The sequence below is a fragment of the uncultured Campylobacter sp. genome, assembly GCF_938039245.1.
Classification (GTDB): Bacteria; Campylobacterota; Campylobacteria; order Campylobacterales; family Campylobacteraceae; genus Campylobacter_A.
Map to the genome: position 1 here is coordinate 57,672 of NZ_CALHVN010000005.1, position 45,151 is coordinate 102,822.

The window sequence follows — 45,151 nt, forward strand, 5'->3', positions numbered from 1 at the left end:
AAGCACGCCGCAGTTTATCGCTGAGTATGCAGACTTTTACCGCACGCCGCGCGGATATCACAAGCGCTCCGTAAACTCAAACAGCGGAGAGAGCGGCTGGATCGTCACAAACCCTATCTCGTTTATAAATATGCCGATCCTTGCTTACGCAAGCGAGATGAGGACTCCAACTCTTATCGTAGCAGGCGAGAAAGCGCACTCAAGATACTTTAGCGAGGACGCTTTTAAATCTCTCGGCAATAAAAATAAAGAACTAGTTATCGTCCCTGGCGCCGTGCACACAGATCTATATGACAATAAAAATAACAAGATCCCATACGATAAATTTGAGGAATTTTTCAAAGCAAATTTGAAATAAACCGCTACCCCTGCACCTTACAGGGGTAAATTCGAGAGATAAGGGAGGTAAAAATGAGAAAAATTTTAGCCGTCTTTATGCTTTTTGCTGGGTTAAATTTAGCAGCAGGAGAGAAAATGCAAAATTTAAAGATAGTCCTAAAGAGCTCTAACGGCGAAGCGACAGCTATCCTAGATGATACGGTAGCGGCAAGAAGCTTTGCCGCACAGCTACCGCTAACGCTAAATTTAGAGGACTACGGCGGGCACGAAAAGGTCGCTAAGTTGCCAAAACCGCTTGATATAAGAGGCGCTCCGAGCGGCAGCGACGGCAAAAAAGGCGAAATCTCGTACTTTGCTCCGTGGAATAACTTTGTCATCTACTACGGCTACCAGCCTTACTACGAAGGTATCGTGCGCCTGGGCGTGATCGAGGGCGATGTGAGCTCGGTCGCAAAAGACGGGCAGATTAAGATCGAACTAGCCGAATAATAAATTTAATATGGAGCCATATTTTAGGGCAAAAAGAGCTCTCGTAGGGCGCGCTAAAAAGCGTGCATATGTGTTTAAATAAAATTACGCTTAGCCCTGAAGATAACGCTAAATTTGAAGAAATTTTGATCAAGTAGATGAGAATAAGCCTCGCCAAAGAAAGCGGCATGCTGGCGCTTTGTGCCTTCACGCTAAAAGATGCGCCGAGCCAGTGGATATTTTTTGAAATTTACGCTGGCGAGGCCGCGTATGAGGCGCACAGGCAGGCGCCGCATTTTAAGGAGTTCTTGTAGGCGCGCGACGATATGGTTGCTATGTTTGAGAGTTTTGCGCTAAAAAAACAACTACTCTTTTAGCAAGATGAAGCCCCGCAAATAAAAACTAAATTTAACGGTTTTGTGAGAGCGTCACCGAATGCGTTGGCGTAAAAAACGTCTCAAACTAGATTTTAAAAAAGGAGAAAAATGATAGACATTAGGTATTTTAGGTTTGTTTTCGCGTTTATTATGGCGCTTTTTATGTCGCTTATCATCTCAGGCGTACTTACATACGTAAATTTGGGGTTTGCCGATGGTTTTTTTGGCATTTGGATGGCCGGTTACGCAAAAGCTTTTGCCGTGGCGTATCCTAGCATACTTGTAATCGCGCCGCTAACTACGAAGATTACCAAAGCTATTTGCGTAGATAAATCGCAAAAGTAAATTTAGCGGCTAAATCGTTGCTAAGCCTTGGGCGTAAGGCCAGCATGCCCTTATAGGTGCGCGGTTTAAATTTAAACGCAGAAGCTGCGCGTAAAAAGCAAAATCACCTAAGATAATAGGCAGAAGCGAAAGCAGCCTTGTCTGAAACGGGACTAAGGGCGGACTTTTGTGGACGCGAACGACTTGTTTTTTAACGGTTTGTCGGCGACATAAGCAGAGCATAAATTTAAACTCGGTTCGGCGGCATAAATTAACGCTCGCGGGCGAATTTAAAGAGTAAATTTATCGCGCCTTGCTTAACGTTGGGCGGCTTTATTTGCCGCTAGAGCGTAGATTTGCTTTTAAATTTAAACTTAGCCTGAGTTTGCGGCGTAAAATAAATTTAGCAAACCTCGCCGCTTAATTAAATTTTATCCCTCGCACGACTTGCGCGCCAAGACCCGTTTGCATATGCCGCAAAAACATCGCGTGATAAAAATCCCCCTCGTGTCCCGGCGCGTCGTAGGTGGCGACGAGGCTTGCCGGTACGACGACTCTGCGCCTGATATTTGCCTCGTTTGCGCTAAGCTTTAGGTGCGAGACTAGCTGATAGACGCACAGATCGGTGCAGTCGCCTAGTACAACGAAGGTGTTTATGTGCGGATTTTGCGCGATAAACGCGTTAAATTCGGCGCAGTAAGCCGCGCTCAGGGAATTTTTGCGAAAGATTTTTATCTCGTCAAAAAACGGCAGATCGCGCAGCTGCGGTATCGTCTTTGCGCCATCGGTGCCTTTGATAGCGTGGGGCGGAAATGCGTCAAACTCCGCGCAGTTTGCCTCGTGACTATCCTCGAGCAGCACGAGATTTCTCGCACCCGCCGCGTAAGCCGCGCTAAAAGTCCGCGCTATACCGTCCGCAATCGCGCCCACTCGCGGGCTAGCTAGCGGCCCCATGCTGCAAAATCCCTCTATCATATCCACGCTGATAAATGCGGTGTTTGCCGCGTCGCCCGCTAAAAGTTCGCTAAATTTAATCTCCTTTAGCTCCTCAAACCACACCGCCAAATCCTCTAAAATTTTCGCGTCAAATTTCATTTTCTCTCCTTGTTTTGATTGTTTTTCGTTCGTTGTTCGGCTGGCCGAAGCCAAACCTTCCGCCGCCCTAAATTTTGCGTTCAAATTTAAACTCCGCCTAGAGCATCAAATTTTATCAAATTTACCGCCTAGCCGCGCGTCTTTGCGGGCAAATTTACGCAAAAGCTCTTTGGCTCAAGCTCGATCTCGATACTGCCGCCGTGGGCCTGGACGATCTGCAGGCATAGGTGCAACCCAAGGCCGTTGCCCTTTAGTTTGCTTGTTTTAAAGGGCTCAAAGACCATGGCTTGGTTTTTGATCGGCACGCCGCTATCGGTCACGGCAAATTTATGTTCGCCCTCGCGCTGCTCGTAGTCTATGCGCACCCAGCCCTCGTCGTCCTCGTTTTCCTCGACTGCATCGATCGCGTTAAACAGCATATTTTGAAACACCATCGCGAGCAGATCGCGGTCGCCCACGTAGGGTAGGTCGGGGAAATTTAGGCTAAATTTGATCTCCTTGCCGTAGGTGTAGCACTCTATCGCCGCTTCGCACTCGCTTTTTAGCTCGGCTAGGTTAAATTCGCGCGCGTTTATCGTTAGGCCTTTGGTAAAAAGCAATGTGGCCTTGATGATGCGCTCAACGCGCCAGATCGCCTTTTGCATCTGCTCGACGACGGGGCGAGCGCGCTCGTCGGCTTTTTTTATCAGCGTGGAGGCTAGCAGCGAGATCGAGCCAACGGGGTTGCGTATCTCGTGGGCGAGGTGGGCGGCGACCTGCCCCATCGAGGCTAGGCGCTCGGTGCGCTTTTCGGTCGTTATGTCGGTTGCGGAGATGATTTTTTTGCCCTCTTTTTGGGCGATTTTGATTAGATAAATTTGCCCCTCAGCGCTTATCTCGCCTTCCTCTTGCGGGATAAATTTTAAAATTTGCCCGAGTTTTAGGGCTTCCGAGTTTTGTAAAAATATCTCGCCCGCCTCGTCCAAAACCCAGATCGCATTGGGTAAAATTTCCACGATATCTTTGATGAAGCCTTGCAAACTCGCATAGGACGCCGTTAGATTTTTGTACTCGCGCTCTATCAGATAGGTCTGCTCGATCAGGCTTTTTAGTCCGTCCTGGACGCTGGTTTTATCTATCTGGGTCATAAAAGCTCCTCGAAATTTTCTAAATCAAAAAGTAAAATTCGGTCGTTTTTTAGGCGGTGCACTTCGTTGCTAAAGCCGCTTTTGGAAAATAGCGCGACGGCATCGGGCTCAAAGCCTAGCCGCTCGCATTTTTTAAGGAGTAAATTTACCACGTTTTTGCAAATTTTATGCTCTTTAAATTTAGCTTCTCCGACGATGATACGTCCGTCTAGGCTTAAAAATATATCTATCTCGATATTTTTCGCCCATAGGCTGCGCACCCGAGCGGGCTGGGTACCTAGTCTAAACGCCAAAAGCTCGCGGCAAAGCAGCTCAAAGCCAAAGCCCGCGTACGAGTCGAACTCTCGCCTGATAATCTCCATCAAAGCGCCTTTTTCGCCGTTTTTTAAAAGGGCTAAATTTGGTTCGATGAAATAAAACCAAAATCTAGTAAAATTGTCGTTAAAGACCACCTTATCCTGCGCTTTATCGCGCTCGAGCAGCTTTTTGGCTTTTTGATATTTGCTTTTTACGCGCGGTTTTTCCAGCGTCTTTTCTATGCTAACTACGCCTAAGTTTATCGCGGCGGCGTAAATTTTTAGGATGAGAGGGCGGGGCAGAAATTTATTTAGAGCGTATTTTTTGCGGTCGTTTTTAGCAAGCTTGCAAAGGGCAAATTTAAGCTCGTTTTCAAAAGGCGCGTCAAAGCTAAATTTGAGCGACAGATCTTCAAATTTATCTAAAATTTCTTTTTCTATCGCCTCGAAAATATCGTAATAACTCGCCTCAAATTTTAGCGCGTCAAAGACTAGATGAAAGTAAATAAGCTGCAAGATATCAAGGTGCTTAAAGCGCGCGTAGCTTGATTTTAAGGCGTAGATTTTCGCTCCTTTTTAGCCCATTTTAGCACAACTTTGGTTATAATCTCTTTTTTTGTAAGGAAAAATTTTGGTTAGCATCGACGAAATCAGGAAAAATATTATTTTAAAAAAGGGCGTGCGCTACTTTGACTATACGGCTTCTGGCCTAGCCTACGCACCTATCGAGCGCAAGATCGCAAAATACCTAAAAACCTACGCCAACACGCACTCCGAAAGCGCCTCAAACGCGCTAAAGACGCAAAAACGCTACGAAAAAGCAAGGCAAAGCCTAAAAGACGCGCTGGGGCTTGACGAGCGATTTTATCTGATCTCTACGGGCTGCGGCGCGACCGGAGCGATAAAGAAATTTGAGGAAATCATGGGGCTTTACCTGCCGCCTATGAGCGCGAACCGTCTGGGCGAGGAGAGTCTAAAGGGCGCAAATTTGCCCCTCGTCGTCGTCTCGCCCTACGAGCACCACTCAAACGAGGTCAGCCTGCGCGAGGGGCTGTGCGAGGTCGTGCGCATACCGCTAAGCAAGAGCGGGGAGATAAATTTCGGCAGGCTCGATCAACTGCTCAAAATCAACTCAAAGCGCGAGATCATCGGCTCTTTTAGCGCAGCCTCAAACGTCACGGGGATAATCAGCGACTACAAAAAAATCTACGTGATGATGAAGCGATACGGCGCGACCGTAGCCTTTGACGCGGCTAGCCTTAGTCCGCATGACAACCTCGACGCCGACTACTTCGACGCGCTATTTCTCTCGCCGCATAAGCTTTTAGGAGGCGTAGGCAGCTGCGGACTGCTTGCGATAAAAAAAGAACTCGTAAAATCAGACAAACCGACCTTTGCCGCGGGCGGAACGGTTAGCTACGTGAGCCGCAGCTCGCATTTTTTCGCTCCTAGCGTGGAGCGCACCGAGGAGGGCGGCACCCAGCACGTGATGGGGCTGATTAGAGCCTCGCTAGCATACAGACTGCGAAACGAGGTCGGCCTAGACGTCATAAAAAGCCGCGAGGATGAGCTTGCAAAGCTATTTTGCGAGGGGCTGGATAACATCCCCGAGATCGTGAGCTATTTTCCGCGCGCAGTGCCGAGACTGCCGATTTTCGCGTTTAATGTAAAAGGCGTTTCGCCTTATGATTTTGCCGAGGCGCTAAGCCGGGACTACGGCGTGCAGACCCGCGCGGGGTGTGCGTGCGCCGGTCCGTACGGACACGATCTGCTCGGGCTAAAAGACGATCAGAAATTTGATCAAAAGCCCGGCTGGGTGCGCGTAAGCCTGCACTACTCCCACACGCAAAAAGACGTCGCATACCTGCTAAAGGCTATCAAAAAAACTATCAAAAAATTTAAAACCAAAAAGGATAAAAAATGAATAAAATTTTAGCCGCGGCCTTGTTTGCCCTTTGTGCCGTTTGCGCGCAGGCAAAGCCCTTTAGCCCCGAGCAGTACGCAAAAGTACTTCGCGAGTACAACTCCGCCGCGGGCGCAAACAACTACTTTGAAAGCGGTAGATTTAAAGAGGAATTCGAGCTTCGCAAAAAATACTGCGACGAGGGTCTAAGAGACGCCTGTGGCGATCTGGGGCTGCTCTACGTTACGGGCCTAGGCGCGCCAAGAGATAGCAAAAGAGCGGGCGAACTACTCGAATACGCCGCCAAAAACGGCGAGTTTAAGGCAATCTCGCAGTACTACGAAACAGCGCTTGACATAGCTCGCGCAGCGGAAAAGTACCCGGACGACAAGGTCACGCAGCACCTAGGAGCCGAGTTTAAAAACTCGCTGGAGCAGTGCAAAGCGTATAAAGGCGACCGCCACGTGTGCTTCCGCGCGCTGGTGATCAGCGGCATGCTGCCAAAGGGCGAGGGCGGCCTCGGGCTATCGCAGACTGAGTTTGCCAAGGCGTGGGAGGATATCGTCGTGAGCGACGTCGAGCGCAACGGCATGGACGACTCGAAGGTAAACGCGCTGGCAAAGGAGCTGGAAGGACTATCGGCGCGATAAATTTGCGGGCTTTACGGCGTAAACTTGCTTTTTTCGGTCAGGCGATCCGTCAAATTTTATCGTCCGCGCGGGTGCCTTGCTCAAATTTGACGTATTTTTACGCCCAGCTCAAATTTGCTCGGCGTTAATTTTTATGAATTTATAAAAACTTTGGAGAAAATTTAGATGCGAGATTCGCGCGAGTTTCAGGTCTTAGCGGGCGAGGTAAAAAACGTGAGATGGGATGCGGCGATGGATGAGTGCGCTTTTGAGATCGCGGGCGCGAAATTTAACGCCAAAAAGCTCAAAGAGCACCTCGTGCCTCGCGAAAATGACCGCCTAGCTATCGCCTATGACGAACAAAACGAGGTTTGGAATTTTAAAAATTTAACCTCTGGCAAGTGGCTCAAAAACTACGCTTGGCACGCGCATTTGATGATTTTTGAGGAGGCGATGATGGAGTTTTTGCCGGAGAGGCTTTACGGTCTTATCTTGGTGATACCGATCGTCTGCCTATTTAAATATCTCCCGCCGCTTGGTAATATTATCTTGCTTTTTGCAGTTATGATTTGTCTATTTGTGTTGCTACCTTTGCTCTGCATCGACGACAAAACTCCGACCGATAAGGCAAACGCGTATCTAGCTTTGAGAAATTTTTAAAAGAAGCGGATTTGTGGTTCGTCGTCAAATTCGCCCGCCCAAAAATGCTGCCAAACGCGGCAAATTCAGCGTCTATTCTTAAATTTGGCGGGCGAACGAGCGATCAAATTTATAGGTGCGCAAATTTATATCGCTCAAATTTCGGGCGCGAAAACTTAAAATTTAAAAGGATTTAGCTTGCAAGAAACGAAAAACGATTTAAACCTGCTCGGTGGCCGCATAAATTCGCTTGAGTGCGTCTATAAAGACAAAAGCGGATTTGATTATAGCTTTAGCTTGGAGGATCAATTTTTTAACGTCCGCTCGCTACAAAGTCCGCTCTTGCCGGTAAATGACGGCGACGAAACGCTGGTCGTTTGCGATAAAAAGGGGCGGGTTTTGGGGCTAAAAAACCGTTCCCTAAACTCCGCGGCCTGGTACACCTACGAGCCTAGCTCCTTTTTTGCGGCTCTGTTTTTCGCGCTATTTTTGCTGTTTGGCGCGGCAGGTGTTTGGGCGATTTTTTCGGGATTTGGCGGATGGCAGCCGCTTTTTGGCACTTTGCTTCTAGTTTTTGGTTTTGGCTCTCTTGCCTTTGCTTGGTTTAAATATCACGGCGAGGCGTCTTTGGGTTTGCGCGTTAGGTTGATGCTAGACGCCGCAAAAGAGCCCAAGGCAAACGGCGAGGTTAGCGGCGCGGTGCGAAATCTAAGGATTTTTGATACGAAAGAGAAAAACTATTTTAGCGTCACGGTCGGCGATACGTTTTTGTGGGGTAGTGGCCCTAAAAAGCGCGCTCTGGAGCTAGCAAACGGCGACGAAGCGAGCGTGAAATACGAAAATTTCAAGGTTTTAGAGATACGAAATCTCAGTAAAAATCTGACTGCGAAAAAATCGCAAGGCTTTTTTGAGAGGGGCGCTAGCTTTGTCGTGGATATCGCGATCAGCCTTTGCGCGGGACTTGTTTTGCTCTGCGCGGGAACGATGGATTTTTGGTTTTCGCCTTTTGCGGGGATTGCCGGCTTGATAATCTTGCTCGGCGGATTTGGTTTTAACGTGTTTTATAAAAAAGATTAGCCTTTGACGAGGCTTGGCAAATTTAGCGCGGAGATTTTAAATTTAAGCCAGGCCGCCGTAAATTTGACGCTCAAATTCGGCGTAAAATTTGAGTAGCGCAAGCGGACTCGCCTGTGTTTAAATTTACAAAAAACGCTTGCAAATTTGCCGGGCCCTAAATCGCTGATATAGCGGCGATAAAGCTTAAATTTAGAGCGACCTCCGTGGTTTATAGCGAGGCAAATTTACGCACGGCAAGGCTAACTGCGACCGTCAAATTTAGCCTAAATTTCGCAAAAACTCCGCGTATTCTTTAGTGCCGCGCTCTAAATCGTCCTGGCTTGATACGTAGTCCACGCCCGGAGTCTCCTCGGCGCCGTAAAATGCGAAAAAGTCGCGATAATCGGCGCGAAAATAGTATTTAAACGCAAGCTCAAACGGCACAAGAACCTCGCGCAGGCTAAAATGATAGCGTCCTTGCGAGCTGTAGTCGCTCTTTTTGATGCCCGCAGTCACGGCTAGCGCCACCTTACGCCCCGCTATGCCGTCTGAACCGCGTCCGTAGGCAAAGCCGTGCGTCATCACCGCGTCGATCCATGATTTTAAAATCGGAGGGCAGGAGAAGTTGTGAAGCGGAAACTGCAAAACAAGGGTGTCGTGGGCTCTGATGAGCTCTTGCTCGCGCGCGGCGTTGATGTTGCCGCCTGCGTAAACCTGCATCAAATCATGAACGCTATAGCGCTGCGGCTCTTTGAGAGCCTCTTGCAGCAGGCGTTTGTTTATGACCGAGTTTTGGATGTCCGGGTGGGCTAAGATGATTAGGGTTTTCATTTTTCTCCTTTTTTGATCAAGCAAATTTTATCGGACTTTGCTTAAATTTGAGCGGAGCATTGCGCAGTTTGGCGACGTAAATTTGACGTAGGTTTAGCGTATTTTTACAAAAACGCTTGCAAATTTCGCAGATTTTCTTTTATGGATGCGGGCCGGTAGAGCGTTGAGATAACGGCGATATAGTCTGGATTTAGCGTGGCGATTTGCGCGATATTTGCTGCGTTTATGCCGCCGATCGCGCAAACGGGGATTCGTAAAATTTCCTTTGCGCGCATTATAGTTTCAAATTTGCAAAGCGGAGCGTGCGGTTTGGTCGAACTTGCAAACAGGGCGCCAAATGCCGCGTAAGAAGCGCCCTCGTCCTGCGCTTTCAGGGCTAAATTTAGATCGTCGTAGCAGCTAACGCCGATGAAGGCGCCATCGCCTAGGATCTTGCGAGCTACTTTTACTCCGCCGTCGTCTTTGCCGATGTGCACGGCGTTTGTGCCTATTTTGGCGGCAAATTTTACGTCGTCGTTTATGATAAATCTCGCTCCGTAGCGCTCGCAAAGCTCTTTTAGAGCAGTCGCTATGCGCTCGTTTTTTGGCTCAAGCTTAGTGCGGTACTGTAAAAATTTCACTCCGCACTCTAGCAGTTCGCGAGTTTGCTCGAGTACGGTATTTTCGGGCGTTAGGACGTCGTCCGTGATAGCGTAAATTTTAGCCACGGTTTTCGCCCGCTGCTTTGTGATCTAGTAGCCGCATGCCGAAATTTGAGCCGTGGGCGTTTTTGATGGCGTTTGCGACAAAGGCTTTGGCGCGTCTGATCGCCGTTATCTCGTCTGCCCCGCACGCTAGAGCGCAGGCGATAGCCGCGGAGAAGCTGCAGCCCGCGCCGTGCATGATCGTAGGCTGCTCTAGCGGTTCTCCGAATTTAACTACCTCGCCGCTTTTTTTATAAAGCGTGTCCTCGCAAATCTCGCTCGTTTGCGTGCGTTTTAGCACCACGTCGCAGGGCAGATCCGCGCCTAAATTTAACCGCTCTCCGTCAAAATTTAACCCCAAAATGCGCGCTTCGTCTAAATTGGGCGTCGCGATGCGAGCGAGGCTTAAAAGCTCTTTTAGCGCGTTTATGGCGCCCTCTTGCAGCAACTTGGCGCCTGATTTCGCCACGCAGACGGGGTCTATCACGACCGGTACGCCGCGGTTTTGCTCTAGCCAGGCTTTGACGCAGGCTATGAGCTGTTCGTTAAAGAGCATGCCGATCTTTACGGCGTCAAATTTTAGCTCGGCGCAAACTGCTTCTAGCTGCGCGTTTAAAAACTCGGGCGTTACCGGCATTACCGCGCTCACGCCGCTCGTGTTTTGCGCGGTTAGAGCCGTGATCGCAGTCGCGCTGTAGCAGCCGTAGGCCTCGCAGGTTTTTATGTCGGCTTGTATGCCGGCGCCCCCGACGCTGTCGCTGCCTGCGATGATTAGGATATTTTTTTTGGGATTTTTCATTGTTTTGCCTTGAGCGGTTTTGTTAAATTTATCTTCGGGCGAATTTATTTGTCGCCAAAATCCTTGCCAAACTCGACGCCTAGCTCCTTTAAATTTACGGGGCCGTTTCCTTGCGACTCCATCGGCGCAGGCACGGTTTGCGGCTGCGTTTGAGCAGGTTGCGAGCCTAAAGAGTTTTGCTCGGTTTGATCGTTTTTGGTGGCGTTATTTTCGGTTTTTTTAGGTTTTTTCTTCGGTTCTTCTAGCTTTTTGCCGGTTAGGCACTCGTAAATTTCCGCGTGATTTTTCTTGGCCCAGTCCTCTTTGACCTCTATTTTTTGGTACTCTTTGCTAGTAGGCGAGGTAAGGCCGTTTTTGACCAGAGTTTTGTTTAAGATTTTGCTTTCGTCGCTTACTTCGCACAGCCATCTATCGCCTAGATTTTTTAGCGTGAGCACGTAGTAGTTGCGCTCGGGACGAAATATCTTTTTGATCTCTTTGTCGTAGGATTTGCCAAAAATTTCTAGCTCTTTTTTATCTTTTATGCATTTTGAGCCGTCGTAAAATTTAACGTTTGCAAGCCTGCAAGGGGCGATCACGGCGGCGTTTAGTCTAAAGACGAAGGTATCGTAGTCTAAAATTTTTTCTAGAAAAAGGACCTCTTTGGCGACTTTTTCGTGTTTGGATTTGGTTGTCTCGGTGATTTGCATGTCGGTAAACTGGGCAGCCGAATTTACCGACAGCAAGGCTAAAGCGCAAAATTTAATCAGAGTAAAAAATGCGCTTTTTTTCATTATTTCAGATCGTATTTTTCTAGTAGTTTGCCGTAGCTGCCGTCTTTTTTCATCTCGTCGAGCGCGGCGTTTATTTTAGCGATTAGATCTGCTTGCTTGCCTTTGTCAAACGCCATAGAAAAGCCCTCGCTACCGTCGTTTTCTTTGTAAAATTCCTCAAGCTCGGGATTTTTCTTTAAAAAGCCGTAACCGATCGAGCTATCAAGCACGACTGCGTCTATCTTGCCTTTTTTTAGTCCCATGATTAGCGGAACTGGATCCTCGGCAGGCACGACTTTAGCGCCTGCGATAGCGTTAGCGGCGATCTCTTGGACGGTGCCTTGTTGTACGCCCACTCTTTTGCCGTTTAGGGCGTCTTTGCTCGCGATAGCGTCGTTGCCTTTAGCGCGCAAGTAGATGTTTTCGGTCGCATAGTAAGCCTGCGTGAAATCAATCGATTTTCGTCTATCGTCGGTTGCGCTCATCGCGCTTGCTACGGCGTCGATTTTGCCAGTTTTTAAAGCTGGGATTAGGCCGTCAAAGCTCATATTTACGATCTTGTACTCAAAACCCGCGCGTTTAGCGAGCTCCGCTACTAGATCCATGTCAAAGCCCGTGATCTTGTTTTGCTCGTCCACGTACTCAAACGGCGGATAGTTAGCGGCTGTACCGATCTTTAGCTCGGCGGCGCCAAGCGTAGCTAGAGCCGCTAAAAGCAGCGCAAAAATCTTTTTCATATTCTCTCCTTTAAATTTGGTTTTAAATTTAATCCCGCGACTAGGTGCGGGCTAGCAAATTTATTTTAGGCCGTATTTTTCCATCATCTTGTCAAATTCGCCGCTCTTTTTTAGCTCCTCTATCGCGGCGTCTATCTTGCCGATTAGCTCTAGGTGCTTGCCCTTGTCAAACGCGACGGCAAAGCCCTCGGTTCCGTCAGGAAGTTTTAAAAACTCCTCCAAATCAGAGTTTTGCTTTAGATACTCGTAGCCGATCGGACTATCTGTTAGCACGACGTCGATCTTGCCCGCTTTTAGCGATAAAATCGCAGCCGCTACGTTTTCTGCAGGCACGGCTAGGTCGCCGCAGATAGATTTAGCCGCGGTCTCTTGCAATGTGCCTATTTGCGCGCTTATTTTTTTGAGATGCATATTGGTCGCATTTACGTCGGTGCCTTTTTTGCGGATGAAAAGATTATCCGAAAAATAGTAAGGCTTCGTAAAATCAACAGATTTTCGTCTCTCCTCTGTCGCGCTCATGCCGCTTAGCGCGGCGTCTATCTTGCCCGTTTTTAGGGCAGGGATCAGCCCGTCAAAGCTCATGTTTTGTATGTCGAATTTGACGCCGATTTTCTTGCCGACGGCCTCTATCATATCGATTTCAAAGCCTACTATTTTGTTGTGCTCGTCGATATACTCAAACGGCGGATAGTCCGCGCTCGAACCCACTCTTATCGTTTGTTGTACCGCTACGGGGGCTGCCTCGTTTTTTACTGCGGCGTCTTTGCTCGCTTTTTCATTCGAGCTTTGACCGCAGCCTGAAAGCATCAAAGCGGCGGCTACGAAAACTAAAAGTTTTTTAAATTTGCCGGCGGACAAAGCCGCAACGATGTTCTGTGACATTTTAACCTCCTTTTAGTGGTTTAAAATTTTACCTAGAAAATCCTGCAAACGCTGATTACTAGGGTTTTCAAATACGTTTTTAGGCGTGTCGTCCACGGCTATTTTACCACCGTGCATGAAAAATATCCTATTCGCCACGTTTTTAGCAAAGCCCATCTCGTGGGTGACGACTAGCATCGTGATGCCTTTTGCCGCGACGTCTTTCATGATGTCTAGTACCTCGCCGATCATCTCGGGATCTAGCGCGCTGGTCGGCTCGTCAAAGAGTATGACCTCGGGGTTCATCGCGAGGCTTCTAGCGATTGCTATACGCTGTTTTTGACCGCCTGAGAGCTTGTGCGGGAAGGCGTATTTTTTATCGCTTAGACCCACGCTTTTTAGCAGCTCGTCGGCTCTTTTTTCCGCGCTTTCTTTATCCAAAATCCCTGCTTTTATCGGAGCTAGGGTTAAATTTTGCAAGACGTTTTTATTTGCAAAAAGGTTAAAGTGCTGAAAAACCATGCTCACTTTTTGACGGATTTTGTTTATATCCGTTTTTTTGTCCGTTATATCCTCGCCGTTTATCTTGATGTGCCCGCCGCTTGGCTCTTCTAAGCGATTTATGCAACGTAAAAACGTGCTCTTGCCGCCGCCGCTAGGGCCTATGATAGCGATGATTTCGCCTTGTTTGATATCTACGCTGATGTCATCGAGGACGCGTAAATCGCCGTAATTTTTACTCAAATTTCTAATCTCAATCATGGCGATTTAGTCTCCTCTCTAAAATTTTAACCAAAAACGTAAAGAACTTTACGCTGACGTAGTAAACTATACCCGTGAAAATGACGGGCTCGGGGCTATAAAACACCGCTTGAAGGCTCTTGCTTTGCATAGTGATATCAATGACGCTGATGTAGCCTACGACTGAGGTCTCTTTAAATAGCGAGATAAATTCGTTCGCAAGCGCAGGCAAGATGTTTTTAGTCGCTTGCGGAAACACCACTTCGCGCATCGAGACGTAGTAGTTTAGACCCATCGCTCTTGCGGCTTCCATTTGTCCTTTATCGACGCTATTTATGCCGCTACGCACGATTTCTGCGACGTAGGCGGAGCTGTTTAGCCCAAGCGCGATCAAAGCGACGTAAAAGTTATCGCTCCAAGTCGCGAAAATCACGACCGAAAATATAAGAAGCTGCAAAATAATCGGCGTTCCGCGCAGGATATCGACGTATTCGTCGATGAGAAAGCTTAAAATTTTGATATTTAAAAACTTTAAAAACGCCAAAATAAAGCCCAGCGTCACGCCGATAGCGGTGCCGCCGATAGTGAGGCCCAGCGTCACGCCGTAGCTTTTAAGGTAAGCTAGACGTTGCGCCTCGTTTAACTCCGTCGGATAAAAATAATAAACACCCGCGGAGACGATAAGGACGAAAAACAGCGCCCTAAAAAATTTTTCGTTTAGCATTTCTTAAACCTTAAAAGTGTAATGAGGGTTAATAATACGAAAAAAAATATAAATTTAACCTTTTTTACGCGAAAAAATTATCTTTTAAACAAATTTATCATATTATCGTAACTCAAATTTAAAACCCGAGGGAAATTTATGGATTACGCTCGCTATATCGCCATCGCGCTGTATTTTGGATTTTTGCTTTTCGTGGGGCGATACTCGTATAACAAAAACGCCAATATGGGCGAATACCTGCTCGATAATCGCCGCCTAGGGCCGGTCGTAACCGCGCTAAGCGCGGGAGCTAGCGATATGAGCGGCTGGATGCTGCTTGGCGTGCCGGGCGCGCTATATGCCACGGGGCTTGCTACGATTTGGATGGTTTTGGGGCTCGTTATAGGAGCGTATTGCAACTACCTGTTTTTAGCAAAGCGCCTGCGCGTCTATACCGAGGTTGCCAGCGACAGCATCACGATTCCAGATTTTTTACAAAATCGCTTCAAGGACGAGACTAAAATTTTACGCATAGTCTCAGGACTTTTGATTTTGATATTTTTCACGCTATACGTGAGTAGCGGGATAATAGCGGGTGGCAAGAGCTTTGAGAGCTTTTTTGGATTAGATTTTAAATTCGGCGCGATCTTTACACTGGCTATCGTCGTTTTTTACACGTTTTTCGGCGGTTTTCGCGCGGTTTGCATTACGGACGCGTTTCAGGGCACGCTGATGTTTTTGGTTTTAGTCGCCGTGCCGATAGTGGCGTTTTGTAATCTAAATTTGCCTGACGGAGCTACGTTTTGGGGTGAGGTCGCCAAATACGGCAAAAACCACCTAAACGTCTTTTACGGCCAGACTTTTTTAAGCATCCTAGGACTCATGGCGTGGGGGCTTGGATATTTCGGACAGCCGCACATCATAGTTAGATTTATGGCGATACGAAGCTCAAAAGAGCTAGCCCAGGCGCGCCGCATCGGCATCGGCTGGATGGCGATAGGACTTGTAGGAGCTATGATGAGCGGGCTTATCGGCTTTGTTTATTACAGCGAGTTAAATTTGCCTCTAGCAGACCCCGAGAAGGTATTTTTGCAGCTTGGCGAGACGCTGTTTCATCCGTTTTTCGTGGGTATCATCATCTCAGCCGTACTTTCAGCTATCATGAGCACGATCTCTAGCCAGCTTTTGGTTAGCGCAAGCTCGGTGACGCAGGACTTCGTGTTTGCCTTTTATAAAAAAGAAATCTCGCAAAAAGCTCAGGTCGCCGCGGGCAGATACGCCGTCGTGGCCGTCGCGCTAGTTGCTACCGCGCTTGCTTTTAGCTTTAACGAAAGCGTGTTAAACGTCGTTGGCTACGCGTGGGCGGGTTTTGGCGCGAGCTTTGGGCCGGTGCTGCTTTTTAGCCTTTACTGGCGCAGGATGAGCGCGCTAGCGGCCTTGCTGGGTATGATAACGGGCGGAGCGACGGTGATCGCTTGGATAGCGCTTGGGCTAAATTCTTACGTTTACGAGATATTGCCGGGCTTTGCGGTTTCTTGCGTCGTGATTTATCTCACCAGTCTCTACGGCGACGCGATAGATAAGATGAGTAACGAGCCAAACTCGGCCACCGTTCAGGACGAATTTGAAAAAATGAAAACGAGGCTGTAAATGCAAAGTAGCGTAAAATGCGGTAACTGCGGCGCCGAAGTCGATGTAAATTTGGCTCTAAAAACCGAGCTTGAGCTTGAAATGAAGCAAAAAATGGCGGCAGCCAGGCGAGATTTCGACAAAGAGATCGAGATTAAGAGGGCCGAATACAAGGCGCATTTAGATGCTTTAAACGCGAAGGAAAAAGAATTTGACGCCAAATTTGCCGCAGCCATAAACGCTAAAAAAACAGAGCTTGAAAATGAAATAAAAGCAAAACTCGAGGGCGAAAATTTAAACATAGTAAACGCCCTAAAAACCGAGCTTGAAGCCAAGTCAAAGCAGATAAACGAGCTAAATTTAAAGACGCTTGAAATAGAAAAGCTAAAACGCGAAAAGAGCGAGTTTGAAAGCGCGCTGATGGCTAAAACCGAGGCCGAGCTAAGCAAGCGCCTAAACGAGGAAAAAGAGCGGCTAGGCAAGGTTCTAGCCGAGCAAAACGAGCTAAAATTTAAGCAAAAAGACGAGCAACTAGAAGCGCTAAAAAAGCAGCTAAACGAGGCGCAAAGGCGCATAGAACAGGGCAGCGAGCAACTGCAAGGCGAGACGCAAGAGCTCGCTATCGAGGCGTGGCTGCGGGAGAAGTTCGTATTTGACACCATAGACGAGGTCAAAAAGGGGGCAAACGGCGCGGACGTAATGCAGATCGTAAATACTCGCGAGGTGCAAAACTGCGGTAAAATCTACTACGAAAGCAAGCGCACGAAAAATTTCTCAAACGAATGGATAGAAAAATTTAAGGCCGATATGCGCGCATCGGGCGCCGACGTCGGAGTGCTAGTTAGCGAGGCGCGCCCGCGGGAACTAGAGCGTATGGGGCTGGTTGACGGCGTATGGGTGTGCAACTACGAGGAGTTTAAGGCGCTTTGTTTCGTGCTAAGGCAGGGCGTCGTGGAGCTAAATTTCGCTAGGAACTCCGCGCAAAACCGCTCAAACAAGATGGAGATGCTCTACTCGTATCTAGTGAGCAACGAGTTTAAGATGCGTATCGAGGCTATCGTGGAGGGCTTTTCTGCGATGAGCGAGGAGCTGGAGCGAGAGAAAAACGCGATGAAACGCATCTGGAAGAGCCGCGAAAAACAGATCGAAAAGGTGCGCGACAACGCGATCGAGATGTTTGGCTCGATAAAGGGGATCGCAGGAAATGCAATAGGGGAGATAAGGACGCTGGAGCTGGGGTTTGATGCGGGCGATTTTGATTCCCCATAAATGACGGATTTTAGAATAAATTTTTCTACGCCCGCCGCAGTCACGGACGACTAGTCCGCTTCTTTGCGGGTAAGAAAAATTTATTTAAACTACGCCTATTTTGTCTAGAATATTTGTCTCATATCCTACTAAATTTACAAATTTGCTCTGCTAAAATTTTAAAAACGAAAGGCTCAAATTTGAGTGATTATGATTTGCCTAAAGGCGCCAGGCTTGATGACGATGAGAAGGTTCTGTATTGCTATCAAAATATAAGTTATTTTTTTGTCGTTAGGATGCTTATTTACATGTTTTTGCTATTCGTTTTGTTTAATATCATAGACAGCAGTATATTGTCTATAATTGTCATATCCGCCGTTTCAGTTTTTCTATTTTACATTATGTATTGCGAGATATTAAATTATAAAAGGCAATGCATATATATTACCAATCAAAATTTTATTACCGGAAATAATATAAAAACAAAAAAAGAGGAAATATCATATTTCTATACAATTTATGTATTCGGATATCGTCCCGTAATCGTCCTTTATAAAAATAAAAAGTTTTTGTATTTTTTATTTGTTGAGGATGATGTAAATTTTAAAACTGCGATGAGCGCTATTTACGACATCTCGCTTAATGAAGATTTTAAATTTGATTTAGGTAGCGGAGCGTATGGATTCGCCAAGAGCTATGCGATAAGGAAATTAATAAAATAGTGCAAATACGCAAAAGCATATTGATTACACTTGTTTGGTGCGCCACAGCCGCGCTATATATTTTAAATTTGCAACAGGGCTAAATCTGTAAATTTGACTCGGCCAAAATTTAAAAACCCAGCGAAGTTCTGCTTTAGCTTCACTGCGTTCGCTACCGCTCAAAGCAGCTTGCAAGCAAGAGGAGACTGCTGAGCTTGCAACCGCTAAGCAGGGCGAGCAGCTTAAACTCCATCAATACAAAAGCAAAATGACGTCAAATTTTTACAAATTAAATTTTTACGTTTTCAAGATGAGGGTCTAGGCGAGTAAAATTTTTCAAATTTAGCCTCAAATTTAGTTTGCATCGACCTGAATTTTATACTTGCCGCAGCGGGTGCAACGAAACAGATGGCCCGCCGTATCGCCGCCCGCGACGGGGTAGCCTTACTAGTAAGCGACGGGTTGCCACCTTTGGCGGATTTTGCTAAATTTGCTAGGCTTCAAAGCTACGATTTACCCGCGCATTTACTATAAAACAAATAGGCAAGAGCACAAAGAAGCTAAATTTCGCCGACAAAGACTAAATAAAATCTAAAGTATATTCGCAAGATTTTTAAAATGATTGAAATTTAGAGGATGGTGGGTTCACCAGGACTCGAACCTGGGACCATCCGGTTATGAGCCGGATGCTCTAACCAACTGAGCTATGAACCCGCCAGCTGAAGTGAAGTTGTGATTATAGCAACGCAAAGCTTATTTACTGCTAAATTTTGATTTAAAAACGCAAAAATGTATAATACGCCAAATTTAATCCAAGGTAAAAGATGAACGAAAATTTAAACGATTTCATAGACGCATTTTTACTTGACGGCGGCGAGCAGAACCAAAAGGCGCTAATCGCAGCGCTAAAAAAGGCCGAGTTTTTAGCGCCCGTACTCATAAACCAAGCCTTAGTAAAACCGGGCGGCAGCGCAGTTTACGAAGAAGAGGGCTCAAATATAAAATTCGTCCTGCTTGAAGACGAGGAGAGCGGACTTAGATATTTCCCCGCGTTTTCTAGCAGGGCTGAGATGATGAAATGGCGAAACGACGCCGAGCAAGAGGCGATAAATCTGCGCCTAAAAGACTACGCCGCGATGATAGAAGGCGGCGAGGGCAAATATGCGGGCGTCGTGATAGACGCGTTTTCGCATAGTTTGATTTTGGATTTAGCAAAGCTAAAAGCGATTTGCGCGGAGTAAATTTAGCTAAATTTGGATGCTTATTTTTGCTCTTAAAGTTGCCGATTTTTAAGCATAAGAGCAAAATTTAGCCGCTTAATCTGCAAAAAACGCCGATTTTAGCGGAGTTTTAAATTTGCGCCCAGCCCGCTCTTGCCGCATTTTACGAAAATAGGCGAAATTTAATAAATTTAGTAAAATCTGCCTAAATGCGCTTTTAAACGCAATCTAGCAGACAATAGACGCTAGCTGGCGGCAAATCCAAAGGCGCATCGCCAAAGCGTAAATTTAAGGAGAAAAAATGAAAGATTTTAGGCAAAGATACGTCGCGCTACAAAAGGCGTTTTGGGATTCTGACGGCGGCGCGGCTAGCGTTTTGGCGCTATATGAGTTCAAGGACGAGCTGGAAAAATGCGATGAAAAAGAGGCAAAAGCCGTGCTGGTCGATGTTTACTATCTACTGGAGCTTAAAAAGAGTGCCTACGAGTTGCTTGATAAAATTTGCGACCCCAAAGATAAAAAACAGCTAAAAAGGCTCGGGTATCTAAAACAATACGCCCTAGACGGCGACGAGGACGCGATAAAACGCCCAAAAACCGCGAGCAAGGCAGCGCGCGCGAGCAAAAAGCCAAAAGCAGCGCCTCATTTTCGCTATTACCCGGATCCCGTTAAATCTGGCGTGTTTAAGGACGATATAAGCGTGGTTTGCGAGTGCTGCGAGCAGGAGACGGACGTTTATTATTGCGGTCACGTTTATAGCGAAAGCGACGTGAAATACCTCTGCCCGCACTGCATAGCTAACGGCAAGGCTGCGGCGAAATTTGACGCTACCTTCGTCCAAGACGCAGACGAACTGCCTAGCGGCGCGGCTAATGCGCAGGCTAAGACGGACGAGCTTTTTAAAAGGACGCCCGGGTATTTTTGCTGGCAAGGAGAGCAGTGGCTTACGTGCTGCGATGATTACTGCGAGTTTTTGGGCGACGTGGGCACGAAAGAACTGCGCAAGATGGGTATAGCAGACGAGGTCCTTGCCCAGTACGCTAAACGCGGCGAATACGACGCCCATACCGTGCGAGAATACCTGGAAGCGGGCGGCTTCATGGCGGGATATTTGTTCCGCTGTCTGCATTGCGGTAAATATAAAATCAACGTCGATGCGGAGTAAGACTACGGTATAAGCGCCGTAAACTCGCGCTCGGTTTTAAATTTGCGCGATTTGCTCATCGGCTTGCGTTTTTATGACGATTTTGCTTTAAATCTACGATACCGCAAAATAAATTTATGCCGCTTTGCTTGCGTAAATTCGCGCTTTGGCATAAATTTACTTGCCTAGTTTTCGGGCGTTTAAATTTATTAAAAGGCGCTGGGTTAGCTTGACGTTTTGCGCTATTTTGCTTGCCGCAAATTTTAGATTTTTTTTATTTACCAAGAGCGGTAAAACAGAGCCTATCGCTATCTAATCAAACTAGACGCACCGTTAAAAGGCGGCGCAAATAATCTACGTTTGAGCAAAATTAGCGTCCGCATCGCTATATCCGCAAACGACGGCTTTGGCATTTAAGGTAAGTCAAATTTTAGCCTCGTATCGCAAAATTCGGCAACCCGCCGCGCAGCTAGCGCAATCTAGTCTTTGCGGCTAGCGTTTATGCGTAGCGTAATTTATTTGTGGCGCATGTAGGCTTATCTTTTTGCGCACCGTGCATGCCCTTAAATTTAGCCTAAAAGATCGTCTTACGCCGCAAAGACCGTTTTTACCGCGGGCAGCAGTCAGGCGCAGCTTAAACGGCATTTAGTCGCCCGGCCAAAGCCTGCGCGCAGGCAAACGCAAAGTGCAGGTTGTAGCCGCCGAGCATCCCCGTTACGTTTAAAACTTCGCCGATAAAATAAAGCCCGCGCACTCCCTTTACGCCGCAGTCTGCCTCTAGCGCGTCCGTGTCTACGCCGCCTTTCGTGACTTCTGCTCGCTCAAAGCCAAACGTCCCCGCAGGCGCGAATCGGTAGCTAAAAAGTCGTGAAATTTTCTCTCGCTCGGCTTGGGCGTACTTGCCGTACGGCTTGTCGCTAAGCCCCGCCGCCCGTAAAAACCCTAGCGTAAAACGGCGCGGTAGCGGCAGGACGGTGCTGAGCTGTTTTTTGCTTTTTTGCGCGGTTTCGATGTTAAAATTCGGGCAAAAATTTATCTCGATCAGGCCTTTTTGCCAAAAAAGCGAAGCGTTTAGCACGGCCGGGCCGCTTATGCCTTTATGTGTGAAAAGCACGTCGCCTGCGATTTCAATCCGCTTTTTTTGACTAGATTTCCAGGCTTTTGCATCGCCGTTTAAAATTTCGACGCCGTTAAATTCTATCTCTTGCGAGGCGTTAAATTTAGCGTCCGACTCGTAAAAATTTAGGTTTTTATCCAAAGTCGCTTCGTTTGCCGCTAAATTTAGCTCTAAAATTTCGCCGTTTTGTCTTGATGCAGCAAGCGTTACGACTTTTTGCGAATCTAAATCGCCTGTTTGTAAGGGCGCGGACTTGTTGCTTGACTGCTTTAAATTTGCGCCGATAATTTTTCGGCATACGCTAAATTTATCCGCGCTCACATCCGCGTCGCCGCTTTTACTTTGCGAGTAGGATTTGCTCTCGCCGCCGCTTTTTTGCGGCGCTCGTTCCAGCAAAATCTGCGCCGGAAAGCAAACTCCGCTTAGATTCTTAAACCAAAATTCCTCTTTTTGCACGGTAAATCCCACGAGTGCGGGAGCTGGCGGGATGACTTTGATGCCAAAGCTTCGCGCTATTTCGTAGCCGATGTCGCTTGCGCCTAGGCTTTTGTAGCTTAGTCCGCCGCTAGCTACGACGAGATTTTTGGCGTAAAATTTATCGCCGTTTTCGGCGACGATCTCGAAAATTTCGTCTAAATTTCGCCTGACGTTTTGTAAATTTGACGCGTCGCTGCCGCAAGAACCCTCAAATTTGTCGCCGTTTAGCGCCGAAAAAGCGTCCGCAATTTCGCCGTTTTCATCGGTAAAAGTTTTTCTCGCGCTTTTTACGCAAACGCCGCAAAATATTTGCGCTCCGCTTTGTCTAGCGCGCTTTAAAAGCACGCCCAAAACGTCTTTTGCACCGCTTTTGCAGAAAAATTGGCTTTGTTTTTGCTCGTTAAATTTTAGCTCGCCGAAAAAATTTAAAACGTCTTTGAAGTCTAGATTTTTTAGGATATTTTTGACGAAATTTGCGTCGCCGAGGTAGTTTGACGCGTCGATACGGCGGTTTGTGACGTTGCACCTGCCGCCGCCGCTAGCTAGGATTTTCTTGCCGGGAGTTGCGTTTTTTTCCAGTACGACGACGCTTTTACCGCGTAAATTCGCCGCCAAAAATAGCCCTGCCGCGCCCGCTCCGATTATCAAAACGTCGTAAATTTTGCAAATTTTAGCCATCATAAAACCTTAAAATTTACGCACGGCAAAGCTAGCTAAAATCAAAGGCTGTTTTTTAGCGCTAGAAATTTTTGCTCTTGCGCTTCGTCTAGTTTCATTTTTTCGTTGCGATTTACGAAAAGCTTAAATATCGCGTTGCGGTTCGCGTCGTAAAAGTGCAGGCTGTGTCCGAGAAAACCCATAAATTTAGTGCTTACAAAGCCGATAGCGCAAACCGCGTCCCCTTTTAGATGGCCGCCTAAAAATCCGCTTTTGCCGCTAAAATTTAAAAACCCCTGCGCTCGCTTTGGCGCTTGGACGCTCGTTTTTATCTCGATGATAAACTCGGGCGTATTTTTGATAAAAAGCATCTCGCCCCAAGTGCTGATTTCTTCAAAAATTTTCATCAAATTTTCTGCGCCGACCAGCTTAAATTCGTCATCGCCGCGGTACTGTAAGATATCGTATTCGCGTACGTTTAGTTGTTTAGCCGCGTCGTAAACGGACATCTTTTTATCCTCGAAAAGCTCGTCTATACGTTTTTTTAGATCGCTCATTTTGGTCCTTTTTGGGATTAGATTTTGATAATGGTATTTAAAAATAGCTAAAAACCCGCTAAATTTGCGCGTTTTGCGCCCTTGCATTTAAAGCGCCGATCAAGCCGCAAATTTAGTCGCCGGGCGCGGACGATTTTTTAAATTTGCTCCGTCCGCAAACTCGTTAAACGCCTAAAAACCGCTTTATCTCCGCCTCGTTAGTGAGCTTGGAGTTGTATTTTACGACGAGATTTTGCGCGTTTTTGTAGCATTCTACGACGCCTCTTTGCTTTTCGACCTCGGCCATATCGGCATTTACGTCCGCAGGTAGGTAGATGTTTTTAAAGATATTGGGATTATCTAGCCACTTTAGCGAGACCAGCCACGCTATGCAAAGCGCGGTAACTATGGCCGCTAGCGCGTCTAGGCCGTAAAAGTTAAGCACCGCTCCGCCTCCGATGCCGCCGATAAAATTTCCCATGTAGCCAAAAGAGTTAAAGATGCCTAGAGCCGCGCCTTTTTGGCTAACCTTGCTAAATTTGGACGCCATTGATTGCAAGATCGGTTCATGCAGGTTAAAGCCGATAAAAAATATAATCACACCTGCGTAAAATAGCGGTTTGTGTCCGAGCGAGAGCGCGAAAAGCCCGTAGCTAGCGACGAAAAGCGATACGCCGATGATTAAAATTTGCTTTGTGATGCGCCTTGTTTCGCCCACCGCGCCTCCTACGCCCATAGCGATAAAGCCAAATGCCGTAGCGACGGCGTAAATGCCGCTTAGATCGCTTTTTTGCATACCAAAGTAGCGCACGACGGCGATGGGAATGATGATAAAAGCCGCCGACATCAGCATTTTTTGCATGAAATTGCTAACGTTCATCAGGAGCAAATTTCTATTTGCAAGCAGCTTTAGCGCGGGAGTTTTGGCCTGAGAGTGCGCGATTTTAGGCTCTTTACCCACGGCCGTGTATAAAAGTACGATACAAACAACCGTAACCGCGATCGAGAGGTAAAAGAGGCTTGAAAGCCCGTATCTGTGGCTAAGGATCGGAGAAAGAATCATCGAAAGCGTAAAGCTAAGGCCGATAAACGCGCCCATCATCGCCATCGCGTGTCCGCGCACTTCCTCTTTAGTCATATCGCTCATAAACGCCGTAGCAACCGCTCCTATCGCGCCCGCGCCCTGGATAAATCTACCCAAAATCATCGTGTAGATATCGGTAGCAACCGCGCAGATAGCAGCTCCGGCGATAAAGACGAGTAGGCCCGCTAGCATCGAGCTTTTACGCCCGAAGCGGTCTGAAATATAGCCGAAAACCACCTGAAACGCGATTTGCGAAATCGCGTAAACGCCGATGAGAACGCCCACTAGAAACTCGGTCGCTCCCTCAAGCTCGAGCGCGTAGACGCTGATAACCGGCAAAATGATAAAGAGTCCGAAAAACCTGCTGCCGATGATGAAAGATAGGGGCAAAGCGCTTTTTACTATCATAAATTTCCTTTTTTTAAAAGGAGTGATTCTACCCGAATTTTGATAATACGTAAATTAAAGCCGAATTTGATAAAATGCGCGGGTTAAAAAAATAGCATAGCGAAGTATTTTTGATTATTTTTACGGTTGCGTAGATGAAATTTTGCGTAGGCTAGGCACGTAGCCTGTCTGGCGAAATTTTAGCAAACTACGTAAAAAGAACCAAAAAGACAAGCTAGAAAAAGGAAAAATTTTGAAAATAGTTTTAGCGACATCCAACTCCGACAAAGTACGCGAAATAAAAGATTTTTTAAAAGATTACGAAATTTACGCATTGCGCGAAATTTGCGAGCCGTTTGAGATCGTCGAGGACGGCGCGACTTTCGCCGCAAACGCGCTAATCAAAGCTCGCGCCGTGCAGGCTAAACTGCGCGAGCTAAATTTGGCGGACGAGTTTATCGCGCTAAGCGACGATAGCGGCATCAGCGTGGACGCTCTTGGCGGCAGGCCCGGGATTTATTCGGCGAGATTTAGCGATATGAATGAGCAGGGGCAGATAACGGGCAAAAGCGCGACCGATGCTAGCAACCGCACAAAGCTGATCTCGGAGCTAAAAGCGCTAAATTTAACCAGCTCGCCCGCGTTTTACACCGCTTGTATCGCGGTTAGCTCAAAGTTTGGCGATTTCACGGCGCACGGCTTTATGCACGGCACGGCGATTTGCCAGGAGCGCGGCAGCAACGGCTTTGGCTACGATAGCCTCTTTATCCCCAAAGGCTTTACGCACACGCTTGGCGAGCTAGATGATGCCGCGAAGCTAAAAATCTCGCACCGCTCAAAGGGGCTAGAGCTCATAAAATACGTATTAAAGAGCCTTGAGAGAAAATTTGGGCTCTAAATTTAGAGCGCGAAAGAGAAAGCAAATTTGCGCGGCAAAACCCGGCTAAATTTGCCGTCCCTTAACGCTAGCGCGGTATAATCGCGCAAATTTAAAATTTGAGACGAAGATGAATCTGGTTTTATTCGACTTTGACGGGACGATCACGCGCGATGATTCGCTGCTGGAGTTTATCGCTTACGTCGTGGGATTTAAGAAATTTTTTCGGGGTATTTTTTGGCTTTCGCCCGTTCTGATCGGCTATAAGCTAAAAATTTGCAGCAACAACTACGCTCGTAGGCAGCTGATGACGCACTTTTTCGCGGGCATGAGCGCGGATAAATTCGCTCAAATTTGCAAAAAATACTCAAACACGCACATCGAAGATATCGTGAAATTTTCCGCTATGGCAAAGATCGCCGAGTATAAGGCAAACGGCGATAAGGTCGTGATCGTGACGGCGTCGCTCGAGGACTGGCTGGCTCCGTGGTGCAGAGCGCAGGGGCTGGAGCTACTAGGCACTCGCATCAAGAAAAAGGGCGGCGTGATAACGGGTGAGATCGACGGCGCCAACTGCTACGGCGCGGAGAAGGTACGCCGCGTGCGCGAGGCGTACGACACTGACGCCTTTGAGCGCGTGATCGCATACGGCGACAGCAGGGGCGACAAGGAGATGCTGGAGTTTGCCGACGAGGCGCATTATAGGGCGTTTGAGTGATAAATTAAAGATGCCTAGCTCTGCAAAGAGCAAAATTAAAGTATAATTAAAATTACAAAAACAACTAATACGTAGCGTTGCTATCGTTGCTTTTGTCCAACGATTTACTGCTGCTTTGCCTTCTAGGGCGCACTTATGGTAAAATAGGATAAGTTTAACTATAAATTTTTTAACGAGCAGTGCGCAATAAATAGCTAATGCAGATATATTTTCAAGGGTGAATTATAAATTAAACGGCATTAAAATAGCTAAATTTAACAGCTAAATTTATATAAAATTAGCGTAAGATTCAAAAAGTTGATTTAGCACATAAATTTAAGCGAAAATTTTTATATTTTAATTATCTATTTTCTATGCTTAAATTTAATCTATTAACGATTTGATTTAAATTTAGCATTATCATAAATGCCTCTCTTGATTGTTTGTATTTTGGTACCGCACTTCCTAGTAGCAGCACTTTTTGATCATCCATTTCTAGCATCTTATGAAATGCAACTTCAGTCCCAAGATTAGTTATATAGCCTTCATCCAGCGCGCGACCCTTGCTATCAATCTCTGAAAGAAATATTTGTTGGCTATTATACGGTTTTATTCCTATTATATAGCCGCCTTCTTTATATTTTATAAAACCGGGAAAAAAGAAATGGTCCGGATTGCCATAAACATTTGACTTTGTTATGATTTTACCTTCGTTATTTAATTTTAGAAGTTTGAGCGTTTTCATATTATATTTATTTTTTGATCTAAAAAGCACCAAGGCTGCGCCGTCGTCATCAAGCATATCTTCAAAATATCCGTCCGTTTGTACTTTGGATTCAAAGATTATCTTACCGTTTGGATTAAATTTAGTTATGCCAAATTCTTTTACGAATAATAGAAAATTTCCATCATCTGTTTTTATCAGTTTTTCAAGCCCCTCTTTTGACTTTTTGATCTCTCTTTGGGTTGGTTTTTTAGTTGGATCTTTTGGGTCGTATTCGTATTTGATGTAAAATTCATCTTGCAAATGAGAAACGTCGATTTGTTTTTTCCAGATTATTTTTGCATTTTTATCCATTCTAAATATATTATTTTTGTAGTCACATGCTATAAATTCGTCATTATCCGTCGGCGCTATGTGCTTTAAAGGATAGGGAAGTTTATTTATGATTTTATGCGTCGCTTTGTCTATGACGTAGGTTGCTTCTTCGTTACCTATTACGTAGTAGCTTTGCATTTGCGCTGCTATTAGTTTGGCTCTTCCTTGATAGCTTTTATCGACTATTTTTCTCCAAATTTCGCGCCCGCTTTTATCTACTTTTATAAAAAGATCGGGCTCTCTTGCGTTTTGATACTCTCCGGCTAATATATATCCATCCTCGGTAGAGACTGCCATGCTAACGGAGGCAAAGCCGTTTTGCGAAAACGGCAAATCCCAAACGGGCTTTGATTTGTCTATATTTTTTGCCTCTTTTATCGTATTATTTTTTGCTGCGGGTTTGATATCGCTGCTAATTACGCTTATAAAACCGCTAAATTTATGCATTATAGAGATTATCATACGACTTTTATCTAAAAGCGCAGTTGAATTTACATTATCGGCCTCAGGCATATAGTAGCTTTTTATACGTTCCATGTCAAAACCGCTAGAGATGTCTAGAACATCTAGACTTGGTATCTGTATATCTTTTGAGCCGTCTTTACTCCTAGATATATACGCTGTTTTACCGTCCTCGCTAATCTTAAACGTGTAAATTCTATTGTTAGTAATATAATTTTTTAGCGGTTCAATATCATTTACGCTATTAATGCTATATATTTTAAAATTGTAAATTTCATTTGCGTAAAGGTATTTTTTATCGTTAGAAATTTGTAAATTTATAGCGACTTTAAAATCTTCTTGCCTATAAACCTCTTTTATGTTTTTCGGGTCGCTTACGTCAAGCGTGTGAAGCCCTGTAAAATCAGACATTAAAACATATTTATCCGAATATATAGCTATGTCACCTGCAAAGGTTTCTTGGCTTATAAATTCGCCTATTTTTTTGATATTGTCCGATGAAATATCCAAGATATGCATACCGTTTTTGGCTTTTGCATAGGCTAATTTATTGTCATTGCTTAGTTTTATTTTAGAGTAGCCGCCATCCTCAAATTTAGCTGCAATTTTTATATTTTCGGGGACGCTAACATCAAGGCGCAAAATGCCTAAATTTGGGCTTGTTACATATAGGCTTTTGCCGTCGTTTGATTCGGCGGCGCTGATATCTTCTACATAAGATTTAACTTTTGGAAAATAAAAAAGCCCGAGTAACTTTATATGGTCTAAATTTGATATATCTATTACGCTTATGCCGTCTCTGTCGTGCCCGAGAGTGTAGAGTCTTTTTTTGTCGTGAGAGACTATCATATCTCGTACTTCAAACGGTAATTGGACGGAGTTGTTTATGAGGTCTTTTTTGTATATCGTTACGTCGTCTTTGCCGGCAAATTTGTCGGTATTTTGCGAAATTTGAGCTTCGGTTTTACTCGTCTTTTTTGCCGGTGTTTCAGGACGGCTAATGGTAAAATTTTGCGCTAAGCTTTCAGGCTCCTTGTCTGCATATTTTAGGTATAGAAAAACAAAGGGCAAAATAACGATCAAGACGGTAAGGTAGATCGTAAATTCTCGTTTTTTCTTTATGTTCGGATCGATCATCTAAACCTCATAAATCCATAGAAAAAGATGTTTTAAATTCTTGCGCTTTTTGCGACTCTTGGATTTTGTTTTCGAGTTTTGCCGTTACTTCTTTTAGAGCCGTTACTTCGGTTTTGATTTTTTCTACGGCTTGGGCTTTAAACGTATTTATCTTACCCATAGCCTCTTCTATCTGGCTAAAAGCTTGCTTTAGCGTCTCTATATCCAGCGTCGCATCGCCAGACATCTTGTAGATTTCGCTTGCTTGCGTGTTTAGCCTTTGGGCGTTGGCTAAAATCATATCGTTTGCGAATTTCTTGGTTTTTTCGGCCGTTTCTAACGCATTTTTTTGATTTTGCAGCGTTATAGCCATCGCGATACCGATCTCTACGGCTCTTTTTGTTACGGCTTTTACGTTTGAGATATTATCTATCAGCTCCCAGTTCGTGTTTATGATGAGGTCGCTTGATAAAAATCCCTGCTGCGTGACGGCTAAAATTTCATATATGCTTCTGATTTTTTTATTTAAATTTAGCAAAACGTTATTTTCGTAAAATTCTCTCTCCTTGGCGTCTAGTTTGGAGACGTTTTGCTCTATGGATTTTACTATCTTTTCAAACACTACGGCTTTTCGTTGCAAACTTAGGGCTTTTTGTTTGTAGTATTGTTTTTCTTCTTGCAAAAGAGCGTTGTCTTCTCTTAAAATTTTCTCGCCGTCTTCGATGTGAGAGAGCGTCTCTTTTATCGCTTCTTTTGCGCTTTGAAATTTCTTTAAGTACCTGTTTATCGGCTTTGTGATAAAAGGAACAAAAGCCAAAACTCCTTTTTTATCAAAGTTGAATTTATGCGGATTTATCTGCTCTAGCTCCTCGTTTAGGGCTATTACGGAGCGGCTTAAATTTTGCGTTTGCTCGTCTTTTATGTCGCCAAGTTTTGCAAATTTTCCCATCAAGAGCGACGAAGAGCTCTCTAGACTTTGCGCGTCTTCGATCGTAACGCTTTCTAAAATTTCTCTTATCTGCGCACTATCCTTATCTGATAAAAAAGCTAAAAGCTCTGCCGCTTTTTGAGAAATTTTTTCCTCGTCTTCTTTGCTAAAATCGTCTTTAAAGATCAAATTTCGTACGTCCGTTTCGCTGTTTTGCGCACTATCTTTTATGTAGTCCGTTAGTATCTCTCGCCCCGCTTTTTCCACGGCTCTCTCCTTATTTTTTGTTAATATTTTTTAATAAAACCAGCATGCGCTCAAGTTCGTTTCGCACGGACGCGGTCTCTTTATCGTTTCGGTTGTTTGCCGCTAGCTCGCTTATGTAGCTATCTAGGTATTCTAAAAGCATTACGTTTGCGGATTCGTATGCTTGAGCTTTTTTTACGATTTGCTCTTTTTTAGTTTCGCCAGTTACTGCGCTAAGCCCTGCGTTTAGACTTTTTATTATGCTTAAATTTTCGATGTATAAAAATAGAGTTTTGTTTATCAGGCTTAAAATTTTAACCGAAACTAAGCTTTGGTCTGAAAATATCTTTCTAACAAAAACCCGCACCGCTTCTATCTTTTTAAAAATATTTTCTCTATCGCTCAGGCTAAAATCAGAAATGACCCTTGCCTCTAAAAGCGTAAATTTTTCCTTTTCTCTTTCAAATTTATAGGCAGGTAGGGTTTTTGCGTAGCTAAGATAAAACGCCGCAAACCAAAGCGCGCTAAGAAAAAATAGTACGATAAAAATATCCGTTTTAAAAGGCGACCATTTTAAAAATAAAATCGCCAATACAAAGCTATATAAAGCGCCGAAGACCGGAAAAAACGAATAGAAAAAATAAGGCTTTTTTCTAAAAAAATATATTATTTGCTCGTTCAAGATAGTTGCTTTTCGTTAAAATTTAAAGGTCTATTATAGCAAAAATCAGGTTAAAATATTACTTTTTGTTTATCGTTTGATTAAAATACCTAAATCGGTTAAATATCGCTAAATTTAATCAAAACGCGAGAGAATTTAAACTCAAATCCTAAAGTAAGCAAAAGCGTCTAAATTTACCCGCTTCGATTTAAAATCGGCCGCTAAATTTCAGCCGCCGTCCACTCGTCTAAAATTTTACTAAAATCGTCTATCATCGTCTTAAAGTCGTATTTTAGCTTGCTTTGTTTGCGCGCGATCTGTTTTAGTGCCGTTAAAAAATACTCGCTTATTTTTCGCTTTTGCTTTGCATGCGAAAGCTCGCTAAACTCGCGCTCAAAATATATCTGCGCGCCCGTTTTGCCCGTATCTTTTCTAAACGGCGCGTACTCAAATCTATTTCGCAGATAGTAGCCGCCCTCGCTGCGTTCCTCTTCGCTCATCATCTCGCGCAGTAGCTCCCAGGCGCGCTGCGAGCTTAGGCGCGGCTCATCCGGCGCTATGATGTAGTTCGTGCGGCAGTACTCGTCGTCAAAACTAAACGAGCAGTCTAAATTTATATAATTTATCTCGCTGCCGTAAATTTTAGGCCTCATTTTGGCGTTTAGCGCGGGCTGGAGCTCCTTAAACAGGCTATCTATCACCGCGCGAGAGTTCTCGTAGCAGTTTTTGATACCGATTGAGACGCGGACGGGATTTTTGGGTATCCAGTTGCGCTGGCTAGCTAGCTTGACGTCTTGGATTTGCTCTTTTACGGGGCGTTTTAGCGTTTTGCCGTTATCGTCCGGACTAGGGTTAAAAAACGTCTCGTTATCTTGCATGCTTAACCCCGTTTTGCGCTTTGACCAGTGCGCCTCTACAAAGCGCGGTTCGCCGCTAGCGTTTAAAAAATAGGTCATATACTGCCCGTTAAAATATCTACCGCGAAGAGCTTCTAGGCTCTCGCGCTCGCCCCAGCCAGTTATCGCTAGGCATTCGCAGATTTTGACGGTTTTGTTCCACTCGCTAGCGTTTTGATAAAAGGCGTATCGGTCAAATTCCGCCAGCAAAGGCTCGCGCATTAAATTTAATCCCTTTTCGCGCAAAAAATTTTCTAGCTCCCCAAGGCCTTCTATCGCGTAAATTTTTTCTAAAATTTCATCCATTTTTTCCCTTAAATTTCGGCTTTAAATTCCATCTTTTTTATCTTTTTATTGTCTAAATAGTATGGCTCTAGCACGCGGTTTAGATTTGTAACTACGTAGTTTTCGTCATCTTTTAAAAAGCGCTGTGCGACGGCTTTTAGATGAGGCAACAGTCGCTCGTCAGTTAGCCCGCATACGGCTTGCAAGGCGGTCATCACGACGTAGGACTCCTCGTCGCTTAGTCCTAAAATCAGCGTTTTTAGATATTTGCTTTTATTTTTCAGTTGCCCCAGCGCGTAAAAGCACGTAACGCGAATGGAATAATTAGAACTAGTCGCAAAATGCTCGATCTTAGCTCCGTAGTCAAGCTTGGCGTTTTCTAGCAAATACGTATAAAATCTAAACGTCTGCGCCGCTCGCTCTTCGTCCTTTTGGTTTAGGATTTGCGCGGCGTTTTCGTCAGCTACGGGCATAAACTCCCTGCTAGCGGTCTTTTTGTCCTTTGCCCACCAGTGAATGATTTGTAAAAAAAGTAGATAATCAATCTGCGCAAGACGCGCTAGATAGGCCTTACCCCGTGCAAAATCGTTTGCGCATAAGATACTAGTAAGCTTCGCAAAATCCTCGCTATACGCCTCGTTTTTGATAAAACTTTCTATCTTATCTAAAATTCGCGTCTCAAAACGAGGAGCTTTGTGCGTCAAAGCATCAAGGCAGTCGTTTTTTAGCTCCGTATCGCCTCTGTTTCGCGCCTCTTCGTAAATTTGCAAAAGCTCGCTCGCGCTACCGCCCATATAGTAGCCAAACCCGCCTCCGCCGTCTTTTAGCTCGCCTGATATCACCTCGTCTAGCCACCTTTCGTACCAGTCTAGGAAATTTGACTCAAACGCAAAAACGGGCTTATATAAGTCAAAGTCTAAATTTACTATCCGTCCGCGAAACTCGCCCTCTATCACGATAGCGGTTTCAAAGCTGCAGCCTTGCGTGCCGATTAGCAGCACGCCGCCTAGGATTTTTCTTCTTCGCTTTCTTCGTCGTCGTACTCTTGCTCGTATGCAAAGCCTCCTATAGCTCTCCACTGCTCATCGCTCATTTTAGGGTGCAAAAGGCAGGGATTTGCTAGATACGGTGCGCTAAATTTTAGTGCGTCTTTTATGGGGTAGATGCCGTAAAAAGGCCCCGGCGCGCTACCGTCAAAGCCGCCTCCGCCGTCAGCGATCTCTAACAAAAAGGCTCTAAAATGGGCTGGCAAGCTTACGCCGTATTTTTTCTCTAGCGCGGCTAATTTCTTTTCTTCTATCGGCGCTTTGAGAGCGTATTTGTGGTTGCTCGCGCCGAAAATTTTTAGTTTTTTATCCGCTTTTTTGGCTATTTTTAGCTTTTCTTTGATGCGGTTTATCTGCTCTTTCATTTTTACCTTTCGTTTGTATTAAATTTACGCTTGTGTTTTACAAAATCGCGTCAAATTTATGCCCGGTTTTTTGCCGGCTTTTGCCTTAGCGCCCGTCCGCGCGTTTATATGCTCCGCATCCTAGCCTCAAAAGCTAAATTTACTCAAATTTAGACCATTTTCAGCACTTCGACTATCTCGCCTTTTGCGATAAATTCGGTCTCTTTGGGGATGATTAAAAGCGCGGCATCGTTTGTGAGGTTATTTACGATCGCTGAGCTACCGAGCTTCTTGCCGTCAAGATTTACGTAAATTTTGCCATCGCGATTCACTAAATTTACCGCCGTAAACTCCAAAAACGGCGAACGCTTTTTGTAGTCCTCGTCCATGATCGCCGTGATTTTGGGCTCGCTAGCGCCAAACCACGCGTTTAGCAGCACGCGCACGTAGAGCACGCACATCACCATCGCCGAGTACGGGAAACCCGGCAACGCAAAAATGTATTTTTCGCCCGCTTTTGCGACCTTGATGTGGCGGCCCGGTTTGATCGCGGCGCCGTCTATTATGATGTCGAAATTTTCGCCCAGCGCGCCCTTGACGAAGTCGTAGTCGCCCATGCTGATGCCGCCCGTGGTGACGAGTACGTCGGCTGATTTTAGCGCGCGTACGATGGCGTCTTTTACGAGCTCGGCGCGGTCGCGAACTATCTCGCATAGTACGGGTTCGCCGCCCATTTTGCGCACCATGGCTGCGATACCTACGTGGTTTGAGCTGTGGATTTGCGCGGCGTTTTCTAGCGGCTCTCCGAGGTCTTTTATCTCGCTTCCCGTCGCTAGTACCGCGACTCGCGGCCGCACGAATACGCTAACGTTAAAGATCCCAAGCTCTGCTAGCAGCGCGGTCTCAGCGTAGCCTATCATCGCGCCTTTTTTGATTAGTATTTCGCCTTTTTTGTAGCTTTCGCCCACTTCGCGCACGGCAAAGCCCTTTGGCACGGGCTTTTTGATGAGGATCTTGCCGCCTGACACCTCGACGTTTTCGACCGGGATTAGCGTGTCTGTGCCCTCGCTCATTAGCGAGCCGGTGAAGGTTTTAACGCATTTTACGCCCTCGACTTTTAGCCCTTTGTCGCTGCCTGCTGGTAGGTCGGTGACGAGCTCAAGCTCGCTTAGGCCCTCTTGCCACGCAAAAGCGTAGCCGTCCATCGCCGAGACGGGCCGGGCGGGATAGTTATCCTGTGCCGCGATATCTACGGCGATACGGCGATCGAGTGCTTGCGTGAGAGTGACCTTTTCTACGCGGTCCCAGGGAGCCAGCGTCGAGCGTAAAATTTCAAGAGAGGTCTCGTAACTCATAAATTCTTTCATTTTTTATCCTTTTTGATTCCCCGACTCGGCTGGATTTTAAATAGTTTTCGGCTAGGATACTCGGGTCACGGACGACCAGTCCGCTCCCGTCGTATCCGCCGCAAACTATTTAAACTACACACAATCCGTCTGGAATATTTCTGCCGATTTTACTAAATTTAATCGTAAATTATGCTAATAAAGCACAGAAGTTTATTATCAAGCCTGCTAAAAAGCGCACGAATTTAGTTATAATAGCTCTCAAATTTAAGCAAAGGACAAGCTTTGAATCAAATCGCTAAAACGCCGCAAGACGTAGTCGCCTTACTCATAGAAAAAAGGAAAGAATTTACCGATCCCAAAGAATTTATCGTGTCGTTTGGCAAAGACGAACTGGGCGAGTTTGAGAAGCTAAACGGCGATATGGATATGAAGGTCGGAGACTTGCTTAGTATGAGCCAAAGCGTAGGAAGCTCGGTCGGCGAGTCGCTAAAATCGGTCAAAAAATACTCCGCCGAGCTTATAAAAGCAAGCGACAAGATAAAAGAGGGTGGACTGGGCGCGAAATTTATAAATTTCTTACTCGGCAAAGACCTAGCCGCCGAGCTGGCTAGCAAATATCAAAGCGTGTCAAGCTTGTTTGAAGAGATCACGGCAAATTTAAAGCACTCTATAAATGTTTTAGAAGCTAGAAACGCCGAAATCTCCGAGAAGCAAAAAGAGCTCTCGCTCATCATCGAAAGCCTAAAAGGCAAGATAGAAATTTTAAGCAAAACAGACGAGCTTATCGAAAATTTAGCGGCAAATCAAACGGATGAAGAGCAGAAAAAATTTCTCCTCGAAGAGGCGCTATTTTACATCCGTATGCATCTGCAAAATTTGCGTCAAGTGCTAGTCGTGATGCAGCAAAGCCTCACAAACTACGCTACTATCAAGCACAATAATTCGCTTTTAAGTTTCGCCACGCAAAACACGATCACGACTAGCATCACCGCGCTAAAAACCAACGTCTACATCGCAAGCGCCGCGCAGGAAGGCAAAAAGCAGCTAAAAGCGGTTTCTGAAATGGACAAGCTAGCTAGCGACGTCATCCTAAAAAACGCGCAGGACGTAAACGACACGGCAACAGAAGTGACGGCAAAGGTCGCAGGCGGCGCGCTAGATAACGAGAGCCTCGAAAAAGCGATAAATTTGATGATAGATTCGCTAGATAAGATAGAAAATTTCAAAAACGAGGCGCTGCCGAAGATGAAAGAAAATATCGCTAAAATCGCGCAGATGAGTAAGACGCTAGAAAGCAAGGTAAATAAGCTAGAAAAAATAGAGCAAAGCGACGTGTATAGCATAGAATAAAGCGGAGCAAAGGTCAAATTTGACCTCGCAAGCAGCAAATTTAAAAAAAGGTAAAAAATGGATCAAATTTTAGAGCTTCTTGGCAACAATCTTATATTTTCCGTTCCGCTGGTTATCGTCGTAGTTTTTGCCTTGCTTGAGGTTATTTTGATGATGACTGGATTTTCGGTGCTTGAGCCGCTAAACGGGCTGTTTGACGGAGTCGAGGGCATCGACGCTCCGGGTGCTGAGCTGCTGGCGTGGGCAAACAAAGGCGGCGTGCCGAGTACGATTTTTTACGGGATTTTGCTTATGAGCTTCGGAGCATGTGGGCTTTTTATCGTTAGCGTTTTTTACGGCTTAGCCTCGCCTGCGTGGTATATGAGCGCGGTTATCGCCGCGGTTTCGTTTTTTGCCGCTTTGGCATGGACTAGATGGGTTAGTCTGCTCGCGGCAAAATACCTGCCTCAAGTGCAAAGTGCTACGTTTAGTAAAAAAGAGCTTCTTGGCTGCGAATGTGAAGTTAAGGACTATAAAATAACCAAAGAGCAAGGCGGCGACGTTAAGGTTGCGGATAAAAACGGAAAAGAACGTTTCGTTTTTGCACGAGCTGCCGATGAAAAAGAGCTTGTAAAAGGCGATATCGCGCTTATAGTTAGAGTCGAAAAAAATAACTTTTACATCAAGAAAAAACAGTAAATTTAATCTAAGGAGAATAGTATGAACATTGACGGAATGACTTCTTTGGCCGTATTTGTCGGCATAGGACTCTTTTCTATCGTTATCTTAGGTATCGTTTTTTCAAGACTTTACCGAAAGACGACAAAGGAGCTTACGTTCGTGCGAACGGGATTTGGCGGCGAAAAGGTCGTCGTGGACGGCGGCGCGCTGATACTGCCGATACTGCATGATTATATCGACATAAATATGCAGTCGATGAAAGTTACGGTTGCTCGCTCTAAAAGCGATAGCTTCATAACCAAAGACAGGATGCGTGTAGATATCACGGCTGATTTTTACATCAGAGTGGGCGAGGATAGAGAGTCTATTTCGCGCGCGGCGCAGACGCTGGGTAAAAAGACGGTCGATCTGCGTGAGCTAACAGGGCTGATAGAAGGCAAGCTCATAGCCACGCTCCGCTCGGTAGCAAGCTCGATGGAGATGAAAGAGCTGCACGAAAAAAGAGATGAATTTAGCTCGCAGGTCAAAAACGCCATCGAAGCCGATCTATCTAAAAACGGCCTTCAGCTAGAGTCCGTCTCGCTCACGTCGCTTGATCAAACGGCAAAAGAGTTTTTTAACGAAAACAACGCCTTTGACGCGGAGGGCTTAACAAGCCTAACGCAAACCATCGAGGAGCGCAAAAAGCTACGAAACGATATCGAGCGCTCGACCGAGGTGCAAATCGCGCAGAAAAACTACGAGACGCAGTCGGAGAAATTTGAAATCCAAAGAAAACAAGCCGAGGCCGAGGCTACGCAGCAAACAAAAATAGCAAATTTCCAAGCAGAACAAGAAGCGCTAAGGGCAAAAGAGGCCGAAAGTAGGCGCAAAGAGGCCGAGGAAGCCAAGATCGTAGCAAACAAAGCTATCGAAGAAGCGCAGATAAACAAGGCTCGCGCTATCGAAACGGTCGAGATAGAAAAGGCTAGAGCCATCAGAGAAGCCGAGATAAATAAAGAAAAAGCCGTCGAACTGGCAAATCAGAGCAAAAATATAGAAATCGCTAAAAAAGTCGAAGAAGAGGCCGCGGCTAAAACGCTAGCCAACGAGAAAAAGGCGCTAGAAGCCGCGTCTTTTGAAAAGATTAAAACATCATCCGAGACCGAGCAAGCAGAGCGCGCTAAAAAGCTAGCGCTAATCGAAGCGCAAAAAGAGGCCGAGCAGCTCTCTATCGAAAAAACCGTCGCCGCAAAGGCCGAAAAAGAGGCAGAAGAAAACCTAGCCGAAGCCGCTAAAATCAAAGCTATGGGTGCGAGCGAAGCGCTAAAAATCAAGGCTACCGCAGAAGCTGAAGCTATAAAAATAACCGCCGAAGCCAACAGGCTAAACTACGAAGTCGAAGCCAAGGGTAAAACCGAGATAAATAATGCCGAAAACATTGTCTCTGCGGAAATTTTGGAAAATAGATTTAAGCTTGCCTTGATCGAGTTTATGCCGCAAATCATCGCCCAGGTCGTAAAACCGGTAGAAAAAATCGACTCTATAAAAATCGTGCAAATGGCGGGCCTTGGCGGCGCAAATCAGAGCGGCGCGGGCTTGAATGCTAACGGCGGAGTTAGCAACGCCGGCGCTTCGCTATCCGATCAAATCGTAAACGCGTCTTTAAACTATAAAGTAAACGCGCCTATAATAGACGACCTAATGAAGCAAGTCGGCATCGATCTAAACGGCGGGATACAAAATATCGCTCAGCCTCTGCGCAGCGCCGAAAAGTTAGGTAGCGCCCAGGATTTAAACGGCTCCGAGCAAAAATCTAATGCTGCAAAAGGCGGAAAATAACTTAAACTAAGGCTCAAAATCCGCCCTCGCCGGTATTCGGACTCGGCTACGGGTTTTGAGCCAAAATTTGGCCTCTTGGCTTTTAAATTTTAAAGACTAGGCAATAGTGATAACTGCGGATAAATTTAAATCGTAAATGGTTTAAATTTATCTTGTGTTGATGTTTGGCTAAAGCTAGCTTAACGGGCTTGATATGCGGTTTGATTTGAGCAAAAATTAAAACTATAAACATGAAATTTGCACGCCTCGTTAGGCGTTTTTGAAATTAGCCAAAAACGGCCAAACAGGGCAAAAACCGCTCGGTAAACGGACGCAGCCAAATTCTTTTAGCAAATTTAGCCTCGTGGTTTTGTTGCTAGAAGCTCGCGATCGATTTTTTCAAATGACTTAAACGGCAAAGACTTACTTAAAATATAAAACTAAAATTTAGCATTAAATTTTATCCTTACGGCGTTTTTGCGTTCGGGTTTTTAAAAGGGCCAAAATAGAATTTGGAGTAAATTCGCTAAAACTCTCGCCTATAAATTTGCGGCAGTTTCTTAATCGACCAAGCGTTTCTAAGTAGTAAATAATCAAAAATTAAAAAATAAACAAAAGCCTTCAAAGGACGATTTATCGCGACGACACGAGGGCGATTTGATATTAAATTTGTTTTTGTATTTACCGCGAAGCTGCAAGCGAACCGAAACAAGCGGCTAAATTTATCTAATTCGTATATTTTTGCAGCTTTTCAAAGTCTATTATCAAAATTTCATGCGGCGTGATGCGCCTGATGACGTTTTCTTTTATGAGTTCGTTAAATGCGGTGCTGGCGCTTTGGCGCTTTAAGCCCACGAAGCTAGAAAGTACCTTAAGCGAAAACGGTAAAAAGACGTATCTGTAGCCGTTTTGGGTCAAATTTTGCTCTGCGGCAAGCTCGATAAGGAAGTTTGCTATGCGGCCTTTGGCGCTTTCAAAGAGTATGGATTTTATGATTTGGTGTTGCAAAAGCGCGATGTTTGCGAGCGAGTCGGCATAGGCCTTTGCGAAACGCTCGTTTTTTAGCAGTTCGCCGACGTCGCGCACGTCGATAAAGTAAATTTCGCTATCCTCTAAAATCTCCAGCGCGCAGGCGTCGCTTAGGATCGTGATGTTGTCTTTTTGCAGGTTATAAAGGATAAATTCCTCGCCGTCCTCAAAAAACGCGAGCTTGCCGGAGCCGCTTTTAAATATCGCGACGCTGATGCCTTCAGCGTAAACCGTGCTGCCTTTAGTTAGGACGCGGCGGTTAAATTTAGCGATTTCGTCATTGCTTAAAGATGAGACGACGTTCGTTTCTAGTAGTCCTAACCTTGATCTTTTCACGTTTTTTGCCTTAAATAAACTCGTATTTTAGCCTACGCAATATTAAATAACATTAAATTTATTATCCTGCGAGTAAATGACGCTTGAAGCTAAAAGCAGACTAGTTAAAAGAACGAAATTGCGTATCCTTAAATAAAAATATTAATCCTTAAATCAAATTTATGCTTACAGCCGCGCAAAGCCGTCCGGGTGTATCGCGGGTATAAACTGCGGCGCCGATTTTACCGCGCAAAACGGCAAGGTTCTAGATAAAACCTAGCAAAAACCGCCGCGCAAAGTACGGCAAGTTTTGCTTAAAATGGATATTTTGAAAAGATTTGCAAAGCCCAAAGCGTTAAGCCCCAACGGCAAAGCTCAAGAGTATCTACGATAAGCGGGGTAGGTTAAAAAGCGGGTTTTACGGGGGTTTGCGATTTTTGGCGGATAAATTAAGCCTGCCTCTAAAATGCCACCAAGCTAGGTAGCTTGCTCTAGCTTTGCTGGCTTAAATCTCCTGCACCAGGACGGCAACTACGCGGAGCGCTATGTTTAGCGGCTTTAAATTTAGCGCGTATTTGCCCAAGCTAGCGCCTTTTGTCTAGGTCGCTTACGCTAAATTTTACCGCCGCGCGCCTGTTTTTACGATTTTTACTTTACCTCTTTTAGCTGCGAAATTTGGGCTAAATTTATCCTTTTATGAGCCTAAAACCGCTAAAATCGCTAAAAAATTTAAAGGCCAAAAATGTTTAACGGACTAATTCGCGAGATCGCGCAGGTTGCGAGCTATTCGCAAAATACCCTGCGACTAAAAGCCGCATACCGCCCGAATTTAGGCGATAGCGTCGCGGTAAATGGCGCATGTCTTAGCGTGACTCAGTTGCACGCAGACGGCTTTAGCGTTGAGCTTAGCGCAGAGACTAGAGCGCACATCGCGACGGAAAATTTGCGCGGACGCGTGCATATCGAGCCTGCGATGCGCTTAGCCGACCGCGTGGACGGGCATCTACTGCAAGGCCACGTAGACGCTATCGGCGAGGTCGCGCGCATAGAGCGGCGCGAAAACGGGGTTGATTTTTATATAAATTTGCCCCCTAGCGTCATGCCTTTGATGGCGAACAAAGGCAGCATCGCGGTCGAGGGCGTGAGCCTCACGATCAACGAAGTTTTGTCCGCAGGCGTGCGCCTCACGATCATTCCGATCACTTTTCGCGAGAGTTTGTTCGGCGAGTTTGAGCCGGGACGCCGCGTAAACGTAGAAAGCGACCTGCTCGCGCGCTACGTAGCTAGGCAGCTAGAATTTGGCCGCAGCGCCCAAAACGGAGGCAAAGGCGAGATCGGCTGGGACGAGTCGCAGCACATCGCGAGCCTTTATTAGGCTTTTGCGAAGCAAAATTTATATCTTGCGAATTTAGCTTGCAAAACCGCGCTCTTTGTGGAGCGGACGGCGAGGAAAAAGGAAAAAATGAAGCGGGAAATTTTAGACGTAGTTTTTGAGAGCGAGCGCTTGAAGCTCGGCTTTACGACGCGATTTGGCGGCGTAAGCGAAGGCACGTACGAGGGGCTAAATTTGGGTGATCACGTCGGTGACTTGCCCGCAAATGTCGCGAAAAATCGCGAAATTTTAGCCGCTGCGCTTGCTACCGCGCCTTTTAATCTAAAATTTATGCGTCAAATTCACTCAAATCGCGTGGAAATTTTACGAAATTTAAAGGATGAGCTACTGCCTTGCGACGGCGTGATAACGGCGCTTAGAGGCATTGCGCTTTGCGTTTTGGTCGCCGACTGCTCGCCCGTTTTGATCGCGGATGAGAGGCGGGGCGTAGTGGCCGCAGTGCATGCGGGCAGAGCGGGCGTAACGGGTAAAATTTGCACGAATGCAGTTAGGCTGATGAAAAGCGAGTTTGGCTGCGAGGCGAGCGATCTGCGCGTATTTGTCGGCGCAAATATCAAGGCGCGAAACTACGAGGTGGGAGGGCTTGATCTGGGCGAGTTTAACCGATACAAAAAAGAGGGTAAATTTGATATGGAGGCGGCCTTGCGGGACGAATTTGCGCAGCTTGGCGTAGGGCGAGCGGAGTTTGATCCGCGCTGCACGTTTGAGAGTGGGGAGCTGTTTTCCTACCGCAGAGACGGCGTCACGGGGCGATTTTGCGGGTTTATCATGAACAAGCCCATGCCTATGAAACGTAAAAATTAAACGCAATTTGCGCGCGAATTTTAAAACTCGTTGCGCCGTCACGCTAAACTAGCGAGCGTTAAAATTTATTCGAAAATATCTAAAATTTTAGCCCTTAACGCCGCAAAATCAGGTATCGATAAAGCGTTTCAGGCTAAATGAGGCCGCCTTTAGGCGTTTAAAAACTCGGGCAAATTTCGGCCGAAATTTAGAGCGTGCATATCGGTAAATTTAGTTGAAATTTTTGTTACGTTTACCAAAAAGGGCTAAAATTTAAACTAATATCTCATAAAAAAGGAGCCAAAATGAGAAAAATTTTAGTTTGTTTGATTGTTGCTGCGAGCGTACTTTTTGCGGCGCAAACGAGATCCTCAAACGAGATGACAAGCGTCCCTGCGAACGCGCCTGCAAATTCGGCAAATAAGCAGTTTGAAGACGCGTTAGCGATGTACCGAGTTTCGGACTTCAAAGAGGCGGCAAGACTCTTTAATCTAGCGTGCGAGGGCGGACACGCGCGTGCTTGCTACGATATAGGCGCGATGATCGCTAGCGGCAAGGTCGCGGCAAAACAGCCTGAGACGGCGGCTAAATTTTACGAGCGAGCTTGCAAAATGGGCGATAAGCTGGGCTGCTACGCATTAGCGTACGCTCATCAGACGGGCGTCGGCGCGGTAAAAGACGAAGCGCGGGCGTACGAGCTCTATAAAAACGCGTGCGAGCTAGGCCTAGCCAAAGGCTGCAACGAGGCGGGCTACATGAGCGAGCGCGGCACGGGCGTGCAAACAGACGTCAAAGCTGCGGCTAAATTTTACGAAAAGGCTTGCAAGATGAGGCTAGAGGTCGGCTGCGAAAACGCTAAAATTTTAAAGCGTTAGAGGGCTAGCGTCATAAATTTAACTCAGGCGCGTTTTGCGATTTGCTTTTCGTAAAATGCGCCCGAGTTTCGCGCTAAATCTAAATGCTTTACTCGCCAAGATACGATTTGTCTTCGTAAATTGTTCAAATTTTTCTTTTGGCGGTTAAGAGAGCGATTTGGTGTATAAATTTGCAAAATAAAGCCGCAAATCTAAATTTTTAAAACCTCTTCTAAAATAAATCCAAATTTTAATCTATTTTAGCTACAATTTGACATCAAATCTCAAAAACAACCGAAAGGAAAAGCATGAAAACGCGTAAAATTCTAGCCGCTGCGATACTTGCGGGAGCCGTTTGTTCGGTGCAGGCGCATATGTTTTGGGTGGACGGTGCAAACGACGAAAAGACGGGTAAATTCGTCGCAAAAATGGGTTATAGCGACGACTTTCCAAACTATGAGCCTATAATGCAAGAGCGCGTCCATCTTTTTGCGCCCGTTACCCTGATCGGCAAAAACGGGCAGAAAAAAGAGCTAGCGCAAAGCGGCGAAAACTACCGTTACGAGGGCGAAAAGCTAGGCAAAGGCACCTATATCCTGCTTGCGCGGCAAAATCCGATGTATTCGCTAAAAAAGCGCAGCGACGGCAAGTGGGTTATTGACAAAAATAAGCTTGATCTAAAAGATTTAAGCGACGTGCAAATCTGCCGCCTGATGACGATAACGTCCAAAAAAATCCTAAATTTAGGCGAAGCAGATGACTTTGTCGCTAAGCCCGTCGGAGAGAAAATCGAGATCGTGCCGCTGCAAAATCCGGCTAGTTTTCGTGTGGATAAGCCCTTTAAACTACAAGTTTTGGCTGACGGCAAGCCGCTAGAACGCGCCAAACTAACCGGCACTTTTACGGGATTTTTAGAGGATAAGCGAGCGTTTTACGGTATGGCCGACGCGCAGGGTATCACCGAAGTCGTAGCGCTAAGGCCGGGCTTTTGGGTTTTGAGGTGATTTATGAAAGGCCTTACCCGGATACCGCAAAATGCGACAAAGAGACGCTAAAAACGACGCTGGGCTTTGATATAAAAGAATAAATCGGCGCAAATTCGGGCTTTGGGTAAAATTTGAGCCCGAATTTACCTTAAATTTCATATAATCGCTTCGTAACCTAACTCAAAAACGAGGAAAAATGCCATACGAAAATTTTAAATCGAAAAATCCTCTCGCGGCAAAAATCGCCGCAAATGCGAGAAAATTTGACGTCCAGACGCTGCAAAACGAGCAGCTCGTAAATTTGCTTTTAAACGAGAAAAAGATCGAAATCTCGGACGAGCAAAAAGGGGCCGTAGAGCGCGTATTTACGGGACTAATGAAGATAGAAGAAAGCGTGCAGCTAAGCGGTTAGTTTGCTAAATTTGACTCCGCTGCCTAACCCGCAAAAACTCCAAGTATCATCTAAAACGCCGTTTCTCCGCCCAAAACCTAAATATCCGGTTTTTATCAAATTTGATGTAAAATGACGGCGCGACATCGCAGTCAAGAAAGCCGAAAAACATAAAATTTACGATCAAAAATCTAAAGCAAAGGAGAAAATATGCTGTTACTTAAAAATGCCGATCTATACGCGCCAGGGCATATCGGCAGGAGCGACGTTTTGCTCGGCGGAGGTAAAATTTTAGCCGTTTCTAAGGGGCTTGATTTTCGAGTCGAGGGACTTGAAATTTACGATCTAGAGGGCAAAATTTTAGCACCCGGACTCATCGATCAGCACGTGCACATCACGGGTGGCGGCGGCGAGGCGGGCTATCACTCTCGAACGCCCGAAATAACGCTATCTGGGATCATCCGCTACGGCACGACGACGGTCGTGGGGACGCTGGGTACCGACGGGTGCACTAGGAGCTTAGAGAATCTCTACTCAAAGGCCAAGGCGCTCGAATACGAGGGTATTTCGACCTTCATCCACACAGGCTCTTATGCGCTGCCTAGCGTCACATTTACTGGCTCCGTCACGCGCGATCTGGTGCTCATCGACAAGGTCATCGGCTGTAAGATCGCGATGAGCGACAACCGCGGCAGCTACCCGACCTCTCAGGAGCTCATCAAGACCCTGACGCAGATCCGCATCGGTGGCATGATCTCGAAAAAAGGCGGCGTGCTACACATGCACATGGGCGGGCTTGCGGATAAATTTGACCTGATTTTTAGCGTGATTAAGGATTATTCGTTCCCCGTTAATTACTTTTCGCCGACGCACTGCGCGCGAACCAAAGAGCTTTTTGACGAGGCGATCAAATTTCAAAAAATGGGCGGCTACATCGACATCACGAGCGGCGGAAGTAAATTCGCCTCACTTCACGAAGCTATCGCGTACGGGCTTGCTAACGGGCTAAATTTAGAGCGTCTAA

Annotated in this window: 46 protein-coding genes, 1 tRNA gene and 1 pseudogene (1 of these 48 running past the window's edge); 24 read left to right on the forward strand and 24 right to left on the reverse strand. The window is 45.9% G+C overall.

What is annotated here, in order from left to right:
• The 4 genes from Q0218_RS01500 to Q0218_RS01515 form a co-directional block, all read left to right on the forward strand.
• On the forward strand, nt 1–358 hold the 3' end of the coding sequence (locus Q0218_RS01500) for an alpha/beta hydrolase (protein ID WP_297965587.1). 662 nt of this gene lie to the left of the window's left edge; the window shows 358 of its 1,020 coding nt (coding positions 663–1,020); its start codon lies off the left edge, out of view; the stop codon is at nt 356–358.
• A 53-nt stretch (nt 359–411) separates the two neighbouring features.
• Nucleotides 412–828: a cyclophilin-like fold protein gene (locus Q0218_RS01505; protein ID WP_297965589.1), complete on the forward strand. Its 417-nt coding sequence runs from the start codon at nt 412–414 to the stop codon at nt 826–828.
• Nucleotides 829–965: 137 nt separating this feature from the next.
• Nucleotides 966–1,121, forward strand: coding sequence for an antibiotic biosynthesis monooxygenase (locus Q0218_RS01510; RefSeq protein WP_297965591.1), 156 nt, complete (start codon nt 966–968; stop codon nt 1,119–1,121).
• A gap of 171 nt (nt 1,122–1,292) precedes the next feature.
• Nucleotides 1,293–1,529, forward strand: a complete 237-nt coding sequence (locus Q0218_RS01515; protein ID WP_297965593.1) for a DUF2798 domain-containing protein — start codon at nt 1,293–1,295, stop codon at nt 1,527–1,529.
• 399 nt (nt 1,530–1,928) lie between these two features.
• Here the strand turns inward: Q0218_RS01515 and Q0218_RS01520 are convergent, their stop codons facing one another.
• The 3 genes from Q0218_RS01520 to Q0218_RS01530 form a co-directional block, all read right to left on the reverse strand.
• Nucleotides 1,929–2,603, reverse strand: a complete 675-nt coding sequence (locus Q0218_RS01520) for an isochorismatase family cysteine hydrolase (RefSeq protein WP_297965595.1) — start codon at nt 2,601–2,603, stop codon at nt 1,929–1,931.
• A 128-nt stretch (nt 2,604–2,731) separates the two neighbouring features.
• Entirely contained in the window at nt 2,732–3,730 is a 999-nt protein-coding gene (locus Q0218_RS01525; RefSeq protein ID WP_297965597.1) for a HAMP domain-containing sensor histidine kinase, read from the reverse strand.
• Complete coding sequence (locus Q0218_RS01530) at nt 3,727–4,542, reverse strand: DUF234 domain-containing protein (RefSeq protein WP_297965599.1); 816 nt, start codon at nt 4,540–4,542, stop codon at nt 3,727–3,729. Before Q0218_RS01530 ends, Q0218_RS01525 begins: the two co-directional genes overlap by 4 nt.
• 115 nt (nt 4,543–4,657) lie before the next feature.
• Between Q0218_RS01530 and Q0218_RS01535 the strand changes: the two genes are divergently transcribed.
• The 4 genes from Q0218_RS01535 (at nt 4,658) to Q0218_RS01550 (ending at nt 8,274) form a co-directional block, all read left to right on the forward strand.
• Complete coding sequence (locus tag Q0218_RS01535; RefSeq protein ID WP_122862677.1) at nt 4,658–5,950, forward strand: aminotransferase class V-fold PLP-dependent enzyme; 1,293 nt, start codon at nt 4,658–4,660, stop codon at nt 5,948–5,950.
• Nucleotides 5,947–6,579 (forward strand): sel1 repeat family protein, encoded by a 633-nt coding sequence (locus tag Q0218_RS01540; protein WP_122862678.1) that lies wholly within the window; start codon nt 5,947–5,949, stop codon nt 6,577–6,579. Before Q0218_RS01535 ends, Q0218_RS01540 begins: the two co-directional genes overlap by 4 nt.
• 165 nt (nt 6,580–6,744) lie before the next feature.
• A complete protein-coding gene (locus Q0218_RS01545; RefSeq protein ID WP_122862679.1) occupies nt 6,745–7,218 on the forward strand; it encodes a hypothetical protein in 474 nt (157 codons plus the stop codon).
• Between the two features lie 177 nt (nt 7,219–7,395).
• Nucleotides 7,396–8,274 carry a hypothetical protein gene (locus Q0218_RS01550; RefSeq protein ID WP_232037851.1) on the forward strand — a complete coding sequence of 293 codons (879 nt, stop codon included), beginning with the start codon at nt 7,396–7,398 and terminating at the stop codon, nt 8,272–8,274.
• Between the two features lie 258 nt (nt 8,275–8,532).
• Here the strand turns inward: Q0218_RS01550 and Q0218_RS01555 are convergent, their stop codons facing one another.
• The 8 genes from Q0218_RS01555 to Q0218_RS01590 all read right to left on the reverse strand — a co-directional run bounded on the left by Q0218_RS01555 (nt 8,533) and on the right by Q0218_RS01590 (nt 14,381).
• Entirely contained in the window at nt 8,533–9,084 is a 552-nt protein-coding gene (locus tag Q0218_RS01555; RefSeq protein ID WP_297965603.1) for an NAD(P)H-dependent oxidoreductase, read from the reverse strand.
• Nucleotides 9,085–9,188: 104 nt separating this feature from the next.
• On the reverse strand, nt 9,189–9,791 hold the full coding sequence (gene thiE / locus Q0218_RS01560) for a thiamine phosphate synthase (protein ID WP_297965605.1): 603 nt from the start codon (nt 9,789–9,791) through the stop codon (nt 9,189–9,191).
• Nucleotides 9,784–10,566, reverse strand: coding sequence for a bifunctional hydroxymethylpyrimidine kinase/phosphomethylpyrimidine kinase (thiD, locus tag Q0218_RS01565; RefSeq protein ID WP_297965607.1), 783 nt, complete (start codon nt 10,564–10,566; stop codon nt 9,784–9,786). The genes thiE and thiD overlap by 8 nt, the downstream gene beginning before the upstream one ends.
• 44 nt (nt 10,567–10,610) lie before the next feature.
• Entirely contained in the window at nt 10,611–11,339 is a 729-nt protein-coding gene (locus Q0218_RS01570; RefSeq protein WP_297965609.1) for a hypothetical protein, read from the reverse strand.
• Nucleotides 11,339–12,055: a basic amino acid ABC transporter substrate-binding protein gene (locus Q0218_RS01575; protein ID WP_297965611.1), complete on the reverse strand. Its 717-nt coding sequence runs from the start codon at nt 12,053–12,055 to the stop codon at nt 11,339–11,341. The genes Q0218_RS01570 and Q0218_RS01575 overlap by 1 nt, the downstream gene beginning before the upstream one ends.
• Before the next feature lie 60 nt (nt 12,056–12,115).
• Complete coding sequence (locus Q0218_RS01580) at nt 12,116–12,937, reverse strand: basic amino acid ABC transporter substrate-binding protein (protein WP_297965613.1); 822 nt, start codon at nt 12,935–12,937, stop codon at nt 12,116–12,118.
• Nucleotides 12,938–12,949: 12 nt separating this feature from the next.
• Nucleotides 12,950–13,678, reverse strand: a complete 729-nt coding sequence (locus tag Q0218_RS01585) for an amino acid ABC transporter ATP-binding protein (protein ID WP_002948421.1) — start codon at nt 13,676–13,678, stop codon at nt 12,950–12,952.
• Complete coding sequence (locus Q0218_RS01590) at nt 13,671–14,381, reverse strand: amino acid ABC transporter permease (RefSeq protein ID WP_122862687.1); 711 nt, start codon at nt 14,379–14,381, stop codon at nt 13,671–13,673. The genes Q0218_RS01585 and Q0218_RS01590 overlap by 8 nt, the downstream gene beginning before the upstream one ends.
• 138 nt (nt 14,382–14,519) lie before the next feature.
• Here Q0218_RS01590 and putP point away from each other — a divergent pair, with 138 nt between their 5' ends.
• The 3 genes from putP to Q0218_RS01605 all read left to right on the forward strand — a co-directional run bounded on the left by putP (nt 14,520) and on the right by Q0218_RS01605 (nt 17,959).
• Nucleotides 14,520–16,010 (forward strand): sodium/proline symporter PutP, encoded by a 1,491-nt coding sequence (gene putP / locus Q0218_RS01595; RefSeq protein ID WP_297965616.1) that lies wholly within the window; start codon nt 14,520–14,522, stop codon nt 16,008–16,010.
• Nucleotides 16,011–17,258, forward strand: a complete 1,248-nt coding sequence (locus Q0218_RS01600; protein ID WP_297965618.1) for a DUF2130 domain-containing protein — start codon at nt 16,011–16,013, stop codon at nt 17,256–17,258.
• A 179-nt stretch (nt 17,259–17,437) separates the two neighbouring features.
• Nucleotides 17,438–17,959 (forward strand): hypothetical protein, encoded by a 522-nt coding sequence (locus Q0218_RS01605; protein WP_297965620.1) that lies wholly within the window; start codon nt 17,438–17,440, stop codon nt 17,957–17,959.
• Nucleotides 17,960–18,575: 616 nt separating this feature from the next.
• On the opposite strand, the gene Q0218_RS01610 is transcribed toward Q0218_RS01605, so the two are convergent.
• Nucleotides 18,576–18,652 (reverse strand) — tRNA-Ile (locus Q0218_RS01610).
• Between the two features lie 110 nt (nt 18,653–18,762).
• Between Q0218_RS01610 and Q0218_RS01615 the strand changes: the two genes are divergently transcribed.
• Nucleotides 18,763–19,179: an SseB family protein gene (locus Q0218_RS01615; RefSeq protein WP_297965622.1), complete on the forward strand. Its 417-nt coding sequence runs from the start codon at nt 18,763–18,765 to the stop codon at nt 19,177–19,179.
• A 280-nt stretch (nt 19,180–19,459) separates the two neighbouring features.
• The gene (locus tag Q0218_RS01620) at nt 19,460–20,323 is read left to right on the forward strand and encodes a CbrC family protein (RefSeq protein ID WP_297965624.1); all 864 of its coding nucleotides are present in this window, start codon (nt 19,460–19,462) and stop codon (nt 20,321–20,323) included.
• A gap of 613 nt (nt 20,324–20,936) precedes the next feature.
• Here the strand turns inward: Q0218_RS01620 and Q0218_RS11945 are convergent.
• The 4 genes and pseudogenes from Q0218_RS11945 to Q0218_RS01635 form a co-directional block, all read right to left on the reverse strand.
• A complete protein-coding gene (locus tag Q0218_RS11945) occupies nt 20,937–21,740 on the reverse strand; it encodes an NAD(P)/FAD-dependent oxidoreductase (protein WP_366517404.1) in 804 nt (267 codons plus the stop codon).
• A gap of 75 nt (nt 21,741–21,815) precedes the next feature.
• Nucleotides 21,816–22,574 (reverse strand): annotated as a pseudogene (locus Q0218_RS11950) (NAD(P)/FAD-dependent oxidoreductase); the annotation flags it as partial.
• A gap of 41 nt (nt 22,575–22,615) precedes the next feature.
• The gene (hutX, locus tag Q0218_RS01630) at nt 22,616–23,110 is read right to left on the reverse strand and encodes a heme utilization cystosolic carrier protein HutX (protein WP_297965628.1); all 495 of its coding nucleotides are present in this window, start codon (nt 23,108–23,110) and stop codon (nt 22,616–22,618) included.
• 163 nt (nt 23,111–23,273) lie between these two features.
• Nucleotides 23,274–24,578: an MFS transporter gene (locus Q0218_RS01635; protein WP_297965668.1), complete on the reverse strand. Its 1,305-nt coding sequence runs from the start codon at nt 24,576–24,578 to the stop codon at nt 23,274–23,276.
• Between the two features lie 235 nt (nt 24,579–24,813).
• On the opposite strand from Q0218_RS01635, the gene Q0218_RS01640 reads away from it, so the two are divergent.
• Nucleotides 24,814–25,458: a non-canonical purine NTP pyrophosphatase gene (locus tag Q0218_RS01640; protein WP_297965630.1), complete on the forward strand. Its 645-nt coding sequence runs from the start codon at nt 24,814–24,816 to the stop codon at nt 25,456–25,458.
• A gap of 109 nt (nt 25,459–25,567) precedes the next feature.
• Nucleotides 25,568–26,155: an HAD-IB family hydrolase gene (locus tag Q0218_RS01645; RefSeq protein ID WP_297965632.1), complete on the forward strand. Its 588-nt coding sequence runs from the start codon at nt 25,568–25,570 to the stop codon at nt 26,153–26,155.
• A gap of 340 nt (nt 26,156–26,495) precedes the next feature.
• Here Q0218_RS01645 and Q0218_RS01650 read toward each other — a convergent pair whose 3' ends face one another.
• From Q0218_RS01650 to Q0218_RS01680, 7 genes are all read right to left on the reverse strand, one after another.
• Entirely contained in the window at nt 26,496–28,832 is a 2,337-nt protein-coding gene (locus tag Q0218_RS01650) for a hypothetical protein (protein WP_297965634.1), read from the reverse strand.
• A 7-nt stretch (nt 28,833–28,839) separates the two neighbouring features.
• Entirely contained in the window at nt 28,840–30,006 is a 1,167-nt protein-coding gene (locus tag Q0218_RS01655; RefSeq protein ID WP_297965636.1) for a toxic anion resistance protein, read from the reverse strand.
• A gap of 10 nt (nt 30,007–30,016) precedes the next feature.
• Nucleotides 30,017–30,667, reverse strand: coding sequence for a hypothetical protein (locus Q0218_RS01660; RefSeq protein WP_297965638.1), 651 nt, complete (start codon nt 30,665–30,667; stop codon nt 30,017–30,019).
• Between the two features lie 200 nt (nt 30,668–30,867).
• Nucleotides 30,868–31,848, reverse strand: a complete 981-nt coding sequence (locus Q0218_RS01665) for a hypothetical protein (RefSeq protein ID WP_297965640.1) — start codon at nt 31,846–31,848, stop codon at nt 30,868–30,870.
• A gap of 8 nt (nt 31,849–31,856) precedes the next feature.
• Nucleotides 31,857–32,828 carry a hypothetical protein gene (locus Q0218_RS01670; RefSeq protein WP_297965642.1) on the reverse strand — a complete coding sequence of 324 codons (972 nt, stop codon included), beginning with the start codon at nt 32,826–32,828 and terminating at the stop codon, nt 31,857–31,859.
• Between the two features lie 5 nt (nt 32,829–32,833).
• A complete protein-coding gene (locus Q0218_RS01675) occupies nt 32,834–33,238 on the reverse strand; it encodes an SMI1/KNR4 family protein (RefSeq protein ID WP_297965643.1) in 405 nt (134 codons plus the stop codon).
• Nucleotides 33,239–33,387: 149 nt separating this feature from the next.
• Nucleotides 33,388–34,584 (reverse strand): molybdopterin molybdotransferase MoeA, encoded by a 1,197-nt coding sequence (locus Q0218_RS01680; protein WP_297965645.1) that lies wholly within the window; start codon nt 34,582–34,584, stop codon nt 33,388–33,390.
• A gap of 264 nt (nt 34,585–34,848) precedes the next feature.
• On the opposite strand from Q0218_RS01680, the gene Q0218_RS01685 reads away from it, so the two are divergent.
• The 3 genes from Q0218_RS01685 to Q0218_RS01695 are packed head-to-tail and all read left to right on the forward strand — an operon-like array spanning nt 34,849 to nt 38,397.
• Nucleotides 34,849–35,916, forward strand: coding sequence for a toxic anion resistance protein (locus Q0218_RS01685; protein WP_297965647.1), 1,068 nt, complete (start codon nt 34,849–34,851; stop codon nt 35,914–35,916).
• Nucleotides 35,917–35,973: 57 nt separating this feature from the next.
• Complete coding sequence (locus Q0218_RS01690; protein WP_297965650.1) at nt 35,974–36,594, forward strand: OB-fold-containig protein; 621 nt, start codon at nt 35,974–35,976, stop codon at nt 36,592–36,594.
• Between the two features lie 21 nt (nt 36,595–36,615).
• Nucleotides 36,616–38,397: a flotillin domain-containing protein gene (locus tag Q0218_RS01695; RefSeq protein ID WP_297965652.1), complete on the forward strand. Its 1,782-nt coding sequence runs from the start codon at nt 36,616–36,618 to the stop codon at nt 38,395–38,397.
• A 705-nt stretch (nt 38,398–39,102) separates the two neighbouring features.
• Here the strand turns inward: Q0218_RS01695 and Q0218_RS01700 are convergent.
• Entirely contained in the window at nt 39,103–39,741 is a 639-nt protein-coding gene (locus Q0218_RS01700; RefSeq protein ID WP_297965654.1) for a Crp/Fnr family transcriptional regulator, read from the reverse strand.
• Nucleotides 39,742–40,462: 721 nt separating this feature from the next.
• Here Q0218_RS01700 and Q0218_RS01705 point away from each other — a divergent pair.
• The 6 genes from Q0218_RS01705 to Q0218_RS01730 all read left to right on the forward strand — a co-directional run.
• Nucleotides 40,463–41,095: a riboflavin synthase gene (locus Q0218_RS01705; RefSeq protein WP_297965656.1), complete on the forward strand. Its 633-nt coding sequence runs from the start codon at nt 40,463–40,465 to the stop codon at nt 41,093–41,095.
• An 87-nt stretch (nt 41,096–41,182) separates the two neighbouring features.
• The gene (locus Q0218_RS01710; protein ID WP_297965658.1) at nt 41,183–41,917 is read left to right on the forward strand and encodes a polyphenol oxidase family protein; all 735 of its coding nucleotides are present in this window, start codon (nt 41,183–41,185) and stop codon (nt 41,915–41,917) included.
• 284 nt (nt 41,918–42,201) lie between these two features.
• The gene (locus Q0218_RS01715; protein ID WP_297965660.1) at nt 42,202–42,771 is read left to right on the forward strand and encodes a tetratricopeptide repeat protein; all 570 of its coding nucleotides are present in this window, start codon (nt 42,202–42,204) and stop codon (nt 42,769–42,771) included.
• Nucleotides 42,772–43,058: 287 nt separating this feature from the next.
• On the forward strand, nt 43,059–43,754 hold the full coding sequence (locus tag Q0218_RS01720) for a DUF4198 domain-containing protein (RefSeq protein WP_297965662.1): 696 nt from the start codon (nt 43,059–43,061) through the stop codon (nt 43,752–43,754).
• Nucleotides 43,755–43,932: 178 nt separating this feature from the next.
• A complete protein-coding gene (locus tag Q0218_RS01725) occupies nt 43,933–44,148 on the forward strand; it encodes an acetyltransferase (RefSeq protein ID WP_297965664.1) in 216 nt (71 codons plus the stop codon).
• Between the two features lie 189 nt (nt 44,149–44,337).
• Nucleotides 44,338–45,151, forward strand: an 814-nt coding sequence (locus Q0218_RS01730; protein WP_297965666.1) for a beta-aspartyl-peptidase, incomplete at its 3' end; no start/stop codon positions are given.

What these genes read in the sequence shown, in the direction of transcription:
- Q0218_RS01510 (WP_297965591.1), top strand. Translation starts at nt 966, where the DNA reads ATGAGAATAAGCCTCGCCAAAGAAAGCGGCATGCTGGCGCTTTGTGCC.
- Q0218_RS01505 (WP_297965589.1), top strand. Translation starts at nt 412, where the DNA reads ATGAGAAAAATTTTAGCCGTCTTTATGCTTTTTGCTGGGTTAAATTTA.
- Q0218_RS01695 (WP_297965652.1), top strand. Translation starts at nt 36,616, where the DNA reads ATGAACATTGACGGAATGACTTCTTTGGCCGTATTTGTCGGCATAGGA.
- Q0218_RS01645 (WP_297965632.1), top strand. Translation starts at nt 25,568, where the DNA reads ATGAATCTGGTTTTATTCGACTTTGACGGGACGATCACGCGCGATGAT.
- Q0218_RS01555 (WP_297965603.1), bottom strand. Translation starts at nt 9,084, where the DNA reads ATGAAAACCCTAATCATCTTAGCCCACCCGGACATCCAAAACTCGGTC.
- thiD (WP_297965607.1), bottom strand. Translation starts at nt 10,566, where the DNA reads ATGAAAAATCCCAAAAAAAATATCCTAATCATCGCAGGCAGCGACAGC.
- Q0218_RS01575 (WP_297965611.1), bottom strand. Translation starts at nt 12,055, where the DNA reads ATGAAAAAGATTTTTGCGCTGCTTTTAGCGGCTCTAGCTACGCTTGGC.
- Q0218_RS01710 (WP_297965658.1), top strand. Translation starts at nt 41,183, where the DNA reads ATGAAGCGGGAAATTTTAGACGTAGTTTTTGAGAGCGAGCGCTTGAAG.
- putP (WP_297965616.1), top strand. Translation starts at nt 14,520, where the DNA reads ATGGATTACGCTCGCTATATCGCCATCGCGCTGTATTTTGGATTTTTG.
- Q0218_RS01615 (WP_297965622.1), top strand. Translation starts at nt 18,763, where the DNA reads ATGAACGAAAATTTAAACGATTTCATAGACGCATTTTTACTTGACGGC.
- Q0218_RS01720 (WP_297965662.1), top strand. Translation starts at nt 43,059, where the DNA reads ATGAAAACGCGTAAAATTCTAGCCGCTGCGATACTTGCGGGAGCCGTT.
- Q0218_RS01680 (WP_297965645.1), bottom strand. Translation starts at nt 34,584, where the DNA reads ATGAAAGAATTTATGAGTTACGAGACCTCTCTTGAAATTTTACGCTCG.
- Q0218_RS01725 (WP_297965664.1), top strand. Translation starts at nt 43,933, where the DNA reads ATGCCATACGAAAATTTTAAATCGAAAAATCCTCTCGCGGCAAAAATC.
- Q0218_RS01600 (WP_297965618.1), top strand. Translation starts at nt 16,011, where the DNA reads ATGCAAAGTAGCGTAAAATGCGGTAACTGCGGCGCCGAAGTCGATGTA.
- Q0218_RS01715 (WP_297965660.1), top strand. Translation starts at nt 42,202, where the DNA reads ATGAGAAAAATTTTAGTTTGTTTGATTGTTGCTGCGAGCGTACTTTTT.
- Q0218_RS01675 (WP_297965643.1), bottom strand. Translation starts at nt 33,238, where the DNA reads ATGAAAGAGCAGATAAACCGCATCAAAGAAAAGCTAAAAATAGCCAAA.
- Q0218_RS01665 (WP_297965640.1), bottom strand. Translation starts at nt 31,848, where the DNA reads ATGGATGAAATTTTAGAAAAAATTTACGCGATAGAAGGCCTTGGGGAG.
- Q0218_RS01590 (WP_122862687.1), bottom strand. Translation starts at nt 14,381, where the DNA reads ATGCTAAACGAAAAATTTTTTAGGGCGCTGTTTTTCGTCCTTATCGTC.
- Q0218_RS01545 (WP_122862679.1), top strand. Translation starts at nt 6,745, where the DNA reads ATGCGAGATTCGCGCGAGTTTCAGGTCTTAGCGGGCGAGGTAAAAAAC.
- Q0218_RS01570 (WP_297965609.1), bottom strand. Translation starts at nt 11,339, where the DNA reads ATGAAAAAAAGCGCATTTTTTACTCTGATTAAATTTTGCGCTTTAGCC.
- Q0218_RS01620 (WP_297965624.1), top strand. Translation starts at nt 19,460, where the DNA reads ATGAAAGATTTTAGGCAAAGATACGTCGCGCTACAAAAGGCGTTTTGG.
- Q0218_RS01585 (WP_002948421.1), bottom strand. Translation starts at nt 13,678, where the DNA reads ATGATTGAGATTAGAAATTTGAGTAAAAATTACGGCGATTTACGCGTC.
- Q0218_RS01540 (WP_122862678.1), top strand. Translation starts at nt 5,947, where the DNA reads ATGAATAAAATTTTAGCCGCGGCCTTGTTTGCCCTTTGTGCCGTTTGC.
- hutX (WP_297965628.1), bottom strand. Translation starts at nt 23,110, where the DNA reads ATGAGCGATCTAAAAAAACGTATAGACGAGCTTTTCGAGGATAAAAAG.
- Q0218_RS01580 (WP_297965613.1), bottom strand. Translation starts at nt 12,937, where the DNA reads ATGTCACAGAACATCGTTGCGGCTTTGTCCGCCGGCAAATTTAAAAAA.
- Q0218_RS01705 (WP_297965656.1), top strand. Translation starts at nt 40,463, where the DNA reads ATGTTTAACGGACTAATTCGCGAGATCGCGCAGGTTGCGAGCTATTCG.
- Q0218_RS01650 (WP_297965634.1), bottom strand. Translation starts at nt 28,832, where the DNA reads ATGATCGATCCGAACATAAAGAAAAAACGAGAATTTACGATCTACCTT.
- Q0218_RS01525 (WP_297965597.1), bottom strand. Translation starts at nt 3,730, where the DNA reads ATGACCCAGATAGATAAAACCAGCGTCCAGGACGGACTAAAAAGCCTG.
- Q0218_RS01520 (WP_297965595.1), bottom strand. Translation starts at nt 2,603, where the DNA reads ATGAAATTTGACGCGAAAATTTTAGAGGATTTGGCGGTGTGGTTTGAG.
- Q0218_RS01515 (WP_297965593.1), top strand. Translation starts at nt 1,293, where the DNA reads ATGATAGACATTAGGTATTTTAGGTTTGTTTTCGCGTTTATTATGGCG.
- Q0218_RS01690 (WP_297965650.1), top strand. Translation starts at nt 35,974, where the DNA reads ATGGATCAAATTTTAGAGCTTCTTGGCAACAATCTTATATTTTCCGTT.